Genomic DNA, 57,196 nt, shown 5'->3' with positions numbered 1-57,196 from the left:
CCGGCAGCGTGGCCACCGCGCGCGCGGCGACCAGCAGCGCGGTCGCCTCGTCCGCGGCGAGCCGCAGCGGCTCCGCCGCCTCCGCACCGAGCGCAGCAGGGTTGTGCCACCAGATGCGCTCGCCGTCCGTGTCGATGTCCAGCAGATCACCGCCGCGGAAACTGGTCCCGCACATGGGCAGCACATCGAGGTCGGAGACCAACTCGTCCTCGGTGATGCCGAAGGCCCGCGCGACGTCCGCGACCCGCGCACCGGGCCGCTCCCGCAGATACGTCACCAGGGAGAGCATCCGCCGGGTCTGGTCGATGGCGTTCACAGCCCTGACAGGTTTGCCTGCCACTGTCCTGCTCCTCCCCCGCTCAGCCCTTGGCCACGGCACGCAGCCGGTCCACCACGTCGGCCCGCAGCTCGGCCGGCTCCAGGACCACCACATCGGGCCCGAACTCCACCAGCCAGGCGTCCAGGCCGTGTCCGTACGGAATCTCCAACTCGTCCCAGCCGTCACCGAGTTCCCGGACCTTGATGGCCTTCGCCCGAAGGGGGTACCCGGCGCCCGAGCGCAGCCGGATCAGCGCCGAGCGGTCAGCCACCTCACCCGCCCAGGTCGCGACGGTCTCACGCACCGTCACGACGTCCGGGACCGGAGCGGTGAAGCCGCTCCCGCGCGAGCGCACCCGGCCGGTGATCCGGGACAGCCGGAACACCCGCTCCGCGCCCCGGTCACGGTCCCAGCCCGCCAGGTACCAGTGGCCGCGCCAGCACTCCAGCGCCCACGGTTCCACATGCCGCGCCTCCGGGCGGGCGGCGGTCGCCTTGCGATAGTCGAAGATCACCCGACGGCGGTCGCGGCAGGCCAGCATCAGCGGTTCGAAAGCGGCCTCGTGCACCGGGATGCGCGGCTCCAGCGCACCGTGCGCCTCGTACGGGTCGACGTCCTCGGGCAGCCCTGCAGCACGCAGCTTCTGCAGCGCGCCGCTGGCCGCTCCGGCGAGCCGCGCCTGCTGCCACACCTTGGCGGCCAGACCCAGTGCGGCGGCCTCCTCGGCGTCGAGCGTGATGGGCGGCAGCCGGTTGCTGTCACGGCGGGCGAGATAGCCGACCTCGCCGTCGAGATTCTCGACGGTCTCGATGACCAGCCCCAGCTCGCGCAGGTCGTCCTTGTCCCGCTCGAACATCCGGCTGAAGGAATCGTCACCTGCGCTGCCCTTACCCGGCCCGGAACTCGCGCCTCTGCCCGGCCCGAAGGCCACGCCTCTGCCCGGCCCGAAAGCCTCGACGTAAGCCTCGATGGACTCCCGCAGCTCACGCTTGCTGAGCGGCCGCCGCGTCCCGAGCAGACACAACGCCAGATTCATCAGCCGCTCGGCCTTGGCAATGGCCATCGACGCCCTTCGCCTCCCTGTGGTGCCTACGATCGACGACCGTACCGCTCCGCGGGGGCGCGGCAAAAGCCGAGGGCCCGTGCCCGGCCTGGGCACGGACCCTCCATGATCGGATCCGGTCAGACCGCGACCAGGTCACAGACGAAGATCAGCGTCTCGCCGGGGGCGATCCGGCCGCCGCCGGCGCCACGGTCCCCGTACGCCAGGTGCGCCGGAATGGTCAGCTGACGCCGGCCGCCGACCTTCATCCCCTGCACGCCCCGGTCCCAGCCCGCGATGACCTGGCCGGCACCCAGCTGGAACTGCAGCGGAGTGCCGCGGTTCCAGGACGCGTCGAACTCCTCGCCGGTGGAGAAGGCCACGCCCACGTAGTGCACGGAGACGGTGTCGCCGGCCTTGGCCTGAGGACCGTCGCCCTCCCAGATGTCCTTGATCTCCAGGTCCGCCGGGGGCTCGCCGCCCGGGAAGTCGACCTCGGGCTTGTCGATGCTCACGTCTCTAGCTCCTGCTTGTGTACGACACGGAACGCGGACAGTCTGTCATCCCCAGCCCCCGCCCGCCCGCCGCGGGCCGGACGACCGGACCGTCACATCGCCGCCAGGATGTCGACGGCGAACACCAGCGTGGAACCCTTCTTGACGACACCACCGCTCGGCGGCGTGTCACCGTACGCCAGCTCCGGCGGCACCACCACGAGCACCCGGCTGCCGACCTTCTTGCCGGTCAGGCCCTGCGACAGCCCCTTGACGACCTGTTCCATCTGCTGCAGCGAGAACTGGCTGAGCCGGCCCGAGCCATAGGTCTGCTCGAACGTCTTGCCGCTGTCCCAGACCTCGCCCTTGAACTGGCACAGGACCGTCTGATCCGGCTTGAGCCCGGCGCCGTCGCCCTCCAGGACGTACTCCGACACCAGCTTCCCGGGCGGGGACGACTTCGGAATGTCGATGGAGGGCGCGTTGCCGTCCGTGTTCGTGCCGACCTTCGGCAGGGCCGCGTCGGTCTGCGGCACCGCCTTGCCCTGTGCGGAACTCTTGCCGTTGAAGGTGTCCAGCAGATCCACCACGAACACCAGGGTGTCCGTGCCCTTGATACCCGCCTGCTCGTTGCCCGACGAGCCGTAACCCCAGGTCGGCGGCACGGCCATCGCCACCCTGCTGCCGACCTTCCGGCCCGACAGCGCATACCGCCAGCCGTCGATGACACTGCCCTCGGCCAACTGGAGCACCAGCGGGGTCTTACGGTCGTAGGAGTTGTCGAAGACCTTCGCCGTGGACCAGACCTGGCCCAGGTAGTGCGCCTGGACGAAGTCGTTCTCCGCGACCGTCCGGCCACCGCCCGCGATCACCGTCTTCACCGCGAGGTCCTTCGACGGCTCCCCCGATCCCTTGGCGACCGTCGGCTTCTCGCCGAACTTCGTGCCCGCAGTGATCGCCGGCAGCGGCCCGTCCACGATCTTCGGCGGCGGCACGGACGATCCCGACGGCGACGGCGACGGTGACGCCCCCGCGTCGCCGGCATCGGACTTGCCGTCACCGCACCCGGCGAGCGTGACCAGTCCAGCGGGTACGGCAGCGAGCAGGAGTGAGCGTCGGCGCACGGTGGGGCCTCGTAATCGTTCGATCTTGCGGATGGCGTGCGCGCGCAACTCTACGGCGAACCGCGGGCGCCGTACGGGAAACGTACGGCGCCCGTGTGGCGTTCCACCGAGGTCCCCCGTTCGAATGAAGTCGAACGGGGAAACACCCGGACACCTCACTCACATACCGGCGATGAGCTTCTCCACCCGGTCGTCCACCGAACGGAACGGGTCCTTGCACAACACCGTGCGCTGCGCCTGGTCATTGAGCTTCAGGTGCACCCAGTCGACCGTGAAATCACGGCGCTGCTCCTGGGCCCGCCGGATGAAGTCGCCGCGCAGCCGGGCCCGAGTGGTCTGCGGCGGGACCGACTTGCCCTCGAAGATCTTCAGATCGTTGCAGATCCGGGCCGCCTGGCCCTTTTTCTCCAGCAGGTAGTACAGGCCACGACGACGGTGGATGTCGTGGTAGGCGAGGTCTATCTGCGCGACCCGCGGATGCGACATGGTCATGTTGTGCTTGGCCCGGTACCGCTCGATGAGCTTGTACTTCATCACCCAGTCGATCTCGGTGGCGATCCGGTCCAGGTCCTCCGCCTCGATCGCGTCGAGCGTACGGCCCCACAGCTCCAACACCTGCTCCACCGTGCCAGTGCGGATACCACGGCGCTCGCAGAAGTCCAGGGCCTTCTCGTAGTACTCGCGCTGCACCTCAAGCGCCGACGCCTCCCGGCCGCTGGCCAGACGCACCTTGCGCCGGCCCGTGATGTCGTGGCTGACCTCGCGGATCGCCCGGATGGGGTTCTCCAGCGTCAGATCACGCATCACCGTGCCCGCCTCGATCATGCGCAGCACCAGATCGGTCGCCCCGACCTTCAGCAACATGGTCGTCTCGGACATGTTCGAATCGCCCACGATGACATGCAGACGGCGGTAACGCTCCGCGTCCGCATGCGGCTCGTCACGCGTGTTGATGATCGGCCGGGAACGGGTCGTCGCCGACGACACACCCTCCCAGATGTGCTCCGCCCGCTGGCTCACGCAGTAGACCGCACCGCGCGGCGTCTGCAGCACCTTGCCCGCGCCGCACAACAACTGCCGCGTGACCAGGAACGGAATAAGGATGTCCGCAAGCCGGGAGAACTCCCCGTGCCGCGCCACCAGATAGTTCTCGTGGCAACCATACGAGTTGCCCGCCGAGTCCGTGTTGTTCTTGAACAGGTAGACGTCGCCAGCGATTCCCTCCTCATGCAGGCGGCGCTCCGCATCCACCAGAAGTCCTTCGAGAATGCGCTCCCCGGCCTTGTCATGGGTGACCAGTTCGATCACATTGTCACATTCGGGTGTCGCATATTCCGGATGTGACCCCACGTCGAGATAGAGCCGGGCGCCGTTGCGCAGAAACACATTGCTGCTTCGGCCCCATGACACGACACGGCGGAAGAGGTACCGCGCCACCTCGTCAGGCGACAGGCGGCGCTGTCCCCTGAACGTGCACGTGACGCCGTACTCGTTCTCCAGCCCGAAAATGCGGCGGTCCATGACTGAACATTACGCCCGATCCCCCGAGCTGAAACGAGGTTCGACAGCACGATTTGGATCATTTTCCGATGCCGACGCAACCACCCCTCCCCCAACGGGAGCTGCGAGGACCCGTCCACCCGCCAGCAGAACCAGCAAAGACACGGCCCCCGCGACCCCCGGCACCACGAACCCCCACAGCGCGCCGCCCGCCTCCGCCACCGGACCCGCCACCCCCGTTCCCACCGAAGAACCCACCGTGAACGTCGTCACAAGCCAGGAGAACGCCTCGGTGACCGTACCGCCCGGCGCATGCCGGTCGACGATGACGAACGCACACGCCAGCGACGGTGCCAGGAACACCCCCGCCACCACCGCGAGCGACACCATCGCCACCGGACCCGGCCTCAGCGTCAACGGCACATAACACACCGCCAGAAAAGCCACCAGCACCCGCAGCCGCCGCTCCGGCACACCCCCCCACTGCCGCGCCCCGTACGCGGCACCCCCGGCCAGCGCACCGAGCCCCAGGCCCGCCATCAGCCAGCCGTACACCGCATCCCCGCCGTGTCCGTCGGCATACGACACCGAAGCCACCGTGATCGAGCCCAGCGCCATCCCCACGAACAGAAACGCGCCGAGCAGCACCAGCAGCCCCGGCGACCGCAGCGCACCCAGCCAGTGCGCCGCACGCGGCGCGGAACGCCACGCACGCGACGGCGGCGACACCACCACCGACAGCGCCCCGAGCACCCCCAGCGCATTCACCACCAGCACCGCCGCCCGCTCCGACCACACCGACGCACAGAGCGTGACCAGCAGCGGGCCGACCGTGAACATGACCTCCTGGGCGACCGCGTCCATCGCATACGCCGTATGCACCTGCTCCTCACGGCGCAGCACCGACGGCCACAGGGCACGCAGCCCGCCCTCCAGCGGCGGCGCGAACAACCCCGCGGCCGCCACCGCGCCATAGGCCAGGGGCAGCGGATCCAGGCCGCAGAAGGCGAACACCGCCATCGACACCGCCGACAGCACGGCCGCAGGCAACTGCACCCGGGGCTGCCCGCGCAGATCGACCAGCCGCCCCAGCACCGGCTGCCCGACGGCATTGGCCACCCCGTAGACCGCCGCCAGCGCCCCCGCCAGGCTGTACGTCCCGCCCTGCGCACGCACGAACAGCACCAGCGCGATCGCCGCCGTGGCGTTCGGCAGCCGGCCCACCAGCGTGCCGGCCAGCAGCCTGGCCGCGTGCCTCGCCCTGAGGATCTCCAGGTATCCCGCAGCCATCCCCTGCCCTCCAATGGCTCGCCCGAGCTGCACCCACGCACTCAAGTGTTACGTATAACGTCCGCCGCCATACGTACCATGTGCGCTGTTCACCCGTCCAGACGACCAGCCCAAGAGGAGCGCACCACGGTGCCCCGCAGCAGCACCCGCCCCACCAGTCGCGACGTCGCCCAGGCCGCCGGCGTCTCACAGGCCGCCGTCTCCCTCGTCCTCGGCGACAAATGGCACGGCCGGGTCTCCGCAGCCACCGCCCAGCGCGTACGCGACGCCGCACACCGGCTCGGCTACCGGCCCAACCTCGCCGCCCGCAACCTCCGCCTCGGCCACACCCGCACCGTGCTCCTCGTCGTCCCCGCGCTCACCACCGAATTCTTCGCCGGCGTCTACACCGGAGCAGCCCGCACCGCCGCCCAGCACGGCTTCGGCGTGGTCCTCTACCCCTCCCCCGAAGGCATCGGACCCGCCCGCAACCCCTTCGCCTCCGCGCAGGCCGCCCTCGACGGCGTCATCGCCTCCTCCATGGCCGCCGACGCCCTCACCGCCATCCGGGGCGACCAACTCCCCCTCGTCATGCTCGACAGCGACCCCGAAGGCAGCCTCGGCGCCGCAACGGTCAACCTCGACATCGCCGACGGCACCCGCCAGATCGCCGACCACCTGCTCGGCCTCGGACACCGCCGTTTCCTCCACCTCGCCGCCGACGTCCCCTCCTGGACCTTCGACGTACGCGCACGCGAACTCGCGGCCCGCACAGCCACCGTCCCCGGAACCGACGTACGGACCATCCGCGCCCCCCTCTCCATCGAGGACGCCACCACCGCCACCGAGACCGCCCTCGCCACCCCGGGGCCCCGCCCCACCGCAATCGTCTGCGACGACGACAAACTCGCCGTGGGAGCCTACAAAGCGCTCCGCCGCCACGGCCTGCGCGTCCCCGCCGACATCTCCGTCACCGGTATCGACGACCTCGCCCTCGCCAGCGCCGTCGACCCCGAACTGACCACCGTGCGACTCGACGCGGAACTCTTCGGCGAACGCGGCATGCAGGCCCTCCTGGCCGTCCTGGACGGCCGCCGACCCGACCGGAGCGACATCCCCGTACACCTGGTGGTACGCGGCTCCACAGCCCCGCCCGCACACACCTGACAGCCCGCCCCGGGGCTGATAGGCCGAAAACACCGCGCCCCGGCCGGCAGGGCGGGCCAGGGCGCGAGAACGAGCAGCAGGACAGGCGCGACCTACTTCTTCTTCCCGTCGTCGTCCGCCTCCTCGGCGCTCTCCGCCTCCGTGGCGGCACCGTCCGCCTCCAGCAGACGCGACAACTGCCCACCACCGATCCGCTTGAACTTCCGCTGCTGCGGCCGCGTACGATCCAGCACGGCCACTTCCAGACGCTCCGCCGGAATCTCCCGCTCACTGCCGTTCGTGTCACGGGACAGCGCCTGCACGGCCAGCTTCAGCGCCTCCGCCAAGCTCATGCCGTCACGATGCCGCTGATCCAGGAAACTACTGATCTGCTCCGCATTACCGCCCACCGCGACCGAACCGTGCTCATCCACGATCGAACCGTCATGCGGCAACCGATAGATCTGATCGCCCTCCGGAGTCTCCCCGACCTCCGCCACGACCAACTCCACCTCGTACGGCTTCTCAGCCGCACTGGAGAAGATCGTGCCCAACGTCTGCGCATAGACATTGGCCAGACCACGAGCGGTCACATCGTCCCGGTCGTACGTGTAACCACGCAGATCCGCGTAGCGCACACCACCGATACGGAGATTCTCGTACTCGTTGTACTTGCCGGCGGCCGCGAAACCGATCCGGTCGTAGATCTCGCTGAACTTGTGCAGCGCACGGGACGGGTTCTCACCGACGAACACGATGCCGTCGGCATACTGCAGCACAACCAGACTGCGGCCACGAGCGATGCCCTTGCGGGCGTACTCCGCCCGGTCGGCCATCGCCTGCTGAGGTGAGACATAGAACGGCGTCGACACCGGTTATCCGTCCCTTTCTGTCGAAGTCACTGGATCACCTTGCAAAAAACCACGGCTACAGCAGCGCGGCCCGCGGACCGTCCGGCTGCTCCAGACGCCGCTCCAGCACCGAGCGGGCGATCTCGGAGGACTCGTCCTCGGTGAGCCGACGGAAACCGTCCTCGGTGATCACGGTGACGATCGGGTAGATCCGGCGGGCGACATCGGGACCACCGGTCGCCGAGTCGTCGTCTGCCGCGTCGTACAGGGCCTGCACCACGAGAGTCGTGGCCTGCTCCTCCGTCAGATCGTCACGGAACAACTTCTTCATCGCACCCCGCGCGAAGACCGAACCGGAACCCGTCGACGCAAAGCCGTGCTCCTCGGATCGGCCACCCGTGACGTCGTAGGAGAAGATGCGGCCCTTCTCCCGGTCCACGTCATAACCGGCGAACAGCGGGACCACGGCCAACCCCTGCATGGCCATGCCGAGATTGGACCGGATCATGGTCGACAGCCGGTTCGCCTTGCCCTCCAACGACAGCTGAGCGCCCTCGACCTTCTCGAAGTGCTCCAGCTCCAGCTGGAAGAGCTTGACCATCTCGACGGCCAGACCGGCCGTACCGGCGATACCGACGGCCGAGTACTCATCGGCGGGGAAGACCTTCTCAATGTCACGCTGGGCGATCACATTGCCCATCGTGGCCCTGCGGTCACCGGCCAGCACCACGCCACCGGGGAAGGCCACCGCGACGATCGTCGTCCCGTGCGGCGCCTCGATCACCCCCTGCGTCGGCGGCAGCTGCCGCTTGCCGGGCAGCAGCTCCGGCTGGTGATCGCCGAGAAAGTCCATGAAGGAGGAGGACCCGGGCGTCAGGAAGGCAGCAGGTAGACGCCCGGTGATACGAGTGTTGGCTTCCACGCGTTTCCCTCCACGTATGCAGCAGCCCGCCTCATGACCTCGGGCTGATCCTTGAACTGCCCCAGTGCAGCGTTGCAGCTGAAGCACAGTACGCCACGGACCCTACCCGTCTCGTGGCAGTGATCCACGTGTGCGGGCGGAGCCGCCAGACATATACAGCAGACGCCTCCTTGGGATGCGGTCGAGGCGTTGCGTTCCGCCTCGGTGAGGCCGTACTGGCGCTTCAGACGGCCCTGCCGCCCGCGTACCGCTCGGTGTGCCTTGCAACTGGTCGACAACCCGTCGGAAGCCGTTGCGTTGCGATGCCATTCACTGCGGGGTTTGACCTCGCCGCACACCCGGCAGAGCTTGTGCCAGGCCGGGACCTCCGGCCTCTCCCGGACAGGCTTCCCCATCGCCTCCCGGCGCCGCCGGTAGTGCGCAGCGCTGTATTCCGCCACGCACTCCCGGCAGTGCACCTGAAGACCATCGCGCCGATTCCTGTCCCGTGCGAAGGCCGCAAGAGGCAGATCCCGCCTGCACTTCCGGCATTGCTTCGCACTCGGTTCCTCAGCCACCTTGACCCCCCGCCACCTTCACTTCGAAGGCAAAGTGACCAAAAGCCCTTTACTCTCCGCCTTTTTGCACGAAGGATCGAACGAAATCCTCGGCGTTCTCTTCGAGTACATCGTCAATTTCGTCAAGAACCGAGTCCACGTCGTCGCTCAGCTTCTCGTGCCGTTCCTTGAGGTCGTCGGACGCCTGCGCGTCCTGCGCCTGCTCCTCGACCTCTTCGGTGTTGCGCGTGGCCTTCTGCTGGCCGCCGCCGGTGTCCTTGGTCGCCATAACCCTCACCCCGCTCGATTCGCCAGACATGGTCGGCGGGTCGGCATTCCCGCCGATTGGTGATGATCAGACCCTACAAGCCGGGTCCGACATCGGCCCCGCAGTTTCTCCAACGTACGGGGGCCACCTCGATGATTCCCGGACGCCGGGATTTCCACCCCCCGCCCGGTGTGGACTGTCGGCCCGGTCAGCCGCCGGAGAGGACCCTGACCAGGTCTTCTGCCGTGCGGCAGCGGTCCAGCAGTTCCTTGACGTGATTTCGCGTTCCGCGAAGCGGTTCGAGGGTTGGAACGCGTTGCAGGGAGTCCCGGCCGGGCAGGTCGAAGATCACGGAGTCCCAGGAGGCGGCGGCGACGTCGTCCGCGTACTGCTCCAGGCACCGGCCGCGGAAGTAGGCCCGGGTGTCCTCCGGCGGCTTCGTGCGGGCCCGGTCGACCTCGGTCTCGGTGAGGAGCCGCTTCATGCGTCCGCGGCCCACCAGGCGGTTGTAGAGGCCTTTCTCGGCGCGTACGTCGGCGTACTGGAGGTCGACCAGGTGCAGCCGGGCGGCGTCCCAGTCCAGGTCGTCGCGGCGGCGGTAGCCCTCCATGAGTTCGCGTTTGGCGACCCAGTCGAGTTCGCCGGCGAGGCTCATGGGGTCGTTCTCCAGCCGGTTGAGCGTGTCCTCCCAGCGGATGAGGACGTCCCTGGTCTGTTCGTCGGCGTCGGCTCCGTGGCGTTCTTCCACGTATTTGCGTGCGAGTTCGTAGTACTCCATCTGGAGCTGGACGGCGGTGAGTGTCCGGCCGCTGCGGAGGGTGACGAGTCGCTTGAGTGTGGGGTCGTGGGAGACCTGGTGGAGGGTGCGTACGGGCTGGTCGACGGCCAGGTCGACGGCGATGAAGCCGTCTTCGATCATGGAGAGGATCAGGGCGGTGGTGCCGAGTTTGAGGTAGGTGGAGATTTCGGAGAGGTTGGCGTCGCCGATGATCACGTGCAGGCGCCGGTATTTCTCGGCGTCGGCGTGCGGTTCGTCGCGGGTGTTGATGATGGGGCGTTTGAGGGTGGTTTCGAGGCCGACCTCGACTTCGAAGTAGTCGGCGCGCTGGCTGAGCTGGAAGCCGTGTTCGTGGCCGTCCTGGCCGATGCCGACGCGGCCGGCTCCGGCGACGACCGGACGGGAGACGAAGAAGGGCGTGAGGTGGCGCACGATGTCGGAGAACGGGGTTTCCCGTTTCATCAGGTAGTTCTCGTGCGTGCCGTAGGAGGCGCCTTTGTTGTCGGTGTTGTTCTTGTAGAGGTGGATGGGCTGGGCGCCGGGGAGCTGGGCGGCGCGTTCGGCGGCCTCTGCCATGATCCGTTCGCCGGCTTTGTCCCAGAGGACGGCGTCGCGGGGGTTGGTGACCTCGGGTGCGCTGTATTCGGGGTGTGCGTGGTCGACGTAGAGGCGTGCCCCGTTGGTGAGGATCACGTTGGCGAGGCCGATGTCCTCGTCGGTGAGCTGGCTGGCGTCGGCGGCTTCACGGGCGAGGTCGAATCCTCGTGCGTCCCGCAGCGGGTTTTCTTCCTCGAAGTCCCAGCGGGCCCGGCGGGCCCGGTGCATCGCCGCGGCGTAGGCGTTGACGATCTGGGACGAGGTGAGCATGGCATTGGCGTTGGGGTGGCCGGGGACGGAGATGCCGTACTCCGTCTCGATGCCCATTACTCGCCGTACGGTCATGCGGCCCTCCTTGCCCGGCGGCACCCTCGGTCGTGGGCACCGCTCACGTACCCGCTGGCGCTGCGGTGCGTGCGCGGTGCCGGTCCCCGCACTGCGCGATTCGGCGGTAAAAAGAGCCTAGAACGCCTTTGCGCTGGGGGGGAGATCATTTGCGTCTTTGCCTGTTCCGGCGTGGCCGGAAAAACGGGCGGCTGCGGGTACCCGGTGGGGGCACCCGCAGCCGCCTGTGTTTTACAGGTACTGTCCGGTGTTTGCCACCGTATCGATGGAACGCCCCGTGTCTGCGCCTTGCTTTCCGGTAATGAGGGTGCGGATGTAAACGATCCGTTCACCCTTCTTGCCGGAGATTCGGGCCCAGTCGTCCGGGTTGGTGGTGTTGGGCAGGTCCTCATTCTCCTTGAACTCGTCCACGCATGCCTGGAGGAGGTGGGAGACCCGGAGGCCCTTCTGCTTCTGGTCGAGGAATTCCTTGATCGCCATCTTCTTGGCGCGGCCGACGATGTTCTCGATCATGGCGCCGGAGTTGAAGTCCTTGAAGTAGAGGACTTCCTTGTCGCCGTTGGCGTAGGTGACCTCCAGGAAGCGGTTCTCCTCGGATTCGGCGTACATGTGCTCGACCGCGGTCTGGATCATGCTCTGGACCGTGGTGGTCTTGTCGCCGCCGTGTTCCCCGACGTCGTCCGCGTGCAGCGGCAGGCGTTCGGTGAGGTATTTCCCGAAGATGTCCTTGGCCGCTTCGGCGTCCGGACGCTCGATCTTGATCTTCACGTCGAGGCGGCCGGGTCGCAGGATGGCGGGGTCGATCATGTCCTCGCGGTTGGAGGCACCGATCACCACGACGTTCTGCAGGCCCTCGACGCCGTCGATCTCGGCGAGCAGCTGGGGGACGATGGTGTTCTCCACGTCCGAGCTGACACCGGAGCCGCGGGTGCGGAAGAGTGATTCCATCTCGTCGAAGAAGACGATCACGGGGGTGCCTTCGCTGGCCTTTTCCCGTGCGCGCTGGAAGACGAGGCGGATCTGCCGCTCGGTTTCGCCGACGTACTTGTTGAGCAGTTCGGGGCCCTTGATGTTCAGGAAGAAGCTCTTGCCCGCTGCCTGGCCGGTGACCTCGGCGACCTTTTTGGCCAGCGAATTGGCGACGGCTTTGGCGATGAGCGTCTTTCCGCATCCGGGGGGTCCGTAGAGCAGGACTCCCTTGGGTGGGCGCAGCTCGTGTTCTTTGAAGAGGTCGGGGTAGAGGTAGGGCAGCTCGACCGCGTCGCGGATGGCTTCGATCTGATTGCCGAGGCCGCCGATCTGCTCGTAGCCGATGTCGGGTACCTCTTCGAGGACGAGTTCTTCGACCTCGCTCTTCGGAACGACCTCGTACACATAGCCGGAGCGGGGTTCGAGCAGGAGGGCGTCTCCGGGGCGGATGGTGACGTCCAGCAGCGGCTCGGCGAGCCGTACCACCCGTTCCTCGTCGGTGTGCCCGAGCACCAGGGCGCGCTCGCCGTCCTCAAGTACTTCCTTGAGGGTGACGATGTCCCCGACGCGCTCGAATTCCATGGCCTCGACCACGTTGAGCGCTTCGTTGAGCATGACTTCCTGGCCGCGCCGCAGGACGTCGAGGTCGACACTGGGGCTGACGTTCACGCGGAGTTTGCGGCCTCCGGTGAAGATGTCGGCGGTGCTGTCCTCGTTGGCCTGCAGGAAGACACCGAAGCCGGCCGGCGGCTGGGCGAGCCGGTCGACTTCTTCCTTGAGGGCCACGATCTGGTCGCGGGCCTCACGGAGTGTGTTGGCGAGTCTCTCGTTCTGTGCGGACACGCCGGCCAGGTTGGTCTGCAGCTCGACGATCCGCTCTTCGAGAATCCTCGTGTGCCGCGGAGAGTCGGCGAGCTTGCGTCGCAGGACGGCGATCTCCTGCTCAAGGTAGGCGATCTGCCCGGCGGGGTCGTCGGACCCTCGTCCCGGGCGGATGCCGCGGTTCATGTCGTCGTCGTGGGCTGCCACGGTCCTCACCTCCTCCAAGGGGAGCTGGACGCTTCCAGACCCTACCTGGGTGGGTGTCGATTGAAACCCCTAGATCACAAAGACTGTCAAGGAGTGTCCGATCTTCACCCTTGCGCTCTCCCTCACGCCAGGGGAATACCCAGCGAACGTGATTGGGAAGCGGCCGGCGGTAGGGTCGAGGGGTTCAACACCCGCCAGAGCTGGCCGGATTCCCGTCGGCTCTTTCGTCAAGGGTAGGTGACGTGACCGTGTTGCAAGAGGCCCGAGGCGACGGTGAGGCACTGGAGGTCTGGATCGATCAAGATCTGTGTACAGGGGACGGGATCTGCGTCCAGTACGCGCCCGAGGTGTTCGAGCTGGACATCGACGGGCTGGCCTACGTGAAAAGTGCCGAGGGCGAGCTGTTGTCGGCCAAGGGGGCTGTGACCGGGGTGCCGTTGCCGCTCGTCGTGGATGTGGCGGACTCGGCGCGGGAGTGTCCGGGCGAGTGCATCCATGTGCGTCGGGTTTCGGACAGGGTCGAGGTACACGGACCCGACGCGGAGTGACCGGAGGGCCACTCCGCGTGATGATTGTCTGTTTTCTCACATTCCCACCGTAGCGGGGGTTTTCATACGCTGTGGGACCCCGCCGGGGTGGAGCGTATGAACGCGCTGCCGTTCCACTGCCACTTGGCGGGCGTCTTCACGTCCGGGCAGCAACTCGGCACGTCGGACGTGGAGTAGCCGAGCAGGGTCGCGGTGACGGCGCCGTACCGCACCGCGAAGTCGGTGACGGTGGTCCGGTCCTTGGGATCGACGAGTGTGGCGACGACCCGGGGGTGCTTGTCCTGCATGCCCTGGGTGAGGACGTACACCCCGTCGGGCGGGGTGCCCATGGGGGCGTCGCAGTGCACCACGGCGACCGTCTCCGGGCGGCCGTCGCCGTCGAGGTCTCCTTCGGCCTTCTGTTTCACGACGGCTTTCACGGGTCCGCACCGGACGGGGAAGGCGACGCCCGCGGTGCCGGGCGCGGTGGCCGCAGGGTCCGGCTGCCGGCCGGCGGTGGCCGGGGCCGCCTTCGCCGAGCCGGGTTGGAGCAGGGAGGAGAAGGCCACGACACCGGCGACGGCGGTTGCGGTGGCCACCCAGTGGATGGGGCGGGTGTGAGTGTGTGCGAGTTCCGGTACGGCGGATTGCACTAGGAGTGTCTCCTGGGAGGGCTGTGCCGCTGGGGGTGGCCAGCATGGTGCCACACGTCACAGTGCGGGGGAACGGCGGGGTCGGGATTCCCGTGGGCGCTCGTCCCGCGGGGTGGCTGTGCACGGATGCCGGCGTGCTCCGGGCCGCCTTCTTCTCAACGTGCGGGCGCCGTGGCCGAGTTCCGGGTGGGCTGGGGGAACTCGGCCACGGCGCGGTGGTGTTGCCGGTCGGGCGGGTGTCAGCGGCCGGGGCCGCCGTCGGCGTTGGGTCCCGCGTAGTCGTCGCCGTAGGCGCCCTTGGCGGGGCGGCGGCGGCGCATGGGCGGCTCGACGCCGTCGGCGAGGCGCCGGGCGGTGAGCAGGAAGCCGGTGTGGCCGATCATCCGGTGGTCGGGGCGGACGGCGAGGCCCTCGATGTGCCAGTTACGGATCATCGTCTCCCAGGCGGTCGGCTCGTTGAAGCTGCCGATCTCGCGGATGGACTCGACGGTCCGGGCGAGCTGGGTCGTGGTGGCGACGTAGCAGCACAGGATGCCGCCGGGCACGAGCGCCTTGGAGACGGCCTCCAGGCACTCCCAGGGAGCGAGCATGTCGAGGATGACGCGGTCGACCTCGGTGTCGGACAGGTTGTCCTGGAGGTCGCCGACGGTGAGCTGCCAGGCCGGGTGCGGGCCGCCGAAGTAGCGCTCCACGTTCTGCCGGGCGATGTCGGCAAAGTCCTCGCGTCGCTCGTAGGAGTGCAGCATGCCCTGGTCGCCGATGGCCCGCAGCAGGAAGCTGCTGAGCGAGCCGGAGCCGACGCCGGCCTCCACGACGCGGGCGCCGGGGAAGATGTCGGCGAAGGCGAGGATCTGTCCCGCGTCCTTCGGGTAGACGACGGCCGCCCCGCGGGGCATGGACAGGACATAGTCGGGGAGCAGGGGGCGCAGCGCGAGGTAGGCGACGTTGCCGGTGGTGCGGACAACGCTGCCCTCAGGGGCACCGATCAGTTCGTCGTGCGGGAAGGAACCCTTGTGGGTATGGAAGTTCTTCCCGGCTTCGAGCGTGAACGTGTAGTGGCGACCCTTGGGGTCGGTCAGCTGTACCTGGTCCCCGACCTTGAAGGGCCCGCGTCTGCGGGCGGCACCGGTCGGTTCGGACATGTGACCAGCCTACCGGGCCGCGGGACGGGCTCCGGCCCGCGGACGGCCCCGCCGTCGGTGGGTGTGCGGGCCCGCGGGTGCTGCGGTGGCGGGGACCCGGTTACCGGTGCCCCCTGGGGGCGCTTTTCAGGCGGGTCGTGCCATGGCCCTGACGAAGGCCCGTTCCACGTCCGCCGCGGACAGCACGCCGTAGATCTCGCCCGTCTCCTCCACCACCAGGTATTCGGTCGCCGGGGTGGCGCGCAGGACGTCCAGCATGTCCTCGCCCGCCAGTTCGGCGGAGATGCGCATGCCGTCGGTGAGTTCCTGGGCGAGGCCGCTGACGGCGACCCAGGGGCGGCGGTGCTCGGGCACGCCGACAATGGCGGCTTCGCGGACCAGGGAGAGCGGGGCGCCGTTGGCGTCGACGACGACGAGGGCACGGGCCCCGGCGGCGTTGGCGCGGCGCAGTGCCTCGGACAGCGGGGTGTCGGTCTCCACCGGCACCGCGCGCCGGGTGAGGGCACGGGCTCGCAGCGCCGGCAGGTGCTCGCGCAGCCGGGCCATGCGCAGGCTGTTGCCGGCGCCGGTCCAGATGATCGCCGCGAGGATGGCGGCGAGCAGGGCGTCGGTGACGGTGTCCATGCCGCTGATGTCCTGGGAGCCGGAGCCGAGTACGCCGGACTGGTTGAGCAGCGGCAGTCCGATCAGGACGGAGATGGCGAGGGCGCGGCCGACCCAGGCGGCGGCCACGGTGCCGCTCATGGGCCGGCCGGTGATCTTCCAGACGACGGCGCGCAGCATCCGGCCGCCGTCGAGGGGGAGGCCGGGCAGGAGGTTGAAGGCGGCGACGATGAGGTTGGAGACCATCAGGCCGGCCAGCAGGACGCCGAGCACGGTGCCGGGTTCGACGGGCTGCATGGCCAGGTAGAACACTCCGGCGAGTACGAGGGAGAGCAGCGGTCCGACGAAGGCGAGGACGAACTCCCGTCCGGGTGTCTCGGCTTCCTTCTCGATCTCGGAGACGCCGCCGAAGAACTGGAGCTGGATGCGGCGGACCGGGAGTTTGAAGCGGACGGCGGCGACAGTGTGGGCGAGTTCGTGGACGAGGACGGAGGCGTAGAAGGCGACCGCGAAGAAGAGGGACACCAGGTAGCGGGCGGCGCCCAGGTCCGGCAGGACACGGTCGAGCTGGCCGCCGAACACCCAGGTGATCAACGCGGCGACGAGGAACCAGCTGGGCGCCACGTACACGGGCACGCCGAAGGGGCGGCCCATGAGCAGTCCCCCGCCGGGATCCTTGCGCCGCTGCGGTGCCGGTCCTTTGCCGGTGCCGGAATCGGCATGAGCGCGGGAGGCGGGGTCACCGGCGGGTTCGTGACGGTCCGCGGCGGGCGCGGGGGCAGGGGGTGCTTTGTCCGTGCCGCCGGACCTGTTGCCGGCCCTGTCCGCGGTTTCGGGGGTGGGGGCGGGCTCGGGCTCCTGCGTCCGGTCGGGCGTCCCGGTGGGGTCCGGCTGCTTTGCCGACGTCGTCTCCGCCTCCTCGGCCGGCCCTGGCTTGCCGGGCTTGTCGGGGTTCGGGGCGGATCCGGTGGGTGCGGCGGACCCGGTGGTCCCGGCGTCGTCGTTGCCGCTGCTGCTGCTCGGGGCCGTAGGACCTGCGGGGCGCTCGGTCGGCCCTTCGGTGCCGGACCGCGGCTGCCCGCTCCCGCCGCTCACGTCCACGGTGTCCCCTCGTTCGAAGCGTTTCCGCGCCTGCCGGGGCGGAAGGGTCTCTGGTCGATGGTATGCGGCCGTCGTCACACGTTCCGCCCCGGCACCCCTCGTGTTCGCGCCGAGGTAGTGCGGGCGGCGGCGCGGCGGGTCACTGTCAGTGGCGGCACGTATGGTCTGTGGTCATGGACAGCAGCATCGAGGGTGCCACGCCGACCCGTTGCGGGGACGTGGCGTCGGGGGATCCACCGGTCCCGTCGCCGGCGGCGGAGGCGACGGACCGGGCCGGGGCGGCGGACGTGCCGGCGGCAGGTGGGGCGGGCACGGCCGGTAGCCGTGATGAGGGCAGTGGGGCAGCAGGTGGGCCTGAAACGGCCGGTGCGGTCGGTACGGCTGGTCCCACTGACATCGCCGGTGCGACTGGTGCCATGGATACGGCGGGTACCGCTGGTGGCGCCGGTGCGGCCGATGCCGGTGAGGCAGCCGGTGCGGCTGACAGAGCTGGTGCGGCGGGGGCAGCCGGTGCAGGTGGCGGACCCGGTACGGCGGATGCAGCCGGTACGGCGGGGGCTTCGGATGGAGCCAGGACGGCCGATGCACCCGCTTCCGCTGGTACGGCCGCGCCGGTCCGGCGCGCGGCCAGTGCGCCCGAGAGCCTGTCCCCCTCCCGGGCCGGCGACTTCATGCAGTGCCCGCTGCTGTACCGGTTCCGGGTGATCGACCGGCTGCCGGAGAAGCCGAGCGAGGCGGCGACCCGGGGAACCCTGGTGCACGCAGTGCTGGAGCGGCTTTTCGACGCGCCCGCCGTGGAGCGGACGGCGCCGCGCGCCAAGTCGCTGGTTCCCGGTCAGTGGGACCGGTTGCGGGAGACGAAGCCCGAGGTCGTGGAGTTGTTCGCGGACGATCCTGCGGGTGAACGGCTCGCGCGGTGGCTCGGTGAGGCGGAGCGGCTGGTGGAGCGCTGGTTCACGCTGGAGGATCCGGCCCGGTTGGAACCCGCCGAGCGGGAACTGTTCGTCGAGACCGAGCTGGAGTCGGGGCTGCGGCTGCGCGGGATCATCGACCGGGTCGACGTGGCGCCGACGGGTGAGGTGCGGATCGTCGACTACAAGACGGGCAAGGCGCCGAGACCGGAGTACGCCGAGGGCGCGCTGTTCCAGATGAAGTTCTACGCCCTGGTCGTCTGGCGGCTGAAGCGGGTGGTCCCGCGGCGGCTCCAACTGGTCTATCTGGGCAGTGGTGACGTGCTGACGTACGACCCCGTGCCCGCCGACCTCGAACGGGTCGAGCGCAAGCTGCTGTCCTTGTGGGAGGCGATCCGGCGGGCCACGGAGACCGGTGACTGGCGCCCGCGTCCGACCCGGCTGTGCGGCTGGTGCGACCACCAGGCGCACTGTCCGGAGTTCGGTGGTACTCCCCCGCCGTATCCGCTGCCGGTGAGGGCGGCCGAGTCCGGGGAGGTCCCGCAGGGCAGAATGGGGCCGGACTAGCGAAGGAGACTTACGTGGCCATCCGCGTCCTACTGGTCGACGACCAGCCGCTGCTGCGCACCGGATTCCGGATGATCCTGGAGGCGGAGCAGGACATCGCGGTCGTGGGCGAGGCCGGAGACGGCCTCCAGGCCCTCGACCAGGTGCGTGCCCTGCAGCCCGATGTGGTGTTGATGGACATTCGCATGCCGCGGATGGACGGGGTGGAGGCGACCCGGCAGATCTCCGGTCCGGGGCGCGACGGCCCGGCGAAGGTGCTCGTGCTGACCACGTTCGACCTGGACGAGTACGTGGTGGAGGCGTTGCGGGCCGGGGCGAGCGGTTTCCTGCTGAAGGACGCGCCCGCCAATGAACTGGTGCAGGCGATCCGAGTGGTGGCGGCCGGTGAGGCCATGCTCGCGCCGAGCATCACCCGTCGGCTGCTGGACAAGTACGCGACGCATCTGCCGTCGGGTGAGGAGCCGGTGCCGAACACGCTGCACACGCTCACCGAGCGGGAGGTCGAGGTACTGAAGCTGGTGGCGCGGGGGCTGTCGAACGCCGAGATCGCCGCCGATCTGTTCGTCAGCGAGACCACCGTGAAGACGCATGTCGGGCATGTGCTGACCAAGCTGGGCCTGCGGGACCGGGTGCAGGCGGCGGTGTACGCGTACGAGAGCGGGTTGGTGCGTCCCGGCGCCCAGTGACCGGCGGCCGCCGCCGCGGGCCGGGCGACGGCGGACGGGCCGACCGGCCGTGGACGTGCCGAGGGCGCCCCCTTGTCGTCGAGGGGGCGCCCTCTTTGTCTGTGCCGGGGCCGTGGTGCTCGTGGCTGGCGGGCCGCCGGTGTGGGGTCAGCCGCTGACGCCGCGGCCCAGCTCCCACAGTTGCAGCGAGGAGGCGGAGTTGATGGCGTAGGCGGCGCCCGTGATGTCGTCGCGGGCGGCGACGTACTCCTTGCCCTGCCACAGCGGAAGGAGGGGGACTTCGTCGGCGACGATGTCCTGGATGCGGGTCAGGGTCTGGGCGGCGCCGAGGCGGTCTGCCTCGCGGCGGGAGTCCGGGATCAGGGTGCCGATGATCTCCTGGTTCGCGTACGGCGAGTTGAGGAAGTTGTTCTTGTCGAGGAAGGGCGCCAGGTAGCTGTCGGGGTCGGGGAAGTCGGGGAACCAGCCCATGCCGTAGACGTCGTACTTGCCCTTGCGTTCGTCGCTCTGGAAGGCGGACCAGGGCCAGCCCTTGAGGCTGACGTCGAACAGTCCGCTGCCGTTGAGCTGCTTCTGCAGGATCTCGAACTCCTGCTTGGTGGCCGCGCCGTAGTGGTCGGTCGTGTAGTGCAGGGTCAGCTTCACGGGGGTGGTGATGCCGGCCTTGTCGAGCAGCGACTTGGCCTTGTTGACGTCGGGCTCGCCGTACTTGTTGAAGAACGAGTTGGAGTGCCCGGTGATGCCGGCCGGGACCAGGGAGTAGAGCGGTTCGGCCTGGTCGCCGTAGACCTTGGCGACGAGTTCGGCGCGGTTGACGACCTCGGCCATCGCCTGGCGGACGGCCTTGTCCTTCACGGTCGCCGCATCGGTGTTGAAGCCGAGGTAGCGGATGCCCAGACCGGCCATCTCGACGAGGCTGACGTGTTCGTCGTTGCCGGCGTCCAGCTTGCGGATCTGATCCGGCGTCATGGTGCGGGTCATGACGTCGATGTCGCCCTTGTCCAGGGCCTTGCCCATCGCGTCGGGGTCGGCGAAGGAGCGCAGTTCGACCTTCTCGTTGCTGACCTTCAGGCTCCCCTTGTAGCCGGGGTTCTTGGTGAAGGTGGTCGAGACGATCTCGTTCTTCTTGACCTCGGCGGTCATCGTGTAGGGACCGGAGCCGTCGATCTTGAAGCCGTCGCGCAGCTTGTCCTTGGCGTAGTCCTTGGGGTTGATGATGCCCGCGACCGGGGTGGACAGCTTGAACGGGAAGGTCGCGTCGGCGGTCTTGAGGTGGAAGATCACCTCGCGGTCGCCCTGGGTCTCGATGGTGTCGATGGTGGAGAGCAGGGAGAACACCCCGCTGTTTGCCTTGATGCGCAGGGCCCGTTCGAAGGAGTACTTGACGTCCTCGGCGGTGAGGTCGTCGCCGTTGGCGAACTTCAGGCCGTCGCGCAGCTTGCAGACGTAGCGTTCGTTGCCGCTGTCCGTGAAGGAGCAGCTCTCGGCGGCCTCGGGGACCGGGTCGCCGTCGCCCTTGGGCTGCGTCATCAGGGTCTGTACGGTCTGCCGCAGCACGCTCCAGGTCCCGACGTCGTACGCGTAGGCGGGATCGAAGGGCGCGGGGAGGTCCTTGGTGGCGGTGAACCGGTCCGTGGTGCCGACGACGATCGCGTCGCCGCCGCTTCCGCTGCCGGATCCACCGCACGCGGCGAGCGCCGGCGCGAGCAGGCCCGCTATGGCCGGCAGCACCAAAGTCTTGCGGTTCATGCTCGAACGTCTCCAAGGCTGTTCGGGGCCGTGTACCCGGCATACAGGGGTGTTGTGGCGGATCACGGGGGTAAGGGTGATGTTCTCGCGATGAGATTAGTCCGCACCCGCACCGGGCTTCACGGTAGGCCGAGTTGAGGTGCCATCACGGAGTGGAACCGGGTGTGGACACGCTGAAACCCGTCCGTGGCAAGGATTGGTGCAGCCTTTCATGAATCGGGACACATGGTCATGCCGCTGCTGCACCTCGGAGGGTGTCCCGCACAGGTCTCTCCGGATGTCGACCCCCGCGCAAGTGGCGAAACTCACATTCTCAACTCGGTTGGGTGATCCTGTAATTCGGCCGTGCGGCCCGCTTCGGGTCGCGGCGGTGGTGCACGGCGGCGGGTGCGCGCCGGGCGGGCTTCGTACGCCGGGTGGACGCTCAGCGCATTTCGGTCATCATCCCGCGTAGAAATGCCAGGTCGACTTCTTCGAGCGAGTTGACGACGGTGCGCCGGGCGGCCGGGGTGATGGGTGCGACGGACGGTACGGCGACCACCCGGCAGCCGGCGGCCTCGCCCGACGCGACGCCGGTCGCGGTGTCCTCGACGACCGCGCATCTGGCCGGATCCACGCCCAGCCCGGAGGCGGCGAGCAGATAGGGCTCCGGGTCCGGTTTGGTGCGGGAGACCTCGTCGCCCGCGACGGACAGGCCGAAGTGCTGGGGGCCGAGGAAGGCCAGCACGCGGTCGATGATGCGCCGGTGGGAGGCGGAGACCAGGGCGGTGGGGATCTCCTGCTCGTACAGCTCGGCGAGCAGCCGGGCGGCGCCGGGCATGAGCGGCAGGGTGCGTCCGATGCGATCCTCGAACCCCTCGTTGAGCAGCACCGACAGATCGACGAGGCTGATGTCGGCACCGGTCGCCTCGATCAGGAACCCGGCGCTGCGGGTCATCGGGCCGCCGACCACGACATGGCGCCAGGAGTCGTCGAGGATGTGGCCGAGCCCCTTGAAGACCTCGACCTCGACGTCCCACCAGAAGCCTTCGGTGTCCACCAGGGTGCCGTCCATGTCCAGGAGGACGGCCTGCAGGGCCGAGCCTTCCGCCGAACGGGTTCCGAGTGCGGGGACCGTAGCGGTCATCCGGCGTACCTCCTTGAGGGACGATCAGGCCGGTTCCCATGCGGGAACCGGCCTGCGGTGGACCGATAAGTGTACGTCTCCGGCATGCGAAACGCCTCATGTACCGATTGCACCTGGGGGTACCGCGGGTAACACCCTGGGGGCCCCTGCGCGGCACGGCGCGGCTCCCGCTGAGGCGCTCGCGGGGGCGTGTGCGCCTCGCCCGGGCCCCACCGGACCGCGGTTGCGCCCCCGTGTCCGCCACGGAGTCCGGGCGGCCCGCGGAGGCCCGGCAGGGGCCCCGCGGGCCTCAGGAGGCCGTGCGACGCCCGTCGGCGAGCGCGCGGCCCCGTCGGGCGCGACCATGGGAGGACGAAAGGGACGAAGGCCCCCAGCGGCTCACCGGGCGTTGAAGTACTTGGCCTCCGGGTGGTGGATGACGATCGCGTCCGTGGACTGCTCGGGGTGGAGCTGGAACTCCTCCGAGAGGCGGACACCGATGCGTTCCGGCCGCAGCAGCTCGGCGATCTTGGCCCGGTCCTCCAGGTCGGGGCAGGCGCCGTAGCCGAGGGAGAAGCGGGCGCCCCGGTACTTCAGGTCGAACATGTCCGCCATGTCGGCCGGGTCCTCGCCGGCGAAGCCCAGTTCGGAGCGGACCCGGGCGTGCCAGTACTCGGCCAGGGCCTCCGCCAGTTGCACGGACAGGCCGTGCAGTTCGAGGTAGTCCCGGTAGGCGTCGGCCGCGAAGAGGCGTGCCGTCTCCTCGCCGATGCGCGAGCCGACTGTGACGACCTGGAGGCCGACCACGTCGGTCTGCCCCGACTCCTCCGGGCGGAAGAAGTCGGCCAGGCACAGCCGGCGGCCGCGGCGCTGGCGCGGGAAGGTGAACCGGGTGCGTTCGTTGCCCTGTTCGTCCAGGATGATCAGGTCGTCGTCCTTGGAGACGCAGGGGAAGTAGCCGTGGACGACGGCTGCTTCGAGGAGGTTCTCCGTCTGGAGGCGGTCCAGCAGTCCGCGCAGGCGCGGCCGGCCCTCGGTCTCGACCAGTTCCTCGTAGGTGGGCCCGGCGCCGGTACGGGCCTGCTTCAGCCCCCACTGCCCCTTGAACAGCGCACCCTCGTCCAGCCAGCCCGCGTACTCCTTGAGCTGGATGCCCTTGATGACGCGGGTGTCCCAGAACGGTGGGGCGGGCACCGGGTTGTCGACGGCGACGTCCGAACGGACATGGCCCTCCTGGGGCCGCTCCTCGGTCTCGACGGCCGCCGCCGCGCGCACCCGGCGCTGCTTCAGCTCCGGCAGCTTCGCCCCGGGCACACCCCGTTTGACGCCGATCAGGGCGTCCATCAGGCGCAGGCCCTCGAACGCGTCGCGGGCGTAGCGGACCTCGCCCTGGTACAGCTCGTGCAGGTCCTGTTCGACGTATGCCCTGGTCAGGGCGGCGCCGCCGAGGATCACCGGGTAGTTGGCGGCCAGGCCGCGCTGGTTCAGCTCCTCCAGGTTCTCCTTCATGATCACCGTGGATTTGACCAGCAGCCCGGACATGCCGATGACGTCCGCCCGGTGTTCCGCGGCCGCTTCCAGGATCGCGGAGACCGGCTGTTTGATGCCGAGGTTGACGACGTTGTAGCCGTTGTTGGACAGGATGATGTCGACGAGGTTCTTGCCGATGTCGTGCACGTCGCCGCGGACGGTGGCCAGCACGATGGTGCCCTTGCCCGCTCCCTCGCCGTCGTCGGACTTCTCCATGTGCGGTTCGAGGTGGGCCACCGCGGCCTTCATCACTTCCGCGGACTGGAGGACGAACGGCAGCTGCATCTGGCCGGAGCCGAACAGCTCGCCGACCGTCTTCATGCCGTCGAGAAGGGTCTCGTTGACGATGTCGAGGGCGGGGCGGTCCTGGAGGGCAGTGTCGAGATCCTGCTCCAGGCCGTTGCGTTCACCGTCGATGATGCGGCGCTTGAGGCGTTCCTCCAGCGGCAGGGCCGCCAGTTCCTCCGTCTTGCCGGCCTTGAGGGACTTGGCGGTGGCGCCCTCGAACAGGGCCATCAGCTTCTGCAGCGGGTCGTAGCCCTCGGCACGGCGGTCGTAGACGAGGTCGAGGGCCGTGGTGACCTGTTCCTCGTCGAAGCGGGCGATCGGCAGGATCTTCGAGGCGTGCACGATGGCCGAGTCCAGGCCGGCCTTCACGCACTCGTCGAGGAAGACCGAGTTGAGCAGGATGCGGGCGGCCGGGTTGAGGCCGAAGGAGATGTTCGACAGGCCCAGTGTGGTCTGCACGTCCGGGTGGCGGCGCTTGAGTTCGCGGATCGCCTCGATGGTGGCGATGCCGTCCCCCCGGGACTCCTCCTGACCGGTGCAGATGGTGAAGGTCAGGGTGTCGATGAGGATGTCGCTCTCGTGGATGCCCCAGTTCCCGGTCAGGTCGTCGATCAGCCGTTCGGCGATCTCGACCTTCTTCTCCGGGGTGCGGGCCTGGCCCTCCTCGTCGATGGTCAGCGCGATGAGCGCGGCGCCGTGCTCCCGGGCCAGCTTGGTGACCTTCGCGAACCGGGACTCGGGTCCGTCGCCGTCCTCGTAGTTCACGGAGTTGATGACGGCCCGGCCGCCCAGCTTCTCCAGGCCGGCCCGGATCACGTCCACCTCGGTGGAGTCGAGCACGATCGGCAGGGTGGACGCGGTGGCGAAGCGGCCGGCCAGTTCGTCCATGTCCGCGACGCCGTCCCGGCCGACGTAGTCCACGCACAGGTCGAGCATGTGCGCGCCCTCGCGGATCTGTTCGCGGGCCAGCTCCACGCAGTCGTCCCAGCGGCCCGCCAGCATGGCCTCGCGGAACTTCTTGGAGCCGTTGGCGTTGGTGCGCTCGCCGATGGCCAGGTACGCGGTGTCCTGGCGGAAGGGGACGCTCTGGTAGAGGGAGGCGGCGCCGGGCTCGGGGCGCGGGTCGCGGGCCACCGGCGCCATGTCCCGCACCCGCTCGACCACCCGGCGCAGGTGCTCCGGCGTCGTACCGCAGCAGCCGCCCACGAGCGAGAGGCCGTACTCGCGGACGAACGTCTCCTGCGCGTCGGCGAGTTCCGGGGCGGTGAGCGGGTAGTGGGCGCCGTCCTTGCCGAGCACCGGCAGGCCCGCGTTCGGCATGCAGGACAGCGGGATGCGGGAGTGCCGGGCGAGGTAGCGCAGGTGCTCGCTCATCTCGGTGGGACCGGTGGCGCAGTTGAGGCCGATCATGTCGATGCCGAGCGGCTCCAGCGCGGTGAGTGCGGCGCCGATCTCGGAGCCGAGCAGCATGGTGCCGGTGGTCTCCACCGTCACCGAGACGATCACCGGGACGTCCAGGCCGAGGGCCTCGATACCGCTGCGGGCGCCGAGCACGGCGGCCTTGGTCTGCAGCAGGTCCTGGGTCGTCTCCACCAGCAGCGCGTCCGCGCCGCCCGTGACCAGGCCCTCGGCATTGCGCTGGTAGGCGTCGCGGAGCGTGGTGTACGGGGCGTGTCCCAGGGTGGGCAGCTTGGTGCCGGGGCCCATCGAGCCCAGCACCCAGCGCCGGCGGCCGTCCCGGGCGGTGTACTCGTCGGCGACCTCGCGGGCCACCCGGGCACCGGCCTCGGACAGCTCGTGGACGCGCTCGGGGATGTCGTACTCGCCGAGGGCCGAGTGGTTGGCACCGAACGTGTTGGTCTCGACGCAGTCGACGCCCACCGCGAAGTAGGCGTCGTGGACCGAACGCACGATGTCCGGCCGGGTCAGGTTCAGAATCTCGTTGCAGCCTTCGAGGTTCTGGAAGTCTTCGAGCGTGGGTTCCTGGTCCTGGAGCATGGTGCCCATCGCTCCGTCGGCGACCACCACACGGGTGGCGAGCGCCTCTCGGAGCGCGGACACACGGGTCCGGCTGTCGGCGGAAGGGGTCGTTGGCAACGAGGCCATGTAAGGGCTCCCTGGAGTGCGACGGCTGTCGGCTATGCGGCTGCCCCCCGGCCGGGCCGGAGAAGGCGCACGGCGTCAGGGTAACCGGGAGTGGGCCTGGATGGGCAGGACGTCCACGGGACGGACGCATGTGGCGGCCCCGGCCACACGGGCCACACCTGGCGGCCGTGACCACGTGCCGGTCACATGTGGGTCACGACGGACGCGGACGGATGCGGACGGATGCGGACGGATGTAACAGATCGCGACCGACCATTAGCGGGAGGTCGGCATGGGCCGGTAGTGTTCGACATTGCCGAACGGTGGATTCCCTTACCGCCGTGATCGCAAGTCGGAGGGACGGAGGCAGAACGGCGATGGCACGGAACATCCAGTCGCTCGAACGGGCGGCCGCGATGCTGCGGCTGCTCTCGGGCGGCGAGCGACGGCTGGGTCTGTCGGACATCGCCTCCTCGCTGGGCCTCGCCAAGGGCACGGCCCACGGCATCCTGCGCACCCTCCAGCAGGAGGGCTTCGTGGAGCAGGACGAGGCGTCGGGGCGGTACCAGCTCGGCGCCGAGCTGCTGCGCCTGGGCACCACCTACCTCGACGTGCACGAGTTGCGGGCGCGGGCCCTGGTGTGGACGGACGACCTGGCCCGCTCCAGCGGCGAGAGCGCCTACCTGGGCGTCCTGCACCAGCAGGGCGTGCTGATCGTGCACCACGTCTTCCGTCCCGACGACAGCCGGCAGGTGCTGGAGATCGGGGCCATGCAGCCGCTGCACTCCACCGCCATGGGCAAGGTGCTGTCGGCGTACGACCCGGTGGCGCACAGCGAGGCGCTGGATGCCGACCGCAAGGCCTTCACGGACCGCACGGTGTGCGATCTGGGGGACTTCGAGCACATCCTCGATCTCACGCGCGCGCGTGGGTATGCGGCCGACGTGGAGGAGACCTGGGAGGGCGTCGCCTCGGTGGCCGCGCCCGTCCACGACCGGCGACGGCTGCCGGTGGGCGCCGTCGGCGTCACCGGCGCGGTGGAGCGGCTGTGCCGGGACGGCGAGTTGCGTGCCGAGCTGATCGCGGCGGTGCGGGACTGCGCCCGCGCGGTGTCGCGCGATCTGGGCGCCGGACGGTTCTGAGGCGGCCTGAATGGCGGGGACCCTGCCTCGGCCTGAGCGACGGGCGGTTCTGGCTCGGCCTGGGCGCCGGGGGCTCTGACGCGATCCGGGCGCCGGACGGTTCGCACGCACGCCCGCCCACACCCGTAGCCCGTCAGCTCGACCACCGCGCCCGGCCACATCCACCCGCCACGCTCGACTGCCGCGCCCGCCGACGCCCGTCACACCCGACTGCCGCACCCACCCTCATTCGCCACGCTCGACCACCGCACCCGCCCACACCCCTCACCCGTCAGGCTCCTCTGCCGCACCCGGCGGCCACCCCGGCGGCCACCAGGTTGCCGTCACCGGATGACGCGAGCACCCGCCGCTTTCGGCGCCGCTCCCCCACCGCGTCCCCACCACCGCCGCGCGCCCGCCCCCGCCCCAAAACCTTGGCCGGAACCGAAGACGGGCAGTTCGCGGAGACGGGCCCGCCGGGCGCCCCGGCCCGCGGCGATCGATAACGATCGGTGGTTTCGGCCACGAACCCCTTGACGCCTGCATAACGCCAGAGCGAGACTCCCGTCCATCGGTCGGCATTGTCGAACAGCTATCGGCAATACACGTTAGAGTGTGGCAACGCCAAGGGCCGGCAACGCCCTCACCCCGAGGGCACCAGAACCCCCGGTGGGACCCGGGGTTCGGCTTCCCTGGACGAAGGACAAAGGAGTCGCGGGTGTCCAGCTCCGACATCTTCATCGGCGAGACCATCGGTACCGCCATACTCATCCTGCTCGGCGGCGGCGTATGCGCCGCCGTCACGCTGAAGGCATCCAAGGCCCGTAACGCCGGCTGGCTCGCCATCTCCTTCGGGTGGGGCTTCGCGGTGCTCACGGCGGTCTACACCTCGGCGCCGCTGTCCGGCGCCCAGCTCAACCCCGCCGTGTCGCTCGCTCTCGCGATCAAGAACGACGACTTCGCCGACCTCCCCACGTACCTGGGCGGTCAGCTGCTCGGCGCCATGATCGGCGCCGCACTGGTCTGGGTGACCTACTACGGCCAGTTCTACGCCCACCTGACCGACCGGGAGATCGTCGGCGGTCCCGGCGCCCAGGACACGGCCAGCGCGCCGGCCAAGTCCGTCGAGGCCGAGGAGCCCGCGGCCGGTCCGGTCCTGGGCATCTTCTCCACCGGTCCGGAGATCCGGAACGCGGTGCAGAACCTGGCCACGGAGATCATCGGCACGGTGGTCCTGGTCCTCGCCATCCTCACCCAGGGCCTGAACGACAAGGGCAACGGCCTCGGCACCATCGGCGCCCTGATCACCGCGCTGGTGGTCGTCTCCATCGGTCTGTCCCTCGGCGGCCCGACCGGGTACGCCATCAACCCGGCCCGTGACCTCGGCCCGCGCATCGTGCACGCGCTCCTGCCCCTTCCCAACAAGGGCGGTTCCGACTGGGGCTACGCCTGGATCCCGGTGGCCGGTCCGCTGATCGGCGGCGCCATCGCTGCAGGCATATACAACGTCGCTTTTGCTTAGAAGCACCGCGCTTCCCAGAAGCCCCGAGCCTCACAGCACGCGCCGTCCGCAGCCCCCTCACCCACGGAACCTCCAGGAGCACACAGTGACCGACGCCCACACCGCAGGCCCCTTCATCGCCGCGATCGACCAGGGCACGACCTCCAGCCGCTGCATCGTCTTCGACCGGGACGGCCGTATCGTCTCCGTCGACCAGAAGGAGCACGAGCAGATCTTCCCGAAGCCGGGCTGGGTCGAGCACAACGCCAACGAGATCTGGACCAACGTCCAGGAGGTCGTCGCCGGAGCCATCGAGAAGGCCGGCATCACCCGCGACGACATCAAGGCCATCGGCATCACCAACCAGCGCGAGACCACCGTGCTGTGGGACAAGAACACCGGTGAGCCCGTCCACAACGCCATCGTCTGGCAGGACACCCGCACCGACGCCCTGTGCAAGGAACTGGGCCGCAACGTCGGCCAGGACCGTTTCCGCCGCGAGACCGGTCTGCCGCTCGCCTCCTACTTCGCCGGCCCCAAGGCCCGTTGGCTGCTCGACAACGTCGAGGGACTCAAGGAGCGCGCCGCGGCGGGCGACATCCTCTTCGGCACCATGGACACCTGGGTCATCTGGAACCTGACCGGCGGTGTCGACGGCGGCAAGCACGTCACCGACGTCACCAACGCCTCCCGCACCCTGCTGATGAACCTGCACACGATGCAGTGGGACGAGAAGATCGCCGAGTCCATCGGCGTGCCGCTGCAGATCCTCCCCGAGATCCGCTCCTCCGCCGAGATCTACGGCGAGGTCACCGGCGGCCGGCTCGGCGAACTGCTCGGCGGCATCCCGGTCGCCTCCGCGCTCGGCGACCAGCAGGCGGCGCTGTTCGGACAGACCTGTTTCTCCGAGGGCGAGACCAAGTCCACTTACGGCACCGGCACCTTCATGGTGATGAACACCGGCGACAAGATCATCAACTCGTACGCCGGTCTGCTCACCACGGTCGGCTACAAGATCGGTGAGCAGCCGACGGTGTACGCCCTGGAGGGCTCGATCGCCGTCACCGGCTCGCTGGTGCAGTGGATGCGCGACCAGATGGGCCTGATCTCCACCGCCGCCGAGATCGAGACGCTGGCACTCTCGGTCGAGGACAACGGCGGCGCCTACTTCGTACCGGCGTTCTCCGGTCTGTTCGCGCCGCACTGGCGCTCCGACGCGCGCGGGGTGATCGCCGGCCTGACCCGGTACGTCACCAAGGCGCACCTGGCCCGTGCCGTCCTGGAGGCCACCGCCTGGCAGACCCGGGAGATCGCCGACGCCATGACGAAGGACTCCGGCGTCGAGCTGTCCACCCTGAAGGTCGACGGCGGCATGACCGCGAACAACCTGCTCATGCAGACCCTCGCCGATGTGCTGGACGCGCCGGTGGTGCGCCCGATGGTCGCGGAGACGACCTGCCTGGGCGCCGCCTACGCCGCCGGTCTCGCCGTCGGCTTCTGGACCAACACCGACGATCTGCGCGCCAACTGGCGCCGGGCCGCCGAGTGGACCCCCCGCATGGACGCGGAGCTCCGCGACCGTGAATACAAGAGCTGGCTCAAGGCCGTCGAGCGGACCATGGGCTGGATCGAGCACGAGGAGTAAGCACCCGACATGACCAGTCAGCCCGCCCTGCAGTCCGTGCCTGCCCTGGGAACGCGCCCGGCCTCGGGCGCCGGTCCCAGTCGCACCGAGACCCGGGAACAGCTCGCCAAGGCGTCCTACGACCTGCTCGTGATCGGCGGCGGCATCCTGGGCATCTCCACCGCCTGGCACGCCGCGCAGTCCGGCCTGCGGGTGGCCCTGGTCGACGCCGGTGACTTCGCCGGCGCCACCTCGTCCGCCTCCTCCAAGCTGCTCCACGGCGGTCTGCGCTATCTGCAGACCGGCGCGGTGAAGCTGGTGGCGGAGAACCACTTCGAACGCCGTGCGATCTCCCGCCAGGTGGCCCCTCACCTGGCGAACCCGCTGACCTTCTACCTCCCCGTGTACAAGGGCGGGCCGCACGGTGCCGCGAAGCTCGGGGCGGGTGTCTTCGCGTACTCGGCGCTGTCGGCGTTCGGGGACGGCGTGGGCCATCTGCTCTCCCCGGCGAAGGCCGTGCAGGACGTGCCGGAGCTGCGCACCGAGAACCTGCGGGCCGTGGCCGTGTACGGCGACGACCAGATGAACGACGCGCGCATGGCGCTGATGACCGTCCGGGCGGCCGTCGAGGCGGGCGCCGTGGTCCTCAACCACGCCGAGGTCACCGGGCTGCGCTTCACCAGGGGCCGGGTCACCGGCGCCGAGCTGACGGACCGGCTGTCCGGCGACGAGTTCGGCGTGGACGCCCGGCTGGTGCTGAACGCGACCGGCCCGTGGGTCGACCACCTGCGGGCGCTGGAGGACCCGCACGCCGCGCCGTCGATCCGGCTGTCGAAGGGCGTGCACCTGGTGCTGCGGCGCACCGCGCCCTGGAAGGCCGCGCTCGCCACGCCGATCGACAAGTACCGCATCACGTTCGCCCTGCCCTGGGAGGACATGCTGCTGCTCGGTACGACCGACGAGGCGTACGAGGGCGATCCGGCGGACGTCGCGGTCCATGAGAAGGACATCGCCCAGATACTCGGGGAGGCCGCGGTCTCCGTCCGTGACCAGCAGCTCGACCAGGATCTGATCACCTACGCCTTCGCCGGTCTGCGGGTGCTGCCGGGCGGTCCCGGCGACACCGCGAAGGCCAAGCGGGAGACGGTGGTGACCGAGGGCAAGGGCGGCATGCTGTCCGTCGCGGGCGGCAAGTGGACCACGTTCCGGCACATCGGCCGTACGGTCATGAAGAAGCTGGAGGCGCTGCCCGGCCATCCGCTGGGCGAGGACGTCGAGCCGGTCTCGGCGCTGCCGCGGAAGCTGCCGCTGCCCGGCGTGGCCAATCCCCGTGCGGTGGCCCACCGGCTGCTGGTGGACGGTCCCGGGCCGGGCCCGCGGATGGCCGCCGACACCGCGCGGCACCTGGCCACCCACTACGGTTCGCTGGCCTTCGACATCGCCCGCCTGGCCAACGACGACCCGGAGCTGGCCGAGCGCGTCCACCCCGACGCGCCGGAGATCTGGGCGCAGGTGGTGTGGGCCCGGGACCACGAGTGGGCGGAGACACCGGACGACGTGCTGCGCCGCCGTACGACGCTGACGATCCGCGGCCTGGCCACGGACGAGGTGCGCGCCAAGGTCGGTGACCTGCTCGGCAAGAAGCCGGCGTAGGCGCGGTCGCGGACGTCACCGCGGCGGCCCCGCTCCGGTGGGGCCGCCGCCGTTCGAGTGCCCCCATAATGTGGCTGAGACATCGGATGTCTGAGCGTTCAGGGAGGCCCGTCATGGCAGTCACCGATGAGGCGATCGAGAAGATCAAGGACATGATCGTCTCCGGTGCGCTGCGCCCCGGCGACCGGCTGCCCAAGGAGAGCGAACTCGCCGCCGAGCTGGGGCTGTCCCGCAACTCGCTGCGGGAGGCGGTGCGCGCGCTGTCGCTGATCCGGATCCTGGACGTGCGCCAGGGCGACGGCACCTATGTGACCAGCCTCGACCCCCAACTGCTGCTGGAGGCGATGAGCTTCGTCGTCGACTTCCACCGCGACGACACGGTCCTGGAGTTCCTGGCGGTGCGCCGGATCCTGGAGCCGGCCGCGACGGCGATGGCCGCCTCGCGGATCAGCGAACAGCAACTGGACGCGCTGTCGGCCCAGTTGAACGCGCTGGGCACCGCGCCCTCGGTGGAGGAACTGGTCGCCGGTGACCTGGAGTTCCACCGTGGGATCGTGCAGAGCGCCGGGAACTCGGTGCTGTGCTCCCTGCTCGACGGCCTGTCCAGGCCGACCACCCGGGCCCGGATCTGGCGCGGGCTCACCCAGGAGGACGCGGTGGGCCGCACCCTGCGCGAGCACCGGGCGATCCTGGCCGCGCTGCGCGACCGCGACGCGGAGGCGGCCCGGTCCTGGGCGACCGTGCACATCGCGAGCGTGGAGCAGTGGCTGCGGTCCACGCTGTGAGTGCGCGGGATGCCGTGGTGGTGCGGGCCGACGGCCGCCGCCGTGGCCGCTCGCGCGGTTCCCCGCGCCCCTCGGTCCCGCCGCCCGCCGGTGTGCGAGGAACAGCCGGGTCCGCCGCCACCCGGTGACGGCGGGGTGTTCCCGGGCGGCGAACCGGGCAGTGATCCGTTCACTCCCCTGTGCAAGGGGGCTGCGGGCGTCCTTGCCGGACGCCGTAAGGTTGGGACGTACGCGAGGGCACGTCGGAAGGAGGCGCTGGGTGATCGAGCTGGAGGGAGTTCCCGAGCTGATCGACCCAGTCATGGTGGCCGCGTTCGAAGGCTGGAACGATGCCGGGGACGCCGCCTCCACCGCGGTCGCTCACCTTGAGCGCGAGTGGAAGGGCGAGGTGTTCGCCGCGCTGGACGCCGAGGACTACTACGACTTCCAGGTGAACCGGCCCACGGTGTTCATGGACGGCGGCGTGCGGAAGATCACGTGGCCGACGACCAGGCTGTCGGTGGTCCGGGTGGGCGGCGAGAAGCCGCGTGACCTGGTGCTGATCCGCGGTATCGAGCCGTCGATGCGCTGGCGCTCGTTCTGCAACGAGTTGCTGGGGTTCGCGCACGAGCTGGGCGTGGAGATGGTGGTCATCCTGGGCGCCCTGCTCGGCGACACGCCGCACACGCGCCCGGTCCCGGTCAGCGGGGGCACGTCCGACGCGGATCTGGCCGGCCGCATGGATCTGGAGGAGACCAAGTACGAGGGTCCGACGGGCATCGTGGGCGTGCTGCAGGAGGCGTGCACGCACGCAGGTGTCCCGGCGGTCAGCCTGTGGGCGGCCGTGCCGCACTACGTGTCGCAGCCGCCCAACCCGAAGGCGACGCTGGCCCTGCTCAACCGCCTGGAGGATCTGCTCGACCTGCGCATTCCGCTGGGTGAGCTGCCGGAGGACGCGCGGGCCTGGCAGGTGGGCGTGGATCAGCTGGCCGCCGAGGACAGCGAGGTCGCCGAGTACGTCCAGACGCTGGAGGAGGCACGGGACACCGCCGAGTTGCCGGAGGCGTCGGGCGAGGCCATCGCCCGGGAGTTCGAGCGCTATCTGCGCCGCCGGGACGTGAGCGGGCACGCCACGGCGGACGGCGGGGAGGGCCCGCAGTCACCTCCGTACCGTCGGCAGGACAATCCGCCGGGCCGGTCCCGGCCGTCCCGGCCGCCGAAACCGGACGGCTCCACAGGCCCGGACAGCGACGACGAGGACACCTCGGAGGACTGAGCGGGGGCGGTACGCGGCACGCGTACCGCCCCCGCTGTGTCAGGCGTCGACGGCGGCCTCGGCGCACGTCGTGCGCGGGCGGCGGCGGCGTGGTGAACCGGGAGTCGGACGGGTAGGGCGGCGCCCGTGGCCGGTCGTCGCGGCGGCGGGACCGTGCCGGGCCATGGGGCGGGCCCGGCAGGCGCCGTAAGCGCCGCCGGGCGGTCGTGGCCGCGGTGGCGGTGAGCAGCCGGTGCCGGGGTGGCACGGTGTCACCTGCCGTGGGGGGACCGTCAGTTGACCGGTCCAACGGTCGGCTGCCCCGTTCACCTCGTCCACACCACCACGCCCGCCACGCCCGGTGTGCTCACACGCAACGCACCGGGCCGGCTCACCCGACCACGCCCGCAGGCGTCCTTACAACGCCACGCCCAGGAGGGCGTCCACGGCGCGTGAGACGACACCGGGGGCGCCCGGGTCCGTACCGCCGTGTTCCTGCTGGGCGGCGGCCCAGCGGTCGACGGCGGCCAGTGCGGCCGGTGCGTCGAGGTCGTGCGCGAGCGCGTCGCGGATCTCCTCGACGAGCGCCTCGGCGGCCGGCCCGTCGGGCCGGGACACGGCGGCACGCCAGCGGCCGAGCCGGGCCACCGCGTCCGCCAGCACCTGGTCGGTCCACTCCCAGTCGGACCGGTAGTGGTGGGCGAGGAGGGCGAGCCGGATCGCGGCGGGGTCGACACCGTCACGGCGCAGTCGGGAGACGAAGACGAGGTTGCCCTTGGACTTGGACATCTTCTCGCCGTCGAGGGCGACCATGCCGGCGTGGACGTACGCCTTGGCCATGGGGAACTCGCCGGTCAGCACCTGGGCGTGCGAGGCGCCCATCTCGTGGTGCGGGAAGGCGAGGTCGGAGCCGCCGCCCTGGACGTCGAAGCCCATGCCGAGGTGGTCCAGGGCGATGGCGACGCACTCGATGTGCCAGCCGGGGCGGCCGCGGCCGAGCGAGCCGCCGTCCCAGCTGGGCTCGCCGTCGCGGGCGGCCAGCCACAGCATCGGGTCGAGCGGGTTCTTCTTGCCGGGGCGGTCCGGGTCGCCGCCGCGTTCGGCGGACAGCAGCCGCATGGCGGCGGCGTCGAGGCGGGAGACGCCGCCGAAGTGCGGGTCGGACTCCACGGAGAAGTAGATGTCGCCTTCGAGTTCGTAGGCGGCGCCCAGGTCCCGCAGGCGTTCGACGAGCGGCACGATGCCGGGTATGGCCTCGACGGCGCCGATGTAGTGCTTCGGGGGCAGCATCCGCAGGGCTGTCATGTCCTCGCGGAACAGGGTCGTCTCCTGCTCGGCGAGGGCGACCCAGTCGACGCCGTCCCGCTGTGCGCGCTCCAGCAGCGGATCATCGACGTCGGTGACGTTCTGGACGTAGTGAACCTGGCGCTTCGTGTCGAGCCACACGCGCTGGACGAGGTCGAACGCGTTGTAGGTCGCCGCGTGCCCCATGTGGGTCGCGTCGTACGGGGTGATCCCGCAGACGTAGATACGGGCGACGGGACCGGGGACGAGGGTGACAAGGCCGCCGGTCGCGGTGTCGTAGAGCTTCAGGTCGCGGCCCTGACCGGGCAGGGCGGGGACTTCGGAAGCAGGCCAGGCATGCATGTACATGAGACTAACCGGCGCCCGGTTCGGTATACGAACCGGACCAGGCCGGATGGCCGGAAAGGCGATCTTGCGTTTGGTCGGCCGATGTGCTTCACCGTCGGCGAGGTGTCGGTGGGGCGGGCCGCTACACGGGCGGCCAGGGGATGGCCGGCCACTCGCCGCTCGGCTCCGGGTGCTTCCCGGAGACCAGCAGTGCGTCGACACGCGCGCGCGTGGCCGCCAGTTCCGCCGTCGTGATCAGCCGGGTCAGCCGGCCGCCGAGTGCCCCGCCGTCGTCCAGGGCGTCCCGCAGTCCCTCCAGGACGTCGACGGCATCGGCGGTGAGCGGTTCGCCCGCCCAGCCCCACAGGAGTGTCCGCAGCTTGTTCTCGGCGTTGAAGGTGACCCCGTGGTCGATGCCGTAGAGCCGGCCGTCGGCGGTGGGCAGCAGGTGGCCGCCCTTGCGGTCGGCGTTGTTGATCACTGCGTCGAGGACGGCGAGGCGGCGCAGCCGTTCGTCGTCGGCGTGCACGAGCAGCGCCGTGCGGTCCTCGTCGACCTGGGCGAAGCCGATCGCCTTCCAGCCCGCCTCCGGCTCCTCGGTGTCCACCAGGGCGAGCAGTTCGGCGTCGGGGGTCACCTCGATCCACAGCTGGCACATGCCCTCGCCGTAGGGCCCGTCCCGCAGGACGGTGGGCGGCACGAGGCCCCAGCCGGTCGCCTCGGAGACCTCGTAGGCGGCCACCTCGCGCGCGGCGAGGGTGCCGTCGGGGAAGTCCCACAGGGGGCGCTCGCCCGCGACGGGCTTGTAGACGCAGGTGGCCTCCTGGCCGTCGTACGTGATCGTGCAGAACAGCGCGGCGTTGGACGCCTCGCGGATGCGACCGCGCACCTTCAGTTCACCGTCGGCGAGCAGTTCCGCGGAGTGGGCGGCGGGGGGCGTCACGCTCCGCGGCGGTATCCGTTCTGGCGCGGACATACATGTCCTTCCGGATCGAGCGGCAGGCTGCACAGCGGGCACGGCGGCCTGCCGGCGTTGACGACGTCCAGGGCGCGCTTGGCGAAGGCCCTGGCCTGCACGCCGGTGAGCCTGACCCGCAGCATCGGGGGTCCATTCTCCTCGTCCTGGAGGAGCCGTTCCTCGGCCTCCGCGAGGTCTTCGTCGGAGTCGGCGTCCAGTTCGACCAGCGCCTGGGCCTCGACGATCATGCGCTGTTCGTCGCCGTCCCAGGCCAGGGCCATGGTGCCGACGCGGAACTCCTCGTCGATGGGGGTGTCAAGCGGCGCGGTGTCCGAGATCTCGGTGGGGGCGACGGCGGGTACCGGCGCGCTGCCTCCGCTACGGCGTACGACCTCGTCGAGCAGTTCGTCCATGCGCTCCGCGAGCGCGGCGACCTGGGTCTTCTCCAGGGCCACGCTGGTCACCCGGGGGCCGGCGGAAGCCTGGAGGAAGAACGTACGGCGCCCGGGCAGTCCGACCGTACCGGCCACGAAGCGGTCCGGGGGGTCGTAGAGGAACACCTGACGGGACACGTCCTGTCTCCATTGAATTCGAGTATGCGTGAAGGTCCATGTGCGCACGCGATGATGTCAACCGCTTCACCCTACTGCGCCCGACGATCACGGTGCGCCCGCACCGCCACCGACCGGAGCGTCTTCCCCCGGGGGTTCCTCGCGGGGTACAAGGGAGGCGAAATCCCCGGTATCACCCAGGCGAACGAGAAACGGCCTGAGCGGTGTGTACCGGATCACGGTGACCGAGCAGGGGTCGACGGAGATCCGCTGGAACAGGTCGAGGTGCAGGCCGAGCGCGTCCGCGACGAGGGACTTGATGACGTCGCCGTGCGAGCACATCAGGTACACCGCGTTCTCGCCGTGGTCGCGCTCCACGCGCGCGTTCCATTCGCGTACGGCTTCGGCGGCGCGGGTCTGCATGGCCCGCATGGACTCCCCACCGGGGAAGGCGGCGGCCGACGGGTGTGCCTGGACGACGCGCATCAGCGGCTCGTCGTTCAGTTCGGCGAGTTTGCGGCCGGTCCAGTCGCCGTAGTGGCATTCCCCGATCCGGTCGTCGGTGTGCGCGCTCAGGCCGGGCCGGGCGTCCAGCAGCGGCTGGAGCGTCTCCTGGCAGCGCTGCAGGGGGCTGGTGACCACCTCGGCGAGGGGCAGCCCGGCGAGGCGTCCGGGCAGCGCGGCGGCCTGCGTGGCGCCGCGCTCGTCCAGGGCGACGTCCGGCGTCCAGCCGGCGAGCACGCCCGCGGTGTTGGCGGTGGAACGTCCGTGCCTTACGAGGATCAGCGTGGGCATGCGGCCCAGGGTAGGCGCCCGCGCGGTGTGCGGGGGCACCGGTGCCGCGAAGTGCGCCGCGGCGGGTACGACGGGAGAATTCCTGCGTGATCGTCGACTGCGCCATCTACCGCGACGGGCACCGCACGGAGAGTCCGCGGGACTTCTCCGATGCCCTGGCCGAGGCACGCGCGCGGGGCGACAGTTTCCTGTGGATCGGGCTGTACGAGCCGACGGAGCGGGAGTTCGACCTGGTCACGGAGGAGTTCGGGCTGCACCCGCTGGCCGTCGAGGACGCCTTGAAGGCGCATCAGCGGCCCAAGCTGGACGTGTACGAGGACTCACTGTTCGTGGTCCTCAAGCCGGTGACGTACGAGCCGGAGCACGACACCGTCACCGCCGGGGAGGTGATGGTCTTCCTGGGCGACTCGTTCGTGGTGACCGTACGGCACGGTGCGGCCTCGCCGCTGGCCGGCGTCCGGCGCCGGCTGGAGCAGCGGCACGACATGCTGCGGCACGGCCCGACGGGGGTGCTGTACGCGATCACCGACGCGGTCGTCGACCACTACCTGGAGGTGGCCGCGGAGCTGACCGGCGACCTGGAGGAACTGGAGGCGGAGGTGTTCTCGCCGAGCGGCGGCTCGGGACACACGGCGTCGCGGATCTACGGTTTCAAGCGGCAGGTCATGGAGTTCCGCCGGGCCACCGTCCCGCTGTCGATGCCGCTGACCCGGCTCGCGGGGCTGGGTCCGTTCGTCGAGTCGGTGCCGTTCGTGCGGAAGCAGTCGCGCCCGTTCTTCCGGGACGTCAACGACCACCTCATGCGGGTGAACGAGTCCGTGGAGGGCCTGGACCGGCTGGTGTCGGACATCCTGTCGGCGCATCTGGCGCAGATGAGTGTCCGGCAGAACGACGACATGCGGAAGATTTCCGCGTGGGCGGCGATGGCCGCGATCCCCACGATGATCGCGGGGATCTACGGTATGAACTTCCAGCACATGCCGGAGCTGCACTGGCTGTGGTCGTACCCCGCGGTGATCACGGTGATGGGGTTCCTCGAAATGGTGCTGTACCGGACGTTCAAGCGGCGCGGCTGGATGTGACGGGTCCGCCGGGTCCGTGCCGTCAGGCGAATCCGGGCGCGGTGCCCGCCGGGCCGCCGAGGGCGTCGCGGCGCTCGGGCATCCGCAGGGAGACCAGCCGGCGCCGGCCCGCCGCCCGTTCGTAGCCGTACACGGCGTGGATGCCGGCCGCCTTCAGTTTCTCGTGGGCGAGCCCGATGCCGTGCCGTTCCAGGAGCACGGTGTAGTCGGTCTCGGGCGGGACCGGGACGGGCCGCAGCCCGCGCTTGTTCATCAACGCGTGGAAGATGCGCCCGTGTTTGTCCTCGTCGGCGCCGTGCCGGGTGATCTTGGGGGCGAGTGCGCGTTCGCTCTGCGGTACCAGCGCGGCGATCCGCGCGTTCTCCCAGCCGCCCTGCGACTCACCGCTGGCGGCGACGGAGCAGAACAGCCGGAAGGCCTCGTCGTCGTCGAGGATCTCCTGGAACAGGCTTTTCGCCGAAAGCATCGGGGCACCTCTCTGCAGGATGCGCGGGTTCCGCGACGGGCTCCGCCGGGTTTCCGTGATACTCCGCGAAGAACGAGTCGAATGCCGGGCTGAGGGTGCTGCAACAGGTGTGCCGGCCGGCTCCGCCGGGTGGATGAGCAGCGGGGTCCGGGCGGGGCGTAACCGCGCTGGCCCGGTCGCGTTGTTACGCGTGACGGCCGTGGCGGGGAGGCCCCGAGCCCCCACCACGGCCGCAGACGATTCCCACCTGAGGACAGCCCCTAGCCGAGACCGGCACGCTCCAGGGCCTCCGTGCCGGCCCGCAGGGAGGCGATCCGCTCGTCGAGCGTGAAGCCCGCCGGGCTGAGGGTGAGGGTGGTGACGCCGGCCGCGGCATAGGCCCGCATGCGATCGGCGATGCGGTCGACGGAGCCGAGCAGGGTGGTGCGGTCGATCAGGTCCTGGGGGACGGCGGCCGCCGCGCCCTCTTTGTCTCCGGAGAGGTACTTGTCCTGGATCTCGGCGGCCTCGCTCTCGTAGCCCATGCGCTGGGCGAGCTGGTTGTAGAAGTTCTGCTTGCGGCTGCCCATGCCGCCGACGTACAGGGCCGTGAAGGGGCGGAAGACGTCGGCGAGCTCGGCCACGTCCTTGTCGTCGCCGACGGCGATCGGCACGGTCGGGCAGACGTCGAACCCGTCGAGCGACTTGCCCGCCTTCTCGCGCCCGGCGCGCAGGTGGGCGACGGCCGTATCCTCCAGGTGGTCGGCCGAGGGGAGGATGAGCAGCGCCCCGTCGGCGATCTCCCCGGTCTGCTCCAGGTTCTTCGGCCCGATGGCGGCGACGTAGAGCGGGATGTGCTCACGCTGCGGGTGCACGGTCAGCTTGAGCGGCTTGCCGGGGCCGCCCGGCAGCGGCAGCGTCCAGTGCTCGCCCTCGTACGCCAGGCGCTCGCGCGACATGGCCCTGCGTACGATCTCGACGTACTCGCGGGTGCGGGCCAGCGGCTTGTCGAACTTGACCCCGTACCAGCCCTCGGAGACCTGTGGGCCGGAGACGCCGAGCCCGAGCCGGAAACGGCCGCCGGAGAGCGAGTCGAGGGTCGCGGCGGTCATCGCGGTCATCGTCGGCTGGCGGGCCGGGATCTGGAAGATGGCCGAGCCGACGTCGATCCGGTCGGTCTTCGCGGCGACCCAGGCCAGCACGGTGGCCGCGTCCGATCCGTACGCCTCGGCGGCCCAGCACACGGCGTAGCCCAGCCGGTCGGCCTCCTGTGCCACGGCCAGATTGTCCGCGTCCATCCCGGCACCCCAGTACCCGAGGTTGATCCCGAGTTGCATCGCCGATTCCCCTTACCCGTGAGTAACGTCCCTGTTGCGCAGACCTTAGCGTGCCCCGGGCACCAAGGGCAGGGCAGACCGCGCGGAGAGATCCATGTCCCACCGCGGCGGTGGGCCACACCCGTCGGTGCCGGGGCGGGCGTCCTCGCCGGCGAGCCGGCCGGAGCACTGGAGCGGTGCGGCGCCCGCCACGGGCCGGACCTGCTGCGCGACCCGGTCGGACGACCGGGCCGGGCGGTGGTCGCGGGGAGTGGGGCGGTGGGCGAAATCGGTTGTCCACAGGCGCCCACGGGGCGAGTTCGGGCCAGTAGGGTCGGCGGACATGGAGCAGAGGCATCTCGGCCGTACCGGCCTGCGTGTGTCCCGGATCGGACTCGGCACCCTCACCTGGGGCCGGGACACCGACGAGCATGACGCCGCGGACATGCTGAAGGTGTTCTGGGAGGCGGGCGGGACCCTCGTCGACACCGCGGACGTGTACGGCGGGGGTGAGGCGGAGTATCTGCTCGGCCAGCTCATAGAAGGGCTCGTGCCGCGTCGGGATCTGGTCATCTCGACGAAGGCGGGGAGCGTACCGGACCCGGACCGCCGCTTCGACGGCTCGCGCGGCCATCTGCTCGCCGCGCTCGACGCCTCCCTCGCCCGCCTCGGCACGGACTACGTCGACATCTGGCACATCCACGCCTTCGACCCGGACACCCCGCTGGAGGAGACCCTGCAAGCCCTTGACCTGGCCGTCAGCAGCGGCCGGGTGCGCTACGCGGGCGTCTCCAACTTCTGCGGCTGGCAGCTCGCCAAGGCCGCCACCTGGCAGTCGTCGGCGCCGGGCAGCCGGACCCGGCTGGCGAGCACGCAGATGGAGTACTCGCTGCTCCAGCGCGGCGTCGAGCGCGAGGTGCTGCCCGCCGCCCTGGACCTGGGCATCGGGCTGCTGCCGTCCTCGCCGCTCGGCCGCGGCGTCCTGACCGGCAAGTACCGCAACGCGACTCCCCCGGACTCGCGCGGCGCCTCCGAGCACCTGGCGCCGTTCGTCGCGCCGTACCTCGACGACACCGCGAGCCGGATCGTGGACGCCGTGGCGACGGCCGCGGACGGACTCGCGGTGACCCCGCTCCAGGTCGCCCTCGCCTGGGTCCGGGACCGTCCCGGCGTGGCCGCCCCGGTCATCGGCGCGCGCAACGCGCAGCAGCTCACGGCGGCTTTGTCGGTGGAGGCCCTTAGTCTTCCTGACGAGATCTGCCTGGCGCTCGACGATGTGTCGGCGCCTCTGCACCGCTATCCCGATCACGACTGGAGCACGCTGTGAGCACGGACCCGGAGACCACGGAGGAAGCCCGGCCGGGACCGGGTGCCTCGGACGCCGTACCGGACGCCGACGGGACGGGAAGTGCGGTACCGGACGCGGACGGCACGGGGAACGCCGGGGCGGACACGGACGGGGCGCGGAGCGCGGGGCCCTCGGACGGGGCGCAGGACGCCGGCACGGGTGTCGGGTCGTCCGGGGTGGCGGCCGGGAGCGAGGAGGGGACCGCCGGGGACGCGTCCCAGCGGTCCGAGGCGGAGGCGGAACTCGCCGCCCAGCGGATCGAGCGGGAGCGGATCGAGCGGCGCAAGGCGCAGAAGCAGGGGCAGATCGAGAGCGGCGGCGGACTCAGCGGCACGGCGGCCGACCTGCTCGCGGCCGTACGGGCGGTGGAGGGCGGGGCGCGGCCCCGGGCCGCGGTCCTCGACGATCCGGCGCCCGCTCCGGGACGGCCGGCCGTCCCGGAGCCCGGTCCGCGGCCGCAGCCCGCCCCGGCCGCGCAGCCGGTCGCCGCGGCGCCGGCGACGGCGACGGTCGACGCGGTGCGCGCGGTGCTGGCCGGTGGCGGCGCCCCCGAGAGCCTCGCGTCCCAGGTCGCGGCGGCGCTCGGCGAGGGCGCGGACGCACGGCTGCGGGCCGATCCGTGGCTGCTGCTGTGGGTCACCGGGGTACGGCCGGAGCAGGCCGACGGGTTCGCGCGGGCGCTGCTCGGGGCCGAGTGCGGTCCGCAGGACGAGCGGCGGAGCCGGGCGCTGACCGTCTGGCTGCTGGAGCAGGCGGCACTGGCCGGGCACACCGCGCTGGAGCTGCCCGCGCTCACTGCCGCGCTGGCCCAGCGGGGTGTGCCGGATCCGGACGCGGCCGTGCAGGACGCGCTCGACCAGGGCGAGATCCTGGTCTTCCAGGACGCCCTGGAGGAGCCGGGAGCCACGGCCCGGCCACGGCCGGCGGCACAGGAAGAAGCCGACGCCGGGGACACGGAGGACGCGGACGAGGACGGCGTGCAGGAGCGGCCCGTGCGCGTCCTGGCCGGACTTGAGCGGTATGCGCTCGCCGAGGAGAGCCTCGCCGACGGCCTGGCCCGTCTGGTCAACTCCGTACCGAAGCAGGACGGCCCCGCCGAGTCCTGGGAGCGGGCGGCCGGCGCCGCCAGGGGCTCGGCGGGCGAACTGATCGCGGCGGTCGCCGCACACGGTCTCGTGCTGCACACCGGCGGCCACGCCTCCCTCGCCGACCCGGCACGCCTGCTGCACGAGGCGTCCGCGCTGGGCCTGCGGGCCTGGGCCGCGGCGCACACGGACGGCGGCCGGACGGAGTGCGCGGCGCTGGTCGCGGGCCTCGGCCGGACGGACGGGCCGGCGGAGGCGGCCGGCTGCGGGGTGGCGACGGTCGCGGGGCTGCTGGCGGACGCCGAGGGACCGGGGCGGGACGCGGACGGCGCCCTGGACCTCGACCTGCTGGTCGTGCTCGACGCGCCCCGGCTCGATGTCGAGACCGCCGCCCTGCTGGTGGAGTCGATGCCGGACGGGGCGCGGCTGGTGCTGGCCGGGGATCCCGGCGTGCTGTGGTCGGCCGGGCCCGGGCGGGTCTTCGCCGACCTGCTCACGGCCCGGGCGTGCCCGCAGGTCGCCTCCCGGGTGCCCGACCCCGGGCCGCTCGGGGAACTCGTGTCCGGTATCGGCGTCGGTGAGCTCGGCCAGGTGGAGGCGCCCGGCAAGGAGATCGTGATCGTGCCGGTGCGGGACGCGGGCGAGGCCGTGCACCGGGCGGTGCAGTTGGTCGCGGACTCGGTGCCGCGGGCCATCGGCGTCCCGGCCGAGCAGACGGTGGTGATCACGCCGGGGCACGGCGGGGCGGCCGGTACCCGGGCGCTCAACACGGCGCTCAAGGAACGGCTCAATCCGGGCCCCGGCCGCTTCGGCGGCTTCGACCCCGGCGACCGGGTCGCCTACTCCCCCGCCTCCGGTCGTACGCTCGCCGGCCAGGTGGTGCGGGCCGACGCCGAGGGACTGCACCTGTCCTGCTCGGGGGTGCCGGTCGTGGTGGCGCGGGAGCAGGTGGAGCGGTCCGTGCGGCACGGGTGGGCGCTGACCGCGCACCAGGCCGCGGGCGGCCGGTGGCCCGCGGTGGTCGTGGTGCTGCCCGGTGATGCCGCGCAGGTGCTCAGCAGGCCGTGGGTGTACACCGCGTTCGGCCGGGCCGAGCGTCATCTGTCCGTCGTGCACGGGGTGGAGCAGGCACTGCCCACAGCGGTCGCCGAGGTCCCGGCCAAGCCCCGGACGACCCGTCTGCCGGCCCTGCTGCGCGCCCAACTGCCGGCGGAGGGCTGACCCGGCTCCGGCGTGCGGCGCCCGGCCTCCCGGGCGCGGCGTCGGACAAGACGGTGCCGCACGGGTCTCACGCCCGTGCGGCACCGGGGTCGGCCGGGATCAGCGATCCGCGTCCAGGGGTTCCAGGTCCTCGTCCTCGTCGCCGTCCAGGTCGAGATCGTCCTCAAGGTCGTCATCGGCCTCGCGCTCGTCGTCGGCATCGTCGTCGTCATCGTCGAAGACGGCGCTGACGTCGAAGCGGCAGACCACCCGCTGCGGATCGATCTGTTCGAACGGCGCCTCCAGCCAGTCACCGGGTTCGGTGCGCTCGTCGGCGGCGGTCACCCACAGCGTCGAATCACCCTCCTCCAGGCCGAACTCCTTGTGCCGGGAGGCGATCTCGTCGGGTTCGAACTCCCCGAAGAGGACCCCGAGTGCCCCGTGCACCGTGCCGGCGGCGTCCGCGCCCGTGCCGTCCTCGTACTCCACCGCCTCGACCCGCTGGGCCTGGGCCAGCAGCCGCTGCGGCTCCGCCACGGAGTAGTCGCGACGGATCAGCACGCTCAGGGCGGTCGGCTCCTCGGGTCCCGCGTACGGCGGCAGCGAGTCTTCCGTGCCGGGGATCTCGAAGGGCGTGACCTCGTCGTAGCGGTCGTAGAGCAGCTCGTCGTAGGTCTCGGCGGCCGCCGCGAGCTGATTGAACGCCTCGTAGACGACCGGATCGTCCTCACCCGACCTGCGTTCGACCGCCGCCAGGTGGCGGTCGAGCGCGGTCTTCACCGCCTCGGCGGCGGCGCGTACCTCGGCAGCGGTGGGCTGCACAGCATCAGACATAGTGCAGACGCTATCCGTACCCGGCCCCAGCCCGCACAATAGATGCGATGCCGGAATACGAATTTGTCGACGTGTACGTCCCGCGCGGGGTGTCCCGCAAGGACGCCGCACGTCTGCTGACGGACCATGCCGAGTACGGACACTGGGAGTTGGACCGACTGAGCCTGCTGCGCGACGGCAGCCGCAGGGTGCGGCTGCGCCGGCGGATCATCCGCCAGGTGCGTGCCACGTGGTGAGACGGGCAGCTGAGAGCTGAGACAGCCACATGAACGGAGCGGGCCCAGGGTGCGGGGCCCGCTCCGTTTCTCCCGTGTCCGCGTCTCAGGCCGAGGCCCGCGCCTTGCGGTACAGCAGCGCGCCGGCCAGCAGCGCGCCCGCGCTCGCCGGGAGCGCGAGGCCGACCGGCAGGTCGCTCCCGGTCTTCGCGAGTTGCCCGAAGCCGCCGTGCGGGCGGATCTGCGAGTTCCCGGTGATCGGCGTGCCGCCGCCGGTGGCGGGCGGGGCGCTCGGCGTACTCGGGTGGCCGGGTGCGCCAGGTGTCCCCGGGTTGCCCGGAGTGCCGGGCTTGCCGGGTGTACCGGGGTGCCCCGGCTGCCCAGGCTTTCCGGGCGGTGTCGTCTCGTGGCCACCGCCCGGAGGCGTGCCGTGACCACCGCCGGGAGGCGTGCCGTGTCCTCCGCCCGGGGGTGTGCCCTGGCCGCCCCCCGTGCCACCGCCGTTGGCGCAGTGGTTGCCCACGGCGGCGTTGCCGATTCCGATGACGTCGATGCTGTTGCCGCACACGTCGACCGGTACGTCGACCGGCACCTGGACCGTGTTGCCGGAACCCACGCCCGGTGAGCCTTCGGTGTGCCCGCCCGCGTGCGCGCCCCCCGAGCCGCCGTGGCCGCCCGTCGCACCGCCACCGTGGTCAGTGCAGGTGTTGCCCACCGCCGGGTTGAGGACCCCGACGACGTTCACGGTGTTGCCGCAGACGTTCACCGGCAGGTGGACGGGCACCTGAACGGTGTTGCCGGACAGCACACCGGGTGAGTGCGCGGCGGCGCCGAGCGCCCCCGAGTCGGCGTGGGCGCTGCCGCTCACGGCGGCGAGCGCGCCGGTCGCGGCCGCCACGGTCAGCAGGCTCTTGCGCGTGCCCTGTCGCATGGTTGAAACCCCCCTGTCCTTCTGGTCTGTCTGGTCAGACCACTTCGAATCTGTGCCGGGTCGCATTTCCCGGGGAGAAAACCGGTCGGCCCCGGAGCGCATGGCGCGCGCTCCGGGGCCGACGAATGGACGCCCCTCAGAAAATCGACGTCACTTGTTGATGCAGGTGTTGCCGAAGGCGGGGTTCAGCAGTCCGATCACCGAGATGGTGTTGCCGCAGGCATTCACCGGGACGTGGACGGGCACCTGGATGACGTTGCCGGAGACGACACCCGGGGAGTGCACAGCGGCGCCCTGGGCACCGGAGTCGGCGACGGCCAGGCCCGCGCCAGCGAGAACCAGACCACCAGTGGCAGCCGCAGCGGCGACGACCTTCTTGAGCATTATTCCTCCTTGTTGGCAAAAGCGATCCCAGCTGCGGACCGCATCACATGTAACGAGGAGGGAGTAATGGAGCTACGAGCTTATCGTCGCATTCACTCTTCTCAGTGGTTTCCGCACAGGTGGCTGAATTCGGGACCGGCGTTCAGGACGCGTCGATGAACCGGTCGAGCACCCGCACGCCGAACTGCAGCCCGTCCACCGGCACCCGCTCGTCGACGCCGTGGAACATGCCCGCGAAGTCCAGCTCCGGGGGCAGCTTGAGGGGCGCGAAGCCGAAGCCGCGGATGCCCAGATCGTCGAAGGACTTGGCGTCCGTGCCGCCGGAGAGCATGTACGGGATCGCCTTGGCGGCCGGGTCCTCGGCCACCAGCGCGGACTGCATGGCTGCGACCAGGGGGCCGTCGAAGCTGGTCTCCAGCGCCTTGTCGGAGTGCACGTCCTCCCGGCGCACCTTCGGCCCGAGGATCCGGTCGAGGTCGCCGAGGAACTCCTCCTCGAACCCGGGCAGGAACCGTCCGTCGACGTGCGCGGTGGCCTCGCCCGGAATGACGTTGACCTTGTATCCGGCGTTCAGCTGGGTGGGGTTGGCCGTGTTGCTCAGGGTCGCGCCGATGAGTTTGGCGATGCCGCCGAGCTTGGCGAGCGTCGCCTCCATGTTCTCGGGGTCCAGTTCGGTGCCGAGCGCGTCGCCGAGTTCGTCGAGGAAGGCCCGGGTGGTCTTGGTGACCCGCACCGGGAAGCGGTGCCGGCCCACCCGGGCGACCGCCTCGGACAGCTCGGTGATCGCGTTGTCCCGGTGGACCATCGAACCGTGCCCGGCGGTGCCGGCCACGGTCAGCTTCATCCAGTGCATGCCCTTCTCGGCCGTCTGGATCAGATAGAGGCGGCGCTGCTCGCTCACCGTGAACGAGAACCCGCCGACCTCGCTGATCGCCTCGGTGACGCCGTCGAACAGCCCGGGGTGGTTGTCGACCAGCCAGCGGGCGCCGTAGGTGCCGCCGGCCTCCTCGTCCGCGAGGAAGGCCAGCACGATGTCCCGCGGCGGCCGCCTGCCGCTGCGCAGCCGGTCGCGCACGACGGCCAGCGTCATGGCGTCCATGTCCTTCATGTCCACGGCGCCGCGTCCCCAGACACACCCGTCCGTGACCTCGCCGGAGAACGGGTGGTGGGTCCAGTCATCGGCATTGGCCGGTACGACGTCGAGGTGGCCGTGGATCAGCAGGGCCGGCCGGGACGGGTCCTCACCCTCGATGCGGGCCACGGTCGAGGCACGCCCCGGGTGCGACTCGTAGATGCTCGGCTCCAGACCCACCTCGGCAAGCTTCTCGGCCACGTACTCGGCGGCCTTGCGTTCACCCGGGCCCGAGTGGTCGCCGTAGTTGCTGGTGTCGATCTGGATCAGCTCGCGGCAGAGGTCCACGACCTCGTCCTCGCCGGTGACGCCCCTGGCCGTGCCCGTCTCGCTCACGCTGATTCCTCCCGCGGTGTCGCTGCTGGTGGTTCCCCCTCATCCTGCCTCGCCCCCGCTCCGGTCCCAACCCCGAACTCACCCCGTCACAGGGCGTTCACCCGGGACCGCCCACGGGGACAGGGCGTGATCGGCCGCCCCCGAAAGCCTGGTAGTGTTTCCCTCGTCGCCGCGGGCTGAATCCCGCACGACGCGCACCTTGTCCGGGTGGCGGAATGGCAGACGCGCTAGCTTGAGGTGCTAGTGCCCTTTATCGGGCGTGGGGGTTCAAGTCCCCCCTCGGACACCAAAGATCAAAAGGCCCCTGACCAGGGGCCTTTTGCATTGCAGGACGGCCGCGCGACCAGCGGGGCGGCCAGCGGAGCGACCCACAGGAACGGTCTTGCCGGCTCTGGCCGGAGCGACGAACGCTGACCGAGTGGTGACCATGGTTGCCTGCGCGCCGTCAATGGGTGCCCCACTCCCCGCCACCCCAGCTCCGTGACCCGTCGTGCATGCCGTCGGTCGTACCCTCGCGATCTCGAACCGGACCGGCGGCTCGTCGATCGTGAGGGGCTCGTCGATCGCGAGGGGCTCGGGGACGACGGCACGCGGCGCGTCGGCGTCGGTGCGGTAGACGATGTCGAGGTACTCGCGGTCGGTGAACCGCGGGATCACGGGGGAAACGCGGGGCCTTCATCGCCCGACGAAAGCGCCCGCACCCCGGCCGTACCCGGCCGGGCCAGATCGCCCGGCGCGCGGCGTGTCACCTCCCGGCCCCGGGACCGGGGCGCGGTTCACCGGCGTGGCGCTTCGCCGGCGAGCTGGAGTTCGCCCTTGTCGAAGGAGAAGTTCTCGTTCGGGACCGGAACCAGCGCAATGAAGATGTCGTCGGGGGCGATGTCGAGCGCCTCGGCCACCAGCCTGTTGATGGCCGCCGCCGCTGCCCGCTTGTCCTCAGGGATGTCGGCGGCCCGGGAGGCCCGGTCGGGGCTATGCGCTTTCCCGGCGCGATGCCGCGCCTTCGAACCGCGTTTTTCGGTGCGTTCAAAGGCAGTTGATGTCAGCCCGCTGTCCTGGGAAGGGAGCATTCCCGCCCCGGCATCAGCGGGTTCCGGTCCACCCGCGCCCGTACGACGGGCCGTTCGGCCGCAGGTCCGGCCCGGTGTCGGAGTCAGCGGCGGAAGTCCGCGACGGCCTGGCCGAGATCGCGTTCGAGGTCGCCGGGCGTCTGCAGGCCCCGGTCGGCGAGGTGGGCCAGGCGCTCACGCGTTTCGGGCGGGGCGCTCAGGGCCTGGAACGTGACAGCGTCGGAGCGGACGTGCGCGGGATCCGCCAGGGTGAGGCCGTTGCCGGCGCGCTTGGCGGCCTTGACGCCCTCGGGCGGGAAGCCGGCGATGCGCTTGACCGATATGCACTCGGTGCTGTCCTGGGGAGCCAGGGCCGGGGCCTACGGCGCCTCCAAGGCGGCGCTGTGGTCCCTGACGAACTCGTTGCGGATCGAGCTCGCCGCACAGCACACGCAGGTCGTCGGCGTACACCTGGGCTTCGCCGACACCGGCTGGGTGTGCACACCAACGCGCCGGCCAGGCCGTCTGACTCGTCGTTACCATGTGCGCGGGCGGAAACCCCGGACCGGAAACTTCAGACCGGAGCCCCCTGGGCCGGAAACCCCATCGCCGGGCATCGGGCATAGGGTTGCAAGTCCCGCCTCGCTCGACACGTGTGGGTCATGTCTCGTTCGGGCCCGGACCGGCAGGTCATCGCGGCGCACCCGGTCGGCCGGCGTGCACGGACAGGCCACCCGAGTGGCCGGACACGAGGGCGACACCTAGCGTCGTACTAGAATTTTCCGGTTGTTCACGCGCTGGAGTCGGACAACCCCAGGCAGACCTGCGGGCCCGCCAGCGCCCCGGAGGGTTCCGGGAACGAGACGCGAGGACCCGATGGCAGCCATACACGAGGGCAGTGCTCTCGGTCTGCTCGACGAAGCGGCCGACGACGCGTTCGCAGCGGAGATCCGTGCGCGGATGGCCGAGCGGGCCCGGTTCACCGCCGGCCCCGCGGCGCCGCCGCGCACGCTGGTCGACGTGTTCGACGCGTCAGTGCGCGCGCATCCGGACGAACTCGCCCTGGACGACGGTGCCGAGCAGCTCACCTACCGTGCGCTGGCGGCGCGGGTCGAGCGGCTGCGGCGGCGGCTCGCGGACGCCGGGGTCGGCCTCGGGGACCGTGTGGGCGTACGGGTTCCGTCGGGCACCAACGACTTGTACGTGGCCGTCCTCGCGGTGCTCGCGGCGGGCGGCGCGTACGTGCCCGTCGACGCCGAGGACCCGGACGAGCGGGCCGAGCTGGTGTTCGGCGAGGCGGAGGTGGGCGCCGTCGTCGAGGCCGGGCACCGGATCACCGTCCACGGCTCCCCCTCGGGTTCCGCCGCCGCGCGCCCCGGCGCCGGGCAGGACGCCTGGATCATCTTCACCTCCGGCTCCACCGGCAGGCCCAAGGGCGTCGCCGTGACGCACCGCAGTGCCGCCGCGTTCGTGGACGCCGAGGCCGCCCTGTTCCTCGCCGAGGAGCCCATCGGGCCCGGTGACCGGGTGATGGCGGGCCTGTCCGTGGCGTTCGACGCGTCCTGCGAGGAGATGTGGCTGGCCTGGCGGCACGGGGCCTGTCTGGTGCCCGTGCCCCGCTCTCAGGTCAGGAGCGGCGCGGACCTCGGGCCCTGGCTGGTGGAACAGGAGATCACCGTGGTGTCCACGGTGCCGACGCTGGCCGCGCTGTGGGAGCCCGAGGCCCTGAGCGACGTACGGCTGCTGGTCTTCGGCGGCGAAGCCTGTCCGCCCGAGCTGGTGCAGCGGCTGGTGACGGAGGGCCGCGAGGTGTGGAACACCTACGGTCCGACCGAGGCGACCGTGGTGACCTGTGCGGCGCTGCTGACCGGCGCGGAGCCGGTGCGGATCGGGCTGCCCCTGGACGGCTGGGAGCTGGCCGTCGTCGACGAGGCCGGCGAGCCGGTGCCGATGGGCGGCAGCGGGCAGCTGGTGATCGGCGGGGTGGGACTCGCGCGCTACCTCGACCCCGAGAAGGACGCGGAGAAGTACGCGCCGCTGGCGGCGCTGGGCTGGGAGCGGGCGTACCGCAGCGGTGACCTGGTGCGGGCCGACCCGGAGGGGCTGGTCTTCCTCGGGCGGGCCGACGAACAGATCAAACTCGGCGGGCGGCGGATCGAGCTGGGCGAGGTGGACGCGGCGCTGCAGGCGCTCCCCGGTGTCGCGGGCGCCGCCGCCGCGGTGCGCACCGCCCGGGGCGGCAATCAGCTCCTCGTCGGCTATGTCGTCACCCAGGACGGCTGGGACCAGGCGGCCGCGGTCGAACAGCTGCGGGCCGCGCTGCCCGCCGCGCTGGTCCCGCTGCTCGCGCCGGTCGACGCGCTGCCGACCCGTACCTCCGGCAAGGTCGACCGGAACGCGCTGCCCTGGCCGCTGGAAGGGGTGACGGCCCCGGCGGCGGAGCTGCACGGCGTCGAGGCGTGGCTCGCCGAGCAGTGGACCGAGGTCCTGGGCATCCCCGTGACCGGTGCCGGCGACGACTTCTTCGCGATCGGCGGCAACAGCCTGGCCGCCGCCCAGCTCACCACCCGGCTGCGCACCCGCTACCCGGACGCCGCCGTCCTCGACGTCTACCAGCAGCCCGTGCTGCGCAAGCAGGCCCGGCGGCTGGAGGCGTCCGCACGGGAGGAGGGCCCGCGGCGGACGGTGGCGCCGGTTCCGGTGCGCGCCCGGGCCCTCCAGACGCTGCTGCTCGTGCCGCTGTTCACGCTGCTCGGGCTGCGCTGGACGGTGGTGCTGGCCACGGCCGGGAACCTGCTGCCCGGGTACGGGTTCCTGCCGACGGCGCCCTGGTGGCTGCTGGCGGCCGGTGCCGTGCTGCTGTTCACCCCGCCGGGGCGGATAGCACTCGCCGCCGGCGGGGCGCGGCTGCTGCTGCGCGGGCTGCGGCCCGGACGGTATCCGCGCGGCGGCGGCGTCCATCTGCGGTTGTGGGCGGCGGAGCGGCTGGCCGAGTTCAGCGGGGCGACCGGGCTGACCGGGGCGTGGCTGGAGCGGTACGCGCGGGCGCTGGGCGCCCGGGTCGGCGCGGACGTGGACCTGCACTCGCTGCCGCCGGTCACCGGCATGCTCAGACTGGGCCGCGGGGCGGCCGTGGAGTCCGAGGTCGACCTGTGCGGGTACTGGGTGGACGGGGACCGGCTGGAGGTCGGTGCGATACGGGTGGGCGCGCATGCCGTGGTCGGGACCCGCAGCGTGCTGTTCCCGGGCGCCCGGGTGGGCAAGCGGGCCGAGGTGGCGCCCGGCTCGGCCGTCACCGGGCAGGTGCCGACCGGGCAGCGGTGGGCCGGGGCGCCCGCGGTCAAGCTCGGCAAGGCCAAGCGGAACTGGCCCAAGGAGCGGCCGCAGCGCGGCACCTCCTGGCGGGTGATGTACGGCATCACCGGTGTCGCGCTGAGCGCGCTGCCGGTGGCGGCGGGGGCGGCGGCGCTGCTCGTGGGCGCGCTGTTCGTGCGGCCCGGTGACGGTCTCGGCGAGGCCCTGCGCGGGGCGGCGCTCGGCCTGGTCCCGGCGACGCTGGCCTTCGGGCTCGCCTACGCGCTGCTGACGGTCGTCGCCGTACGGCTGCTGAGCCTGGGGCTGCGCTCGGGCACGTATCCGACGCACAGCCGGACCGGCTGGCAGGCGTGGACGGTCACCCAGCTGATGGACCGGTCCCGGCAGACACTGTTCCCGCTGTACGCCGGGCTGGTCACGCCGATGTGGCTGCGGCTGCTGGGGATGCGGATCGGCCGGGGTGCCGAGGTGTCGACCGTGCTGGCGCTGCCGAGCCTGACCACGGTGGGCGACGGCGCGTTCCTGGCCGACGACACCCTGACCGCGCCGTACGAGCTGGGCGGTGGCTGGGTGCGGATCGGGCGTGCGCAGATCGGGCGGCGGGCGTTCCTCGGGAACTCGGGAATGACCGCGCCGGGGCGGCGCGTGCCGGACGGCGGGCTCGTCGGAGTGCTGTCGGCGACGCCGAAGAAGGCGAAGAAGGGCAGCTCCTACCTGGGGCTGCCGCCGGTCAAGCTGCCGCGGAGCGCTGAGTCCGGCGACCAGAGCCGTACCTACGACCCGCCGGCCCGGCTGCGCTGGGCGCGCGGTCTGGTGGAGCTGTGCCGGATCGTGCCGGTGCTGTGCTCGGCGGCGCTGGCCGTGCTGACCGCGGCGGCGCTGTGCGCGCTGGGCGGGTGGGCGCCGCTGCTGTCGGGGCTGGTGCTGCTCGCGGCGGGGATCGCGGCGGGCGCCGGGGCGATCGTGGCGAAATGGATGCTGGTGGGGCGGCACCGCCGCGGGGAGCACCCGCTGTGGTGCGGTTTCGTGTGGCGCAATGAGCTGGCCGACACCTTCGTCGAGGTGCTGGCCGTGCCGTGGCTGGCCGGTTATGTGCCGGGGACGCCGCTGATGGCGGTGTGGCTGCGCGGGCTGGGCGCGCGGGTCGGCCGGGGCACCTGGGTGGAGAGTTACTGGCTGCCCGAGACAGATCTGGTGACGCTGGCGGACGCGGCCACCGTCAATCGGGGCTGTGTCCTGCAGACACACCTCTTCCATGACCGGATCTTGCGGACGGATACTGTGGTCCTCCGTGAGGGCGCCACACTGGGCCCTGGCGGGATCGTGCTGCCCGGCAGCACGATCGGGGCTCGTACGACCCTGGGTCCCGCGTCGCTCGTCATGGCCGCGGAGGCCGTCCCGGACGACACCCGCTGGCTCGGCAACCCGATCGAAGCATGGCGTCCCTGAGCGCGGACCACTCCGAGACGGTCGACGGTGTCCCGGCACTCGGTAGTGGCATGGCGCAGGGAGCGGACGCGGCGGTGGCAGTTCAGCGGATGGCAGGGCAGGACCCGTACTTTCCGGGCAACGGCGATCCCCGGTACCGGGTGCACCGCTACGAGCTGACGCTGGACTACCGGCCCGGCCCGAACCGGCTGTCGGGCACGGCCCGGATCAACGCCATCGCGGGGCTCTCCCCGCTGCCCGAGTTCCAGCTGAACCTGGCGGACTTCAAGATCAGCCGGATCCGGGTGGACGGGCGGCAGCCGCACTACACGCACCGCGGCGGCCGGCTGCGGGTCCGGCCCGCGAAGCCGCTGCGGGCCGGGGCCGCGTTCACGGTGGAGGTGCACTGGTCCGGCAACCCGCGGCCGGTCGCCAGCCCGTGGGGCGGGCTCGGCTGGGAGGAACTGGCCGACGGGGCGCTGGTGGCGAGCCAGCCGGTCGGAGCGCCGTCCTGGTACCCGTGCAACGACCGGCCCGCCGACAAGGCGTCGTACCTGATCTCGGTGACCACGCCGTCCGCGTACGCGGTGGTGGCGGGCGGGCGGCTGCTGACCCGGACCAACAAGGCGTCGACGACGACCTGGGTGTACGAGCAGTCGGCGCCGACCTCCAGCTATCTGGTGGGGCTGACGATCGGCAAGTACCAGACGGTGCTGCTGGGCGACCCGGGTCCGGGCGGTGTACCGCAGCACGGTCACATCCCGGCGCGTCTGCTGCCCGAGTTCTCCCGGGACTTCGCGCGGCAGCCGGCGATGATGGAGCTGTTCCAGGAGTTGTTCGGGCCGTATCCGTTCGAGGAGTACGCGGTGGCGGTGACCGAGGAGGAGCTGGACGTGCCCGTCGAGGCACAGGGGCTGTCGCTGTTCGGTTCCAACCATGTGGACGGGGCGCGGGGTTCGGAGCGGCTGGTCGCGCACGAGCTGGCGCACCAGTGGTTCGGCAACAGCGTGTCGCTCGCCGACTGGCGGCACATCTGGCTGAACGAGGGGTTCGCCAAGTACGCGGAGTGGTTGTGGTCGGAGCGGTCCGGGGGGCCTTCCGCCGGGCAGCTGGCCACCGCGGCACACCGGGCGCTGGCCTCGCTGCCGCAGGATCTGCGGCTGGCGGACCCCGGGCGCAAGGCGATGTTCGACGACCGCCTCTACGAGCGGGGCGGGCTGGTGCTGCACGCGGTGCGCTGTGCGCTGGGCGACGAGGCGTTCTTCCTGATGCTGCGGAGTTGGGTGCGGCTGCACCGGGGAGGGACGGTGACGACGCGGGCGTTCACCGAGCACGTCGGGCGGTTCGCGGCGGAGCCGGTGGACGGGTTGTTCGCCGCGTGGGTGGAGGGGGCCGCGCTTCCGCCGCTTCCCTTGCCGGGGGCGCGGGCGGGCGGCTGACGTTTCGCTGCGCTTGGCTTGGCTTGGGGAGCGGAGTGGGAGGGGGTGCGTGGTGGTGGGTGGGTGTGGGGTGGCTGGCCGCCGGTGTGTGGTGGATGTCGGGCCGATGGGCGGGTGCGGGTACGGGGTGGCTGGGCGCCGGTGCGTAGTGGGTGTCGGCCCGGTGGACGAGTGCGGGTACATGGTGGCCGGGCGCGCAGTTCCCCGCGCCCCTTCAGGGGGTTGCGGTCGGCCGGGGGAAGAACTTGCCCGTGGTTCTGGGGCCCTTCAGGGGGTTGTGATCAGTGGGGGGTGGTGGTCGCGCACAATGGGGGGATGACATCGGGTTCTTCCTGTCCGTGTGGGCTGTCCGGGGCCTATGCGGTGTGCTGTGGGCGGTATCACCGGGGGCCGGGGGCCGCGCCGACCGCTGAGGCGTTGATGCGGTCGCGGTACGCGGCCTTCGTGCGCGGGGACGCGGGGTATCTGCTGCGGACCTGGCATCCGCGGACCCGGCCCGCGCGGCTCGACCTCGATCCCGGGATGCGGTGGACCGGTCTTGAGGTGCTGGACACGACCGGGGGTTCGGCCTTCCACAGCGCCGGGACCGTGACGTTCCGGGCGTCCTACCGGGGTGGTGCGCTGCACGAGCGCAGCCGGTTCGAGCGGGTGGACGGGGCGTGGGTGTACGTCGACGGGGAGATCGTCGGCTGAGCGGGTGCGGCGCCGGTCAGGGCGCGAGGATGTCCAGTTCCTGGAGTGCGCCCATGGTGATCTCGCGGGTCAACTGCTCGGCGCGGGCCGCATCGCCGCCGCGTACCGCCTCGGCCACCTGGACGTGCAGGGTGACCGCGGCCGGGTCCGGGTCCTCGAACATGACCTCGTGATGGGTGCGGCCGGTGAGGACCTCGGCGACGACGTCGCCGAGCCGGGCGAACATCTCGTTGCCGGAGGCGGTCAGGACGACCCGGTGGAAGGCGACGTCGTGGAGCAGGTAGGTATCCAGCCGGTGGCCGCGTGAGTTGGCCACCATGCCGAGCGCGCACTCGGTGAGTTCGGCGCACTGCTCCGGTGTGGCGTACCGGGCGGCGAGCCCCGCCGCGACCGGTTCGATCGCCGAGCGCAGCACGGTCAGCGAGCGCAACTGGTGCGGGCGGTCGGCGCCTTCCAGCCGCCAGCGGATGACCTGCGGGTCGTAGACGTTCCACTCGGACCTCGGCAGCACCGTGACGCCGACCCGGCGGCGGGATTCCACCAGGTGCATGGATTCCAGGACGCGTACCGCCTCGCGCATCACCGAGCGGGAGACCTCGAAGTGCTGGGCCAGTTCGTCGGTGCGCAGCACGCTGCCCGGGGGGTACTGCCCCGCGGTGATCGCGGGACCGAGGGTGTCCAGTACATGGCCGTGCAACCCCCGGCCCGGTGTGCTCATGCACTCAGCGTACAGAGTGGATCACGGAGCAAAAAGTCAGACTTATTGCGCACTGACCCTTGAATTCGTCTTACCTAATGGGGTTCAGTGTGGCTGACGTCAGTTGTCGACGTCGCTTGTCGAGGAAGACAGCGAGGCTGTGATGCGCACCCCCCGCGTCGTCGTGGTGATGGGCGTCGCCGGCACGGGCAAGACCACGATCGGTCCCCTGCTTGCTGCCCGGCTCGGCGTTCCGTATGCCGAGGGCGACGAATTC

The 57,196-nt window shown here is 70.9% G+C and carries 49 protein-coding genes and 1 tRNA gene (2 of these 50 running past the window's edge); 19 read left to right on the top strand and 31 right to left on the bottom strand.

Going from position 1 to position 57,196, the window contains the following annotated elements:
• The 6 genes from ACFYPJ_RS12205 to ACFYPJ_RS12180 form a co-directional block, all read right to left on the bottom strand.
• On the bottom strand, positions 1–340 hold the 5' end (the start) of the coding sequence (locus ACFYPJ_RS12205) for a helix-turn-helix transcriptional regulator (protein ID WP_389014435.1). It extends 710 nt beyond the left edge of the window; 340 of the gene's 1,050 nt are visible here — the first part of the coding sequence; it begins with the start codon at positions 338–340; the stop codon falls past the left edge of the window.
• A gap of 19 nt (positions 341–359) precedes the next feature.
• The gene (locus ACFYPJ_RS12200; RefSeq protein WP_389014432.1) at positions 360–1,382 is read right to left on the bottom strand and encodes a helix-turn-helix transcriptional regulator; all 1,023 of its coding nucleotides are present in this window, start codon (positions 1,380–1,382) and stop codon (positions 360–362) included.
• Positions 1,383–1,501: 119 nt separating this feature from the next.
• Positions 1,502–1,876, bottom strand: coding sequence for an FKBP-type peptidyl-prolyl cis-trans isomerase (locus tag ACFYPJ_RS12195; protein WP_389014429.1), 375 nt, complete (start codon positions 1,874–1,876; stop codon positions 1,502–1,504).
• Positions 1,877–1,968: 92 nt separating this feature from the next.
• Positions 1,969–2,979: an FKBP-type peptidyl-prolyl cis-trans isomerase gene (locus ACFYPJ_RS12190; protein WP_389014426.1), complete on the bottom strand. Its 1,011-nt coding sequence runs from the start codon at positions 2,977–2,979 to the stop codon at positions 1,969–1,971.
• A gap of 159 nt (positions 2,980–3,138) precedes the next feature.
• Positions 3,139–4,500, bottom strand: coding sequence for a Pup--protein ligase (pafA, locus tag ACFYPJ_RS12185; protein WP_376525264.1), 1,362 nt, complete (start codon positions 4,498–4,500; stop codon positions 3,139–3,141).
• Positions 4,501–4,509: 9 nt separating this feature from the next.
• Positions 4,510–5,769 (bottom strand): MFS transporter, encoded by a 1,260-nt coding sequence (locus tag ACFYPJ_RS12180; protein WP_389014423.1) that lies wholly within the window; start codon positions 5,767–5,769, stop codon positions 4,510–4,512.
• Between the two features lie 78 nt (positions 5,770–5,847).
• On the opposite strand from ACFYPJ_RS12180, the gene ACFYPJ_RS12175 reads away from it, so the two are divergent.
• The gene (locus ACFYPJ_RS12175; RefSeq protein ID WP_389014420.1) at positions 5,848–6,915 is read left to right on the top strand and encodes a LacI family DNA-binding transcriptional regulator; all 1,068 of its coding nucleotides are present in this window, start codon (positions 5,848–5,850) and stop codon (positions 6,913–6,915) included.
• A gap of 92 nt (positions 6,916–7,007) precedes the next feature.
• Here ACFYPJ_RS12175 and prcA read toward each other — a convergent pair whose 3' ends face one another.
• From prcA to arc, 6 genes are all read right to left on the bottom strand, one after another.
• Entirely contained in the window at positions 7,008–7,766 is a 759-nt protein-coding gene (gene prcA, locus ACFYPJ_RS12170; protein WP_389014417.1) for a proteasome subunit alpha, read from the bottom strand.
• A 55-nt stretch (positions 7,767–7,821) separates the two neighbouring features.
• Entirely contained in the window at positions 7,822–8,667 is an 846-nt protein-coding gene (gene prcB, locus ACFYPJ_RS12165) for a proteasome subunit beta (protein ID WP_389014414.1), read from the bottom strand.
• The gene (locus ACFYPJ_RS12160) at positions 8,619–9,224 is read right to left on the bottom strand and encodes an endonuclease VII domain-containing protein (protein ID WP_389014411.1); all 606 of its coding nucleotides are present in this window, start codon (positions 9,222–9,224) and stop codon (positions 8,619–8,621) included. The genes prcB and ACFYPJ_RS12160 overlap by 49 nt, the downstream gene beginning before the upstream one ends.
• 49 nt (positions 9,225–9,273) lie before the next feature.
• Positions 9,274–9,492 carry a ubiquitin-like protein Pup gene (locus ACFYPJ_RS12155; RefSeq protein WP_376525275.1) on the bottom strand — a complete coding sequence of 73 codons (219 nt, stop codon included), beginning with the start codon at positions 9,490–9,492 and terminating at the stop codon, positions 9,274–9,276.
• A gap of 187 nt (positions 9,493–9,679) precedes the next feature.
• Positions 9,680–11,191 (bottom strand): depupylase/deamidase Dop, encoded by a 1,512-nt coding sequence (dop, locus tag ACFYPJ_RS12150; RefSeq protein WP_389014408.1) that lies wholly within the window; start codon positions 11,189–11,191, stop codon positions 9,680–9,682.
• Between the two features lie 231 nt (positions 11,192–11,422).
• Positions 11,423–13,189 carry a proteasome ATPase gene (arc, locus tag ACFYPJ_RS12145; RefSeq protein ID WP_389014405.1) on the bottom strand — a complete coding sequence of 589 codons (1,767 nt, stop codon included), beginning with the start codon at positions 13,187–13,189 and terminating at the stop codon, positions 11,423–11,425.
• Between the two features lie 242 nt (positions 13,190–13,431).
• Between arc and ACFYPJ_RS12140 the strand changes: the two genes are divergently transcribed.
• Entirely contained in the window at positions 13,432–13,737 is a 306-nt protein-coding gene (locus ACFYPJ_RS12140) for a ferredoxin (protein WP_389014403.1), read from the top strand.
• 62 nt (positions 13,738–13,799) lie between these two features.
• On the opposite strand, the gene ACFYPJ_RS12135 is transcribed toward ACFYPJ_RS12140, so the two are convergent.
• The 3 genes from ACFYPJ_RS12135 to ACFYPJ_RS12125 form a co-directional block, all read right to left on the bottom strand.
• Complete coding sequence (locus tag ACFYPJ_RS12135; protein ID WP_389014400.1) at positions 13,800–14,315, bottom strand: hypothetical protein; 516 nt, start codon at positions 14,313–14,315, stop codon at positions 13,800–13,802.
• A gap of 293 nt (positions 14,316–14,608) precedes the next feature.
• Positions 14,609–15,511, bottom strand: a complete 903-nt coding sequence (locus ACFYPJ_RS12130) for a tRNA (adenine-N1)-methyltransferase (RefSeq protein ID WP_389014397.1) — start codon at positions 15,509–15,511, stop codon at positions 14,609–14,611.
• Between the two features lie 126 nt (positions 15,512–15,637).
• A complete protein-coding gene (locus ACFYPJ_RS12125; protein WP_389014394.1) occupies positions 15,638–17,215 on the bottom strand; it encodes a site-2 protease family protein in 1,578 nt (525 codons plus the stop codon).
• Positions 17,216–17,631: 416 nt separating this feature from the next.
• Between ACFYPJ_RS12125 and ACFYPJ_RS12120 the strand changes: the two genes are divergently transcribed.
• The gene (locus ACFYPJ_RS12120; RefSeq protein WP_389014391.1) at positions 17,632–18,693 is read left to right on the top strand and encodes a RecB family exonuclease; all 1,062 of its coding nucleotides are present in this window, start codon (positions 17,632–17,634) and stop codon (positions 18,691–18,693) included.
• A 14-nt stretch (positions 18,694–18,707) separates the two neighbouring features.
• Entirely contained in the window at positions 18,708–19,379 is a 672-nt protein-coding gene (locus tag ACFYPJ_RS12115) for a response regulator (RefSeq protein ID WP_389014389.1), read from the top strand.
• A gap of 147 nt (positions 19,380–19,526) precedes the next feature.
• Here ACFYPJ_RS12115 and ACFYPJ_RS12110 read toward each other — a convergent pair whose 3' ends face one another.
• From ACFYPJ_RS12110 to metH, 3 genes are all read right to left on the bottom strand, one after another.
• Positions 19,527–21,128 carry an ABC transporter substrate-binding protein gene (locus ACFYPJ_RS12110; RefSeq protein ID WP_389014387.1) on the bottom strand — a complete coding sequence of 534 codons (1,602 nt, stop codon included), beginning with the start codon at positions 21,126–21,128 and terminating at the stop codon, positions 19,527–19,529.
• 424 nt (positions 21,129–21,552) lie between these two features.
• Positions 21,553–22,254 carry an HAD family hydrolase gene (locus ACFYPJ_RS12105; RefSeq protein ID WP_389014385.1) on the bottom strand — a complete coding sequence of 234 codons (702 nt, stop codon included), beginning with the start codon at positions 22,252–22,254 and terminating at the stop codon, positions 21,553–21,555.
• A 378-nt stretch (positions 22,255–22,632) separates the two neighbouring features.
• Positions 22,633–26,157: a methionine synthase gene (metH, locus tag ACFYPJ_RS12100; protein WP_389014382.1), complete on the bottom strand. Its 3,525-nt coding sequence runs from the start codon at positions 26,155–26,157 to the stop codon at positions 22,633–22,635.
• A gap of 356 nt (positions 26,158–26,513) precedes the next feature.
• On the opposite strand from metH, the gene ACFYPJ_RS12095 reads away from it, so the two are divergent.
• From ACFYPJ_RS12095 to ACFYPJ_RS12070, 6 genes are all read left to right on the top strand, one after another.
• A complete protein-coding gene (locus tag ACFYPJ_RS12095) occupies positions 26,514–27,278 on the top strand; it encodes an IclR family transcriptional regulator (RefSeq protein WP_389014379.1) in 765 nt (254 codons plus the stop codon).
• Between the two features lie 697 nt (positions 27,279–27,975).
• The gene (locus ACFYPJ_RS12090; protein ID WP_389014376.1) at positions 27,976–28,779 is read left to right on the top strand and encodes an MIP/aquaporin family protein; all 804 of its coding nucleotides are present in this window, start codon (positions 27,976–27,978) and stop codon (positions 28,777–28,779) included.
• A gap of 85 nt (positions 28,780–28,864) precedes the next feature.
• Positions 28,865–30,403: a glycerol kinase GlpK gene (gene glpK, locus ACFYPJ_RS12085; protein WP_389014373.1), complete on the top strand. Its 1,539-nt coding sequence runs from the start codon at positions 28,865–28,867 to the stop codon at positions 30,401–30,403.
• A 9-nt stretch (positions 30,404–30,412) separates the two neighbouring features.
• Positions 30,413–32,035, top strand: a complete 1,623-nt coding sequence (locus ACFYPJ_RS12080) for an FAD-dependent oxidoreductase (RefSeq protein ID WP_389014371.1) — start codon at positions 30,413–30,415, stop codon at positions 32,033–32,035.
• A gap of 113 nt (positions 32,036–32,148) precedes the next feature.
• Positions 32,149–32,820, top strand: coding sequence for a FadR/GntR family transcriptional regulator (locus ACFYPJ_RS12075; protein ID WP_389014368.1), 672 nt, complete (start codon positions 32,149–32,151; stop codon positions 32,818–32,820).
• A gap of 259 nt (positions 32,821–33,079) precedes the next feature.
• Positions 33,080–34,075 (top strand): PAC2 family protein, encoded by a 996-nt coding sequence (locus tag ACFYPJ_RS12070; RefSeq protein ID WP_389014365.1) that lies wholly within the window; start codon positions 33,080–33,082, stop codon positions 34,073–34,075.
• A gap of 396 nt (positions 34,076–34,471) precedes the next feature.
• Here the strand turns inward: ACFYPJ_RS12070 and mshC are convergent, their stop codons facing one another.
• From mshC to ACFYPJ_RS12050, 4 genes are all read right to left on the bottom strand, one after another.
• On the bottom strand, positions 34,472–35,701 hold the full coding sequence (mshC, locus tag ACFYPJ_RS12065) for a cysteine--1-D-myo-inosityl 2-amino-2-deoxy-alpha-D-glucopyranoside ligase (protein ID WP_389014362.1): 1,230 nt from the start codon (positions 35,699–35,701) through the stop codon (positions 34,472–34,474).
• 127 nt (positions 35,702–35,828) lie between these two features.
• Positions 35,829–36,662 carry an SCO1664 family protein gene (locus tag ACFYPJ_RS12060; protein ID WP_389014359.1) on the bottom strand — a complete coding sequence of 278 codons (834 nt, stop codon included), beginning with the start codon at positions 36,660–36,662 and terminating at the stop codon, positions 35,829–35,831.
• Entirely contained in the window at positions 36,626–37,216 is a 591-nt protein-coding gene (locus ACFYPJ_RS12055) for a DUF3090 domain-containing protein (RefSeq protein WP_389014357.1), read from the bottom strand. The genes ACFYPJ_RS12060 and ACFYPJ_RS12055 overlap by 37 nt, the downstream gene beginning before the upstream one ends.
• Positions 37,217–37,303: 87 nt before the next feature.
• Positions 37,304–37,990, bottom strand: a complete 687-nt coding sequence (locus ACFYPJ_RS12050; protein ID WP_389014354.1) for a histidine phosphatase family protein — start codon at positions 37,988–37,990, stop codon at positions 37,304–37,306.
• An 86-nt stretch (positions 37,991–38,076) separates the two neighbouring features.
• Here ACFYPJ_RS12050 and corA point away from each other — a divergent pair, with 86 nt between their 5' ends.
• Positions 38,077–39,072 carry a magnesium/cobalt transporter CorA gene (corA, locus tag ACFYPJ_RS12045; protein WP_389014352.1) on the top strand — a complete coding sequence of 332 codons (996 nt, stop codon included), beginning with the start codon at positions 38,077–38,079 and terminating at the stop codon, positions 39,070–39,072.
• A 22-nt stretch (positions 39,073–39,094) separates the two neighbouring features.
• Here the strand turns inward: corA and ACFYPJ_RS12040 are convergent, their stop codons facing one another.
• Together ACFYPJ_RS12040 and ACFYPJ_RS12035 are read right to left on the bottom strand one after the other, a co-directional pair.
• The gene (locus tag ACFYPJ_RS12040; protein ID WP_389014350.1) at positions 39,095–39,538 is read right to left on the bottom strand and encodes a hypothetical protein; all 444 of its coding nucleotides are present in this window, start codon (positions 39,536–39,538) and stop codon (positions 39,095–39,097) included.
• Between the two features lie 260 nt (positions 39,539–39,798).
• Positions 39,799–40,854, bottom strand: a complete 1,056-nt coding sequence (locus ACFYPJ_RS12035; RefSeq protein WP_389014349.1) for an LLM class F420-dependent oxidoreductase — start codon at positions 40,852–40,854, stop codon at positions 39,799–39,801.
• A 322-nt stretch (positions 40,855–41,176) separates the two neighbouring features.
• On the opposite strand from ACFYPJ_RS12035, the gene ACFYPJ_RS12030 reads away from it, so the two are divergent.
• Positions 41,177–42,160, top strand: a complete 984-nt coding sequence (locus ACFYPJ_RS12030) for an aldo/keto reductase (RefSeq protein ID WP_389014346.1) — start codon at positions 41,177–41,179, stop codon at positions 42,158–42,160.
• The gene (locus tag ACFYPJ_RS12025) at positions 42,157–44,487 is read left to right on the top strand and encodes a helix-hairpin-helix domain-containing protein (protein WP_389014343.1); all 2,331 of its coding nucleotides are present in this window, start codon (positions 42,157–42,159) and stop codon (positions 44,485–44,487) included. Before ACFYPJ_RS12030 ends, ACFYPJ_RS12025 begins: the two co-directional genes overlap by 4 nt.
• Before the next feature lie 99 nt (positions 44,488–44,586).
• On the opposite strand, the gene ACFYPJ_RS12020 is transcribed toward ACFYPJ_RS12025, so the two are convergent.
• Positions 44,587–45,300: a hypothetical protein gene (locus tag ACFYPJ_RS12020; RefSeq protein ID WP_389014340.1), complete on the bottom strand. Its 714-nt coding sequence runs from the start codon at positions 45,298–45,300 to the stop codon at positions 44,587–44,589.
• A gap of 47 nt (positions 45,301–45,347) precedes the next feature.
• On the opposite strand from ACFYPJ_RS12020, the gene ACFYPJ_RS12015 reads away from it, so the two are divergent.
• On the top strand, positions 45,348–45,536 hold the full coding sequence (locus tag ACFYPJ_RS12015) for a DUF5703 family protein (protein ID WP_389014337.1): 189 nt from the start codon (positions 45,348–45,350) through the stop codon (positions 45,534–45,536).
• An 85-nt stretch (positions 45,537–45,621) separates the two neighbouring features.
• Here ACFYPJ_RS12015 and ACFYPJ_RS12010 read toward each other — a convergent pair whose 3' ends face one another.
• From ACFYPJ_RS12010 to ACFYPJ_RS12000, 3 genes are all read right to left on the bottom strand, one after another.
• On the bottom strand, positions 45,622–46,446 hold the full coding sequence (locus ACFYPJ_RS12010; RefSeq protein ID WP_389014335.1) for a chaplin family protein: 825 nt from the start codon (positions 46,444–46,446) through the stop codon (positions 45,622–45,624).
• Between the two features lie 150 nt (positions 46,447–46,596).
• Complete coding sequence (gene chpH, locus ACFYPJ_RS12005) at positions 46,597–46,830, bottom strand: chaplin ChpH (RefSeq protein WP_389014332.1); 234 nt, start codon at positions 46,828–46,830, stop codon at positions 46,597–46,599.
• Between the two features lie 142 nt (positions 46,831–46,972).
• Positions 46,973–48,298 (bottom strand): M20/M25/M40 family metallo-hydrolase, encoded by a 1,326-nt coding sequence (locus tag ACFYPJ_RS12000; RefSeq protein ID WP_389014329.1) that lies wholly within the window; start codon positions 48,296–48,298, stop codon positions 46,973–46,975.
• A gap of 201 nt (positions 48,299–48,499) precedes the next feature.
• Here ACFYPJ_RS12000 and ACFYPJ_RS11995 point away from each other — a divergent pair.
• Positions 48,500–48,587 (top strand) — tRNA-Leu (locus ACFYPJ_RS11995).
• Here ACFYPJ_RS11995 and ACFYPJ_RS11990 read toward each other — a convergent pair.
• Positions 48,566–48,955: an acetoacetate decarboxylase family protein gene (locus tag ACFYPJ_RS11990; RefSeq protein WP_389014326.1), complete on the bottom strand. Its 390-nt coding sequence runs from the start codon at positions 48,953–48,955 to the stop codon at positions 48,566–48,568. The two genes, ACFYPJ_RS11995 and ACFYPJ_RS11990, sit on opposite strands and share 22 nt — an antisense overlap.
• Before the next feature lie 119 nt (positions 48,956–49,074).
• On the bottom strand, positions 49,075–49,368 hold the full coding sequence (locus tag ACFYPJ_RS11985) for a tautomerase family protein (RefSeq protein WP_389014323.1): 294 nt from the start codon (positions 49,366–49,368) through the stop codon (positions 49,075–49,077).
• Between the two features lie 855 nt (positions 49,369–50,223).
• Here ACFYPJ_RS11985 and ACFYPJ_RS11980 point away from each other — a divergent pair.
• From ACFYPJ_RS11980 to ACFYPJ_RS11970, 3 genes are all read left to right on the top strand, one after another.
• Complete coding sequence (locus ACFYPJ_RS11980) at positions 50,224–54,111, top strand: Pls/PosA family non-ribosomal peptide synthetase (protein ID WP_389014320.1); 3,888 nt, start codon at positions 50,224–50,226, stop codon at positions 54,109–54,111.
• A 74-nt stretch (positions 54,112–54,185) separates the two neighbouring features.
• Positions 54,186–55,529, top strand: a complete 1,344-nt coding sequence (locus ACFYPJ_RS11975) for a M1 family metallopeptidase (RefSeq protein WP_389015075.1) — start codon at positions 54,186–54,188, stop codon at positions 55,527–55,529.
• A 315-nt stretch (positions 55,530–55,844) separates the two neighbouring features.
• Complete coding sequence (locus tag ACFYPJ_RS11970; protein WP_389014317.1) at positions 55,845–56,222, top strand: YchJ family protein; 378 nt, start codon at positions 55,845–55,847, stop codon at positions 56,220–56,222.
• Between the two features lie 16 nt (positions 56,223–56,238).
• Here ACFYPJ_RS11970 and ACFYPJ_RS11965 read toward each other — a convergent pair whose 3' ends face one another.
• A complete protein-coding gene (locus ACFYPJ_RS11965; protein ID WP_389014314.1) occupies positions 56,239–56,940 on the bottom strand; it encodes a FadR/GntR family transcriptional regulator in 702 nt (233 codons plus the stop codon).
• A 142-nt stretch (positions 56,941–57,082) separates the two neighbouring features.
• Between ACFYPJ_RS11965 and ACFYPJ_RS11960 the strand changes: the two genes are divergently transcribed.
• On the top strand, positions 57,083–57,196 hold the 5' end (the start) of the coding sequence (locus ACFYPJ_RS11960) for a gluconokinase (RefSeq protein WP_389014311.1). Its footprint extends 405 nt past the window's final position; 114 of the gene's 519 nt are visible here — the first part of the coding sequence; it begins with the start codon at positions 57,083–57,085; its stop codon lies beyond the right edge, outside the window.

The organism is Streptomyces sp. NPDC006012, from assembly GCF_042871185.1.
Taxonomy (GTDB): Bacteria; Actinomycetota; Actinomycetes; order Streptomycetales; family Streptomycetaceae; genus Streptomyces.
This window is presented reverse-complemented; position numbering and strand designations above follow the sequence as displayed.

Excerpts from the sequence above, each read along its gene's own strand:
- ACFYPJ_RS12110 (WP_389014387.1), bottom strand. The coding sequence starts at position 21,128 with ATGAACCGCAAGACTTTGGTGCTGCCGGCCATAGCGGGCCTGCTCGCG.
- ACFYPJ_RS12105 (WP_389014385.1), bottom strand. The coding sequence starts at position 22,254 with ATGACCGCTACGGTCCCCGCACTCGGAACCCGTTCGGCGGAAGGCTCG.
- ACFYPJ_RS12120 (WP_389014391.1), top strand. The coding sequence starts at position 17,632 with ATGGATACGGCGGGTACCGCTGGTGGCGCCGGTGCGGCCGATGCCGGT.
- ACFYPJ_RS12035 (WP_389014349.1), bottom strand. The coding sequence starts at position 40,854 with ATGCAACTCGGGATCAACCTCGGGTACTGGGGTGCCGGGATGGACGCG.
- pafA (WP_376525264.1), bottom strand. The coding sequence starts at position 4,500 with ATGGACCGCCGCATTTTCGGGCTGGAGAACGAGTACGGCGTCACGTGC.
- ACFYPJ_RS12010 (WP_389014335.1), bottom strand. The coding sequence starts at position 46,446 with ATGCGACAGGGCACGCGCAAGAGCCTGCTGACCGTGGCGGCCGCGACC.
- ACFYPJ_RS12015 (WP_389014337.1), top strand. The coding sequence starts at position 45,348 with ATGCCGGAATACGAATTTGTCGACGTGTACGTCCCGCGCGGGGTGTCC.
- ACFYPJ_RS12200 (WP_389014432.1), bottom strand. The coding sequence starts at position 1,382 with ATGGCCATTGCCAAGGCCGAGCGGCTGATGAATCTGGCGTTGTGTCTG.
- ACFYPJ_RS12155 (WP_376525275.1), bottom strand. The coding sequence starts at position 9,492 with ATGGCGACCAAGGACACCGGCGGCGGCCAGCAGAAGGCCACGCGCAAC.
- chpH (WP_389014332.1), bottom strand. The coding sequence starts at position 46,830 with ATGCTCAAGAAGGTCGTCGCCGCTGCGGCTGCCACTGGTGGTCTGGTT.
- ACFYPJ_RS12075 (WP_389014368.1), top strand. The coding sequence starts at position 32,149 with ATGGCAGTCACCGATGAGGCGATCGAGAAGATCAAGGACATGATCGTC.
- ACFYPJ_RS11985 (WP_389014323.1), bottom strand. The coding sequence starts at position 49,368 with ATGCTCCCTTCCCAGGACAGCGGGCTGACATCAACTGCCTTTGAACGC.
- ACFYPJ_RS12040 (WP_389014350.1), bottom strand. The coding sequence starts at position 39,538 with ATGCTTTCGGCGAAAAGCCTGTTCCAGGAGATCCTCGACGACGACGAG.
- ACFYPJ_RS11980 (WP_389014320.1), top strand. The coding sequence starts at position 50,224 with ATGGCAGCCATACACGAGGGCAGTGCTCTCGGTCTGCTCGACGAAGCG.
- ACFYPJ_RS12080 (WP_389014371.1), top strand. The coding sequence starts at position 30,413 with ATGACCAGTCAGCCCGCCCTGCAGTCCGTGCCTGCCCTGGGAACGCGC.
- dop (WP_389014408.1), bottom strand. The coding sequence starts at position 11,191 with ATGACCGTACGGCGAGTAATGGGCATCGAGACGGAGTACGGCATCTCC.
- ACFYPJ_RS12030 (WP_389014346.1), top strand. The coding sequence starts at position 41,177 with ATGGAGCAGAGGCATCTCGGCCGTACCGGCCTGCGTGTGTCCCGGATC.
- ACFYPJ_RS12060 (WP_389014359.1), bottom strand. The coding sequence starts at position 36,662 with ATGTCCGCGCCAGAACGGATACCGCCGCGGAGCGTGACGCCCCCCGCC.
- ACFYPJ_RS11965 (WP_389014314.1), bottom strand. The coding sequence starts at position 56,940 with ATGAGCACACCGGGCCGGGGGTTGCACGGCCATGTACTGGACACCCTC.
- mshC (WP_389014362.1), bottom strand. The coding sequence starts at position 35,701 with ATGCATGCCTGGCCTGCTTCCGAAGTCCCCGCCCTGCCCGGTCAGGGC.
- ACFYPJ_RS12050 (WP_389014354.1), bottom strand. The coding sequence starts at position 37,990 with ATGCCCACGCTGATCCTCGTAAGGCACGGACGTTCCACCGCCAACACC.
- ACFYPJ_RS12020 (WP_389014340.1), bottom strand. The coding sequence starts at position 45,300 with ATGTCTGATGCTGTGCAGCCCACCGCTGCCGAGGTACGCGCCGCCGCC.
- metH (WP_389014382.1), bottom strand. The coding sequence starts at position 26,157 with ATGGCCTCGTTGCCAACGACCCCTTCCGCCGACAGCCGGACCCGTGTG.
- ACFYPJ_RS12180 (WP_389014423.1), bottom strand. The coding sequence starts at position 5,769 with ATGGCTGCGGGATACCTGGAGATCCTCAGGGCGAGGCACGCGGCCAGG.
- ACFYPJ_RS12095 (WP_389014379.1), top strand. The coding sequence starts at position 26,514 with ATGGCACGGAACATCCAGTCGCTCGAACGGGCGGCCGCGATGCTGCGG.
- ACFYPJ_RS12130 (WP_389014397.1), bottom strand. The coding sequence starts at position 15,511 with ATGTCCGAACCGACCGGTGCCGCCCGCAGACGCGGGCCCTTCAAGGTC.
- ACFYPJ_RS11970 (WP_389014317.1), top strand. The coding sequence starts at position 55,845 with ATGACATCGGGTTCTTCCTGTCCGTGTGGGCTGTCCGGGGCCTATGCG.
- ACFYPJ_RS12175 (WP_389014420.1), top strand. The coding sequence starts at position 5,848 with ATGTGCGCTGTTCACCCGTCCAGACGACCAGCCCAAGAGGAGCGCACC.